72 protein-coding genes and 1 pseudogene (2 of these 73 running past the window's edge) are annotated in these 53307 nt (G+C 66.9%); 57 read left to right on the forward strand and 16 right to left on the reverse strand.

What is annotated here, in order from left to right; translation table 11 throughout:
- The 3 genes from EDF28_RS17580 to EDF28_RS17590 form a co-directional block, all read left to right on the forward strand.
- A protein-coding gene (locus tag EDF28_RS17580; RefSeq protein WP_123939201.1) for a LysR substrate-binding domain-containing protein crosses the window boundary here: on the forward strand, window positions 1-215 show its final stretch. The gene continues 688 nt to the left of window position 1, outside the view; 215 of the gene's 903 nt are visible here — the last part of the coding sequence; its start codon lies beyond the left edge, outside the window; the stop codon is at window positions 213-215.
- Between the two features lie 238 nt (window positions 216-453).
- Window positions 454-2106: a putative Ig domain-containing protein gene (locus EDF28_RS17585; protein WP_123939202.1), complete on the forward strand. Its 1653-nt coding sequence runs from the start codon at window positions 454-456 to the stop codon at window positions 2104-2106.
- Window positions 2107-2249: 143 nt separating this feature from the next.
- Window positions 2250-2882 (forward strand): FMN-dependent NADH-azoreductase, encoded by a 633-nt coding sequence (locus EDF28_RS17590; RefSeq protein WP_111086856.1) that lies wholly within the window; start codon window positions 2250-2252, stop codon window positions 2880-2882.
- A 17-nt stretch (window positions 2883-2899) separates the two neighbouring features.
- Here the strand turns inward: EDF28_RS17590 and EDF28_RS17595 are convergent, their stop codons facing one another.
- Window positions 2900-3943, reverse strand: a complete 1044-nt coding sequence (locus tag EDF28_RS17595) for an MBL fold metallo-hydrolase (RefSeq protein WP_185094286.1) — start codon at window positions 3941-3943, stop codon at window positions 2900-2902.
- Between the two features lie 159 nt (window positions 3944-4102).
- On the opposite strand from EDF28_RS17595, the gene EDF28_RS17600 reads away from it, so the two are divergent.
- The 3 genes from EDF28_RS17600 (at window position 4103) to EDF28_RS19335 (ending at window position 5586) form a co-directional block, all read left to right on the forward strand.
- Window positions 4103-5146, forward strand: coding sequence for an ATP-dependent DNA ligase (locus EDF28_RS17600; protein WP_123939204.1), 1044 nt, complete (start codon window positions 4103-4105; stop codon window positions 5144-5146).
- A gap of 138 nt (window positions 5147-5284) precedes the next feature.
- On the forward strand, window positions 5285-5446 hold the full coding sequence (locus EDF28_RS19330; RefSeq protein WP_159573681.1) for a hypothetical protein: 162 nt from the start codon (window positions 5285-5287) through the stop codon (window positions 5444-5446).
- Window positions 5443-5586, forward strand: coding sequence for a hypothetical protein (locus EDF28_RS19335; RefSeq protein WP_159573682.1), 144 nt, complete (start codon window positions 5443-5445; stop codon window positions 5584-5586). The genes EDF28_RS19330 and EDF28_RS19335 overlap by 4 nt, the downstream gene beginning before the upstream one ends.
- 19 nt (window positions 5587-5605) lie before the next feature.
- Here EDF28_RS19335 and ligD read toward each other — a convergent pair whose 3' ends face one another.
- Window positions 5606-6625 carry a non-homologous end-joining DNA ligase gene (gene ligD / locus EDF28_RS17605; protein WP_123939205.1) on the reverse strand — a complete coding sequence of 340 codons (1020 nt, stop codon included), beginning with the start codon at window positions 6623-6625 and terminating at the stop codon, window positions 5606-5608.
- 32 nt (window positions 6626-6657) lie between these two features.
- Between ligD and EDF28_RS17610 the strand changes: the two genes are divergently transcribed.
- The 3 genes from EDF28_RS17610 to EDF28_RS17620 are packed head-to-tail and all read left to right on the forward strand — an operon-like array spanning window position 6658 to window position 9403.
- Window positions 6658-7554 carry a DUF429 domain-containing protein gene (locus EDF28_RS17610; protein WP_185094287.1) on the forward strand — a complete coding sequence of 299 codons (897 nt, stop codon included), beginning with the start codon at window positions 6658-6660 and terminating at the stop codon, window positions 7552-7554.
- A 9-nt stretch (window positions 7555-7563) separates the two neighbouring features.
- Entirely contained in the window at window positions 7564-8781 is a 1218-nt protein-coding gene (locus EDF28_RS17615) for a glycosyltransferase (protein ID WP_123939207.1), read from the forward strand.
- Between the two features lies 1 nt (window position 8782).
- Entirely contained in the window at window positions 8783-9403 is a 621-nt protein-coding gene (locus EDF28_RS17620; protein WP_123939208.1) for a uracil-DNA glycosylase, read from the forward strand.
- A gap of 21 nt (window positions 9404-9424) precedes the next feature.
- Here EDF28_RS17620 and EDF28_RS17625 read toward each other — a convergent pair whose 3' ends face one another.
- Window positions 9425-9853, reverse strand: coding sequence for a DUF6892 domain-containing protein (locus EDF28_RS17625; protein WP_123939209.1), 429 nt, complete (start codon window positions 9851-9853; stop codon window positions 9425-9427).
- 98 nt (window positions 9854-9951) lie between these two features.
- Between EDF28_RS17625 and EDF28_RS17630 the strand changes: the two genes are divergently transcribed.
- Window positions 9952-11406, forward strand: a complete 1455-nt coding sequence (locus EDF28_RS17630; RefSeq protein ID WP_123939210.1) for an APC family permease — start codon at window positions 9952-9954, stop codon at window positions 11404-11406.
- A gap of 267 nt (window positions 11407-11673) precedes the next feature.
- Window positions 11674-12294 carry a hypothetical protein gene (locus EDF28_RS17635; protein ID WP_123340324.1) on the forward strand — a complete coding sequence of 207 codons (621 nt, stop codon included), beginning with the start codon at window positions 11674-11676 and terminating at the stop codon, window positions 12292-12294.
- Window positions 12295-12322: 28 nt separating this feature from the next.
- Here the strand turns inward: EDF28_RS17635 and EDF28_RS17640 are convergent, their stop codons facing one another.
- From EDF28_RS17640 to EDF28_RS19635, 3 genes and pseudogenes are all read right to left on the reverse strand, one after another.
- Entirely contained in the window at window positions 12323-12760 is a 438-nt protein-coding gene (locus EDF28_RS17640; RefSeq protein ID WP_123939211.1) for a hypothetical protein, read from the reverse strand.
- Between the two features lie 293 nt (window positions 12761-13053).
- Window positions 13054-13572, reverse strand: a pseudogene (locus EDF28_RS19450) (DUF6264 family protein); the annotation flags it as partial.
- On the reverse strand, window positions 13539-13919 hold the full coding sequence (locus tag EDF28_RS19635) for a hypothetical protein (protein ID WP_123939213.1): 381 nt from the start codon (window positions 13917-13919) through the stop codon (window positions 13539-13541). The gene EDF28_RS19635 and the pseudogene EDF28_RS19450, both read right to left, overlap by 34 nt.
- 76 nt (window positions 13920-13995) lie before the next feature.
- Here EDF28_RS19635 and EDF28_RS17655 point away from each other — a divergent pair, with 76 nt between their 5' ends.
- The gene (locus EDF28_RS17655; RefSeq protein WP_123939214.1) at window positions 13996-14331 is read left to right on the forward strand and encodes a hypothetical protein; all 336 of its coding nucleotides are present in this window, start codon (window positions 13996-13998) and stop codon (window positions 14329-14331) included.
- A 6-nt stretch (window positions 14332-14337) separates the two neighbouring features.
- Here EDF28_RS17655 and EDF28_RS17660 read toward each other — a convergent pair whose 3' ends face one another.
- Complete coding sequence (locus EDF28_RS17660) at window positions 14338-14829, reverse strand: DUF427 domain-containing protein (protein ID WP_123292406.1); 492 nt, start codon at window positions 14827-14829, stop codon at window positions 14338-14340.
- An 81-nt stretch (window positions 14830-14910) separates the two neighbouring features.
- On the opposite strand from EDF28_RS17660, the gene EDF28_RS17665 reads away from it, so the two are divergent.
- On the forward strand, window positions 14911-16332 hold the full coding sequence (locus tag EDF28_RS17665; protein WP_123939215.1) for an amino acid permease: 1422 nt from the start codon (window positions 14911-14913) through the stop codon (window positions 16330-16332).
- Here EDF28_RS17665 and EDF28_RS17670 read toward each other — a convergent pair.
- The gene (locus tag EDF28_RS17670) at window positions 16319-17404 is read right to left on the reverse strand and encodes a site-specific integrase (RefSeq protein WP_260155078.1); all 1086 of its coding nucleotides are present in this window, start codon (window positions 17402-17404) and stop codon (window positions 16319-16321) included. The genes EDF28_RS17665 and EDF28_RS17670 overlap by 14 nt on opposite strands.
- Window positions 17379-17924, reverse strand: a complete 546-nt coding sequence (locus EDF28_RS17675) for a helix-turn-helix domain-containing protein (protein ID WP_123939217.1) — start codon at window positions 17922-17924, stop codon at window positions 17379-17381. The genes EDF28_RS17670 and EDF28_RS17675 overlap by 26 nt, the downstream gene beginning before the upstream one ends.
- 119 nt (window positions 17925-18043) lie before the next feature.
- On the opposite strand from EDF28_RS17675, the gene EDF28_RS17680 reads away from it, so the two are divergent.
- From EDF28_RS17680 to EDF28_RS17720, 10 genes are all read left to right on the forward strand, one after another.
- Window positions 18044-18229: a hypothetical protein gene (locus EDF28_RS17680; RefSeq protein ID WP_123939218.1), complete on the forward strand. Its 186-nt coding sequence runs from the start codon at window positions 18044-18046 to the stop codon at window positions 18227-18229.
- The gene (locus EDF28_RS17685) at window positions 18229-18984 is read left to right on the forward strand and encodes a phage antirepressor (RefSeq protein ID WP_123939219.1); all 756 of its coding nucleotides are present in this window, start codon (window positions 18229-18231) and stop codon (window positions 18982-18984) included. Before EDF28_RS17680 ends, EDF28_RS17685 begins: the two co-directional genes overlap by 1 nt.
- A 44-nt stretch (window positions 18985-19028) precedes the next feature.
- Window positions 19029-19649, forward strand: a complete 621-nt coding sequence (locus tag EDF28_RS17690) for a hypothetical protein (RefSeq protein ID WP_123939220.1) — start codon at window positions 19029-19031, stop codon at window positions 19647-19649.
- Window positions 19646-20035 carry a hypothetical protein gene (locus tag EDF28_RS17695; RefSeq protein WP_123939221.1) on the forward strand — a complete coding sequence of 130 codons (390 nt, stop codon included), beginning with the start codon at window positions 19646-19648 and terminating at the stop codon, window positions 20033-20035. The genes EDF28_RS17690 and EDF28_RS17695 overlap by 4 nt, the downstream gene beginning before the upstream one ends.
- 11 nt (window positions 20036-20046) lie before the next feature.
- Entirely contained in the window at window positions 20047-20400 is a 354-nt protein-coding gene (locus EDF28_RS17700; RefSeq protein WP_123939222.1) for a hypothetical protein, read from the forward strand.
- Between the two features lie 122 nt (window positions 20401-20522).
- Window positions 20523-20681 (forward strand): hypothetical protein, encoded by a 159-nt coding sequence (locus tag EDF28_RS19340; RefSeq protein WP_185094288.1) that lies wholly within the window; start codon window positions 20523-20525, stop codon window positions 20679-20681.
- The gene (locus EDF28_RS17705; protein WP_123939223.1) at window positions 20678-21187 is read left to right on the forward strand and encodes a hypothetical protein; all 510 of its coding nucleotides are present in this window, start codon (window positions 20678-20680) and stop codon (window positions 21185-21187) included. Before EDF28_RS19340 ends, EDF28_RS17705 begins: the two co-directional genes overlap by 4 nt.
- Window positions 21184-21984 carry a hypothetical protein gene (locus EDF28_RS17710; RefSeq protein ID WP_123939224.1) on the forward strand — a complete coding sequence of 267 codons (801 nt, stop codon included), beginning with the start codon at window positions 21184-21186 and terminating at the stop codon, window positions 21982-21984. Before EDF28_RS17705 ends, EDF28_RS17710 begins: the two co-directional genes overlap by 4 nt.
- Window positions 21981-23252: a DnaB-like helicase C-terminal domain-containing protein gene (locus tag EDF28_RS17715; protein ID WP_123939225.1), complete on the forward strand. Its 1272-nt coding sequence runs from the start codon at window positions 21981-21983 to the stop codon at window positions 23250-23252. Before EDF28_RS17710 ends, EDF28_RS17715 begins: the two co-directional genes overlap by 4 nt.
- Window positions 23249-24160 carry a hypothetical protein gene (locus tag EDF28_RS17720; RefSeq protein ID WP_123939226.1) on the forward strand — a complete coding sequence of 304 codons (912 nt, stop codon included), beginning with the start codon at window positions 23249-23251 and terminating at the stop codon, window positions 24158-24160. The genes EDF28_RS17715 and EDF28_RS17720 overlap by 4 nt, the downstream gene beginning before the upstream one ends.
- Window positions 24161-24182: 22 nt before the next feature.
- On the opposite strand, the gene EDF28_RS17725 is transcribed toward EDF28_RS17720, so the two are convergent.
- A complete protein-coding gene (locus tag EDF28_RS17725; RefSeq protein ID WP_123939227.1) occupies window positions 24183-24770 on the reverse strand; it encodes a hypothetical protein in 588 nt (195 codons plus the stop codon).
- A gap of 521 nt (window positions 24771-25291) precedes the next feature.
- The gene (locus EDF28_RS17730) at window positions 25292-25507 is read right to left on the reverse strand and encodes a hypothetical protein (RefSeq protein WP_123939228.1); all 216 of its coding nucleotides are present in this window, start codon (window positions 25505-25507) and stop codon (window positions 25292-25294) included.
- Between the two features lie 567 nt (window positions 25508-26074).
- Here EDF28_RS17730 and EDF28_RS17735 point away from each other — a divergent pair.
- From EDF28_RS17735 to EDF28_RS17885, 32 genes are all read left to right on the forward strand, one after another.
- Window positions 26075-26281 carry a hypothetical protein gene (locus EDF28_RS17735; RefSeq protein WP_123939229.1) on the forward strand — a complete coding sequence of 69 codons (207 nt, stop codon included), beginning with the start codon at window positions 26075-26077 and terminating at the stop codon, window positions 26279-26281.
- Window positions 26278-26460, forward strand: coding sequence for a hypothetical protein (locus tag EDF28_RS17740; protein ID WP_123939230.1), 183 nt, complete (start codon window positions 26278-26280; stop codon window positions 26458-26460). The genes EDF28_RS17735 and EDF28_RS17740 overlap by 4 nt, the downstream gene beginning before the upstream one ends.
- The gene (locus EDF28_RS17745) at window positions 26457-26678 is read left to right on the forward strand and encodes a hypothetical protein (RefSeq protein WP_123939231.1); all 222 of its coding nucleotides are present in this window, start codon (window positions 26457-26459) and stop codon (window positions 26676-26678) included. Before EDF28_RS17740 ends, EDF28_RS17745 begins: the two co-directional genes overlap by 4 nt.
- Before the next feature lie 19 nt (window positions 26679-26697).
- Window positions 26698-26898 (forward strand): hypothetical protein, encoded by a 201-nt coding sequence (locus EDF28_RS17750; protein WP_123939232.1) that lies wholly within the window; start codon window positions 26698-26700, stop codon window positions 26896-26898.
- A 55-nt stretch (window positions 26899-26953) separates the two neighbouring features.
- Window positions 26954-27892, forward strand: coding sequence for a hypothetical protein (locus EDF28_RS17755; RefSeq protein WP_123939233.1), 939 nt, complete (start codon window positions 26954-26956; stop codon window positions 27890-27892).
- A gap of 160 nt (window positions 27893-28052) precedes the next feature.
- Complete coding sequence (locus tag EDF28_RS19345) at window positions 28053-28196, forward strand: hypothetical protein (RefSeq protein WP_185094290.1); 144 nt, start codon at window positions 28053-28055, stop codon at window positions 28194-28196.
- 64 nt (window positions 28197-28260) lie between these two features.
- On the forward strand, window positions 28261-28659 hold the full coding sequence (locus EDF28_RS17760; protein ID WP_123939234.1) for a hypothetical protein: 399 nt from the start codon (window positions 28261-28263) through the stop codon (window positions 28657-28659).
- Window positions 28660-29294: 635 nt separating this feature from the next.
- Entirely contained in the window at window positions 29295-29636 is a 342-nt protein-coding gene (locus EDF28_RS17765; protein ID WP_123939235.1) for a hypothetical protein, read from the forward strand.
- Window positions 29637-29652: 16 nt separating this feature from the next.
- Window positions 29653-31401, forward strand: coding sequence for a terminase (locus tag EDF28_RS17770; protein ID WP_123939236.1), 1749 nt, complete (start codon window positions 29653-29655; stop codon window positions 31399-31401).
- A 14-nt stretch (window positions 31402-31415) separates the two neighbouring features.
- On the forward strand, window positions 31416-32732 hold the full coding sequence (locus EDF28_RS17775) for a DUF935 domain-containing protein (RefSeq protein WP_260155079.1): 1317 nt from the start codon (window positions 31416-31418) through the stop codon (window positions 32730-32732).
- The gene (locus EDF28_RS17780; RefSeq protein WP_123939237.1) at window positions 32729-33982 is read left to right on the forward strand and encodes a head maturation protease, ClpP-related; all 1254 of its coding nucleotides are present in this window, start codon (window positions 32729-32731) and stop codon (window positions 33980-33982) included. Before EDF28_RS17775 ends, EDF28_RS17780 begins: the two co-directional genes overlap by 4 nt.
- 2 nt (window positions 33983-33984) lie before the next feature.
- Window positions 33985-34341, forward strand: coding sequence for a capsid cement protein (locus tag EDF28_RS17785; RefSeq protein WP_123939238.1), 357 nt, complete (start codon window positions 33985-33987; stop codon window positions 34339-34341).
- A gap of 14 nt (window positions 34342-34355) precedes the next feature.
- A complete protein-coding gene (locus EDF28_RS17790) occupies window positions 34356-35267 on the forward strand; it encodes a hypothetical protein (RefSeq protein ID WP_123939239.1) in 912 nt (303 codons plus the stop codon).
- Between the two features lie 2 nt (window positions 35268-35269).
- A complete protein-coding gene (locus EDF28_RS17795; RefSeq protein WP_123939240.1) occupies window positions 35270-35488 on the forward strand; it encodes a hypothetical protein in 219 nt (72 codons plus the stop codon).
- Between the two features lie 15 nt (window positions 35489-35503).
- A complete protein-coding gene (locus EDF28_RS17800; RefSeq protein WP_123939241.1) occupies window positions 35504-35962 on the forward strand; it encodes a hypothetical protein in 459 nt (152 codons plus the stop codon).
- A complete protein-coding gene (locus EDF28_RS17805) occupies window positions 35962-36276 on the forward strand; it encodes a hypothetical protein (RefSeq protein ID WP_123939242.1) in 315 nt (104 codons plus the stop codon). The genes EDF28_RS17800 and EDF28_RS17805 overlap by 1 nt, the downstream gene beginning before the upstream one ends.
- Before the next feature lie 3 nt (window positions 36277-36279).
- A complete protein-coding gene (locus EDF28_RS17810; RefSeq protein ID WP_123939243.1) occupies window positions 36280-36513 on the forward strand; it encodes a hypothetical protein in 234 nt (77 codons plus the stop codon).
- Window positions 36513-36824 carry a hypothetical protein gene (locus EDF28_RS17815; protein WP_123672309.1) on the forward strand — a complete coding sequence of 104 codons (312 nt, stop codon included), beginning with the start codon at window positions 36513-36515 and terminating at the stop codon, window positions 36822-36824. Before EDF28_RS17810 ends, EDF28_RS17815 begins: the two co-directional genes overlap by 1 nt.
- The gene (locus EDF28_RS17820) at window positions 36821-37189 is read left to right on the forward strand and encodes a hypothetical protein (protein ID WP_123939244.1); all 369 of its coding nucleotides are present in this window, start codon (window positions 36821-36823) and stop codon (window positions 37187-37189) included. The genes EDF28_RS17815 and EDF28_RS17820 overlap by 4 nt, the downstream gene beginning before the upstream one ends.
- A gap of 71 nt (window positions 37190-37260) precedes the next feature.
- Window positions 37261-37887, forward strand: a complete 627-nt coding sequence (locus EDF28_RS17825) for a hypothetical protein (protein ID WP_123939245.1) — start codon at window positions 37261-37263, stop codon at window positions 37885-37887.
- A gap of 99 nt (window positions 37888-37986) precedes the next feature.
- Complete coding sequence (locus EDF28_RS17830) at window positions 37987-38316, forward strand: hypothetical protein (protein ID WP_123939246.1); 330 nt, start codon at window positions 37987-37989, stop codon at window positions 38314-38316.
- Window positions 38317-38381: 65 nt separating this feature from the next.
- Window positions 38382-38804, forward strand: a complete 423-nt coding sequence (locus EDF28_RS17835; protein ID WP_123939247.1) for a hypothetical protein — start codon at window positions 38382-38384, stop codon at window positions 38802-38804.
- A gap of 54 nt (window positions 38805-38858) precedes the next feature.
- The gene (locus EDF28_RS17840) at window positions 38859-43157 is read left to right on the forward strand and encodes a phage tail tape measure protein (RefSeq protein ID WP_123939248.1); all 4299 of its coding nucleotides are present in this window, start codon (window positions 38859-38861) and stop codon (window positions 43155-43157) included.
- 13 nt (window positions 43158-43170) lie between these two features.
- Window positions 43171-44226 carry a phage distal tail protein gene (locus EDF28_RS17845; protein ID WP_123939249.1) on the forward strand — a complete coding sequence of 352 codons (1056 nt, stop codon included), beginning with the start codon at window positions 43171-43173 and terminating at the stop codon, window positions 44224-44226.
- Between the two features lie 13 nt (window positions 44227-44239).
- Window positions 44240-45400, forward strand: coding sequence for a siphovirus ReqiPepy6 Gp37-like family protein (locus EDF28_RS17850; protein ID WP_123939250.1), 1161 nt, complete (start codon window positions 44240-44242; stop codon window positions 45398-45400).
- A 12-nt stretch (window positions 45401-45412) separates the two neighbouring features.
- Window positions 45413-46378 carry a hypothetical protein gene (locus EDF28_RS17855; RefSeq protein WP_123939251.1) on the forward strand — a complete coding sequence of 322 codons (966 nt, stop codon included), beginning with the start codon at window positions 45413-45415 and terminating at the stop codon, window positions 46376-46378.
- 63 nt (window positions 46379-46441) lie between these two features.
- The gene (locus EDF28_RS17860) at window positions 46442-47263 is read left to right on the forward strand and encodes a hypothetical protein (RefSeq protein WP_123939252.1); all 822 of its coding nucleotides are present in this window, start codon (window positions 46442-46444) and stop codon (window positions 47261-47263) included.
- Window positions 47260-47664: a hypothetical protein gene (locus EDF28_RS17865; protein ID WP_123939253.1), complete on the forward strand. Its 405-nt coding sequence runs from the start codon at window positions 47260-47262 to the stop codon at window positions 47662-47664. The genes EDF28_RS17860 and EDF28_RS17865 overlap by 4 nt, the downstream gene beginning before the upstream one ends.
- 27 nt (window positions 47665-47691) lie before the next feature.
- Window positions 47692-48132: a hypothetical protein gene (locus EDF28_RS17870; protein WP_123939254.1), complete on the forward strand. Its 441-nt coding sequence runs from the start codon at window positions 47692-47694 to the stop codon at window positions 48130-48132.
- A gap of 89 nt (window positions 48133-48221) precedes the next feature.
- On the forward strand, window positions 48222-48710 hold the full coding sequence (locus EDF28_RS17875; RefSeq protein WP_123939255.1) for a hypothetical protein: 489 nt from the start codon (window positions 48222-48224) through the stop codon (window positions 48708-48710).
- Window positions 48711-48756: 46 nt separating this feature from the next.
- Entirely contained in the window at window positions 48757-49152 is a 396-nt protein-coding gene (locus EDF28_RS17880; protein ID WP_123939256.1) for a hypothetical protein, read from the forward strand.
- A 14-nt stretch (window positions 49153-49166) separates the two neighbouring features.
- A complete protein-coding gene (locus EDF28_RS17885) occupies window positions 49167-50399 on the forward strand; it encodes a GDSL-type esterase/lipase family protein (RefSeq protein ID WP_123939257.1) in 1233 nt (410 codons plus the stop codon).
- Between the two features lie 68 nt (window positions 50400-50467).
- Here the strand turns inward: EDF28_RS17885 and EDF28_RS17890 are convergent, their stop codons facing one another.
- Entirely contained in the window at window positions 50468-50698 is a 231-nt protein-coding gene (locus EDF28_RS17890) for a hypothetical protein (protein WP_123939258.1), read from the reverse strand.
- 52 nt (window positions 50699-50750) lie between these two features.
- On the opposite strand from EDF28_RS17890, the gene EDF28_RS17895 reads away from it, so the two are divergent.
- Window positions 50751-51323: a hypothetical protein gene (locus EDF28_RS17895; RefSeq protein ID WP_185094291.1), complete on the forward strand. Its 573-nt coding sequence runs from the start codon at window positions 50751-50753 to the stop codon at window positions 51321-51323.
- Here EDF28_RS17895 and EDF28_RS17900 read toward each other — a convergent pair.
- On the reverse strand, window positions 51320-51580 hold the full coding sequence (locus EDF28_RS17900) for a hypothetical protein (protein ID WP_123939260.1): 261 nt from the start codon (window positions 51578-51580) through the stop codon (window positions 51320-51322). The genes EDF28_RS17895 and EDF28_RS17900 overlap by 4 nt on opposite strands.
- Window positions 51580-51942 (reverse strand): hypothetical protein, encoded by a 363-nt coding sequence (locus EDF28_RS17905; RefSeq protein ID WP_148086818.1) that lies wholly within the window; start codon window positions 51940-51942, stop codon window positions 51580-51582. The genes EDF28_RS17900 and EDF28_RS17905 overlap by 1 nt, the downstream gene beginning before the upstream one ends.
- On the opposite strand from EDF28_RS17905, the gene EDF28_RS17910 reads away from it, so the two are divergent.
- Complete coding sequence (locus EDF28_RS17910) at window positions 51920-52645, forward strand: hypothetical protein (protein WP_148086819.1); 726 nt, start codon at window positions 51920-51922, stop codon at window positions 52643-52645. The two genes, EDF28_RS17905 and EDF28_RS17910, sit on opposite strands and share 23 nt — an antisense overlap.
- Window positions 52646-52666: 21 nt before the next feature.
- On the opposite strand, the gene EDF28_RS17915 is transcribed toward EDF28_RS17910, so the two are convergent.
- On the reverse strand, window positions 52667-52972 hold the full coding sequence (locus EDF28_RS17915; protein ID WP_123939263.1) for a hypothetical protein: 306 nt from the start codon (window positions 52970-52972) through the stop codon (window positions 52667-52669).
- 29 nt (window positions 52973-53001) lie between these two features.
- A protein-coding gene (locus tag EDF28_RS17920; RefSeq protein WP_123939264.1) for a hypothetical protein crosses the window boundary here: on the reverse strand, window positions 53002-53307 show its final stretch. 306 nt of this gene lie beyond the right edge of the window; 306 of the gene's 612 nt are visible here — the last part of the coding sequence; the start codon falls outside the window, past its right edge — the gene reads right to left on this strand; it ends in the stop codon at window positions 53002-53004.

A 53307-nucleotide genomic window follows, 5' to 3' on the forward strand; every position in this document is an offset into this window, starting at 1 on the left:
AGACCCAGATCCGACTGGTCGAGTCCGGCAACGCCGTCAGCCTGATGCCGGACCTGATGTGGACCGGACGCACGACGACCTGCCGCCTGCTCGAACTGCCCGAGCAGCCCCGCCGGACGATCTTCACCGTCGTGCGCGCCGCCGGGGCGTCCTCGCCCGCGGTCCGTGCGCTGCGCGCCGCTCTCGAACGCGCGGCGGCGGCCGTCGGCGACTGATCTGCCTGCCGCGCCGGACGCGGTGGACCGCACCGGATCACGGACGGGAGGCCCGTGGCGGATCCGCCACGGGCCTCCCGTCCGACGCGGGTTTCCGCACGGACCCCCAACCATGGTCACATTCCGGTCACCGACGCCTGAACGGCCGCGCAGCCGCACTACGATCCGAGCAGGCCGAAACTCTCGGCAGATTCTTACGATCCGGCCACCCAGCCGGACCTGAACATGGGGGGAACCCGTGCATCGCAGCACCTCCGCCGTTCGTCGCGCTTGCGCCGTCGGCACCACCGTCGCACTCGTCGGTCTGACCACCGGTCTCGGCATCATGTCGGCGACCGCCGCCAGCGCCGTCGAGCCGACCGACTCGACGCAGCCCTTCGTCTCCGAGGAGACCCCGGCACCCGTCGCGACGGAGACGCCCGCACCGACCGACGAGCCGTCGGTCCCCGCCGACGAGACCACGGAGACCCCGGCCCCGGCACCCGCCGAGGAGACCCCGGCCCCCACCCCGAGCGACGACGCGACCGCCCCGGCCGACGAGCCGACCGCCCCCGCGACGACCGCTCCCGCCGCCGAGACCCCGGCTCCGACCGCGACGCCGACCCCGGACGTCACCACGAAGGCCGCCGACGCGACCGTCACCATCGACGGTGCGGCCAAGGTCGGCACCCTCCTGAGCGCCGTCGTCACCGGCTTCGACGAGGACTCCTCGTACAAGTACGTGTGGGCTGACCAGGACCGCAACGTCCTGTCGAAGACCGCGACCTACCGCATCGACCCCACCGACGTGCGCAAGACGATCACCGTCACGGTGACCGGCACGCTGCCCGGCGCGACCGAGACGACCTCGGTGACGTCCGACGCGACCGCGCCCGTCACGCAGACCCCCGCCTTCCTCGGCGAGGACGGCAAGCCGACGAAGGCCGGCGCCGACGCCGACCACCCCCTCGAGCTGAGCACCACCGCCGGTGACGCGTTCTCGCACACCTTCCGCGCGCAGGGCTTCCCGGAGCCGAAGTACGCGCTCGCCTGGTTCGACGAGGACGAGCTCGAGGACACCACGTACTACGACGAGAACGGTGACGAGTACGTCCCGGAGCCCGACGAGCAGCTCCCGGACGGCATCACGTTCGACGCCTCCACCGGTGAGCTCAGCGGCGTCTCGACGGAAGCGTCCGACTGGACCTTCGCGGTCACCGCGACGAGCGGCACCGAGACCGTCACGCAGTACGTCGACCTGACCGTCGAGGCCGCAGCGCCGCTCGGCATCATCGTCTTCACGACCGACCGTGCCGGTGCGTTCGACCTCGGCGAGGACGAGGACGACACGAGCACCCGGACCAGCTGGATCATCGACCCGGAGGGCAAGGTCTACACGTTCACCATCACGGGCGACGGTGAGGGCGGCTACACCGGCAACGAGGTCGAGGGCGGCCGGCCGACCATCAAGCAGGGCGGGACGCTCGTCGTGTCCGGCGGCCTGGTCGACGTGTTCGGCAACGAGATCACCGACGAGAACGAGGAGTCGATCGTCCCGACCGTCACCTCGGACGTGGCGAGCGACGTCATCGCGCCGGACCCCGACCTGGGCTTCTTCGGTCTCGTGAACGTCACGTTCCCGCACGCGTCGATCCACAACCTGTCCGTCTCGGCCGGTGACTTCACCACCGCGTTCGCGGTGGATGTCCAGCCGACCGCCGTCCCGACCGTCGCCACGCCGACCACTCCGGTCCCCGCGGCCGCACCGGTCACCCCGACGAACCGTGGCGGCCAGCTCGCCTACACGGGTTCGGACGCCACCGGTGCCCTGCCCTGGGCCCTCGGCCTGCTCGTCGCCGGTGCCGGCCTGATCGGCGCCCGCACCCTGCGCCGTCGCCGCGCACAGCGCTGACGGACGACCAGCGCTGACGGTCCCCCGTCGTCTCCCGTCCGTCGCGTGCCCGCGTGACGGACGGGAGGCCCGGCTCGGCCCCGCCTGTCCCCTCCCCGGGGCGGCGGGGCCGTTTCCGTCCCACCGTCGGTAGCGTGGGCACCATGCCCACGCTGCTGCACATCGACTCCTCGGCCGACCTCTCCCACTCCCGTTCGCGCGCGCTGACCGCCGCGTTCGCCGATGCCTGGCGCGCACGCGGACCGGAGTACACGGTGGTCCGCCGCGACCTGCACGTCGACCAGCTCCCGCACCTCGAGACCTCGGCGCTGCACTGGGCGGCAGCGGACCGCACCGCGGACGAGTCCGTCGCTCCCGAGGCCGAGGCACTGCGCCAGGAGGTCATCGACGAACTCCTCGCCGCCGACGTCGTGGTCGTCGGGTCGCCGCTGTACAACTACACGGTGCCGTCGACGCTCAAGGCCTGGATCGACCGCATCCACATCCCCGGGGTCCTGGCAGGCGACGTGCAGCCCCTGGCCGGCCGTCCGGTCGTGACCGTGGTCAGCCGCGGTGCGACCTACGACGCCGGCACCCCGACCGAGGACTGGGACCACGGGTCGCCGGTCCTGCACCTCATCCTCGGCACGGCGCTCGGCATGAAGCTCTACCCGATCACGGTCAGTGCGACCCTGGCCGACCGGCTGCCCGACCTCGCCCCGCTCGCCGAGCACGCGTCCGCCGAGCTCGCCGACGCGAAGACGACGATCGAGCGCCTGGCCACCACGCTCGGCTGACGTCAGGACGCGAGCGGTCAGGCGGGGCGGACCTCGCCGGACCGGCCGAGCAGCTCGGCGTGGAACGCCGTCTGCGTCAGCGCGCTCGCGAGCAGGAACCCGGTCATCGACTCGATCCCGCCGCTGAACGGCACACGCGCGGCGACTTCGAACAGCGTGGGCAGGTCGAGCAGGTCGAGCGCCTCGGCGACGTGCCGCGACCGCTCCTCGCGGTGTCGAGCCAACGTCTGCGCGCGTGCGACGACGTCGGCGAACCGGTACTCGTGGCCCGGGCAGACCTCGAGCCCGGCGTACACGTCGAGTCGGCCGAGCGACGCCAGGTAGTCACCGAGCGGGTTCGTGGCGGTCCGACCACCGAGGCCGATCCCGGAGTTGATCCGCGGCAGCACGTGGTCACCGGTGAACAGCAGCCCGCCCGGCTCGTCGACGAAGCACACGTGCCCGGCGGTGTGCCCGGGCGTCCAGAGCGTCCGGATGGTGCGCCCCGGGATCGGCAGCACGTCGCCGTCGGCCAGCAGCAGGTCGGCGTACGGCGCCTCGCTCCGCCCGAGCCCGATCCGTCGTCCGCTCCCCCAGGCCGCGACGACGCCGTCGTGCAGCTCGGGCGGCAGGCCCCACGTGGCGATGTCGGCGTCGTTCTGCACCGCGTCGGTGCGCTCGCGGTCGAGGGTGTCCACTTCGAGCCCGTGCATCGCGACCCGTGCACCGGTCGCTCGGCGGATCGCGGCGGCGGCACCGAGGTGGTCGGCGTGCAGGTGCGTCACGGCCACGAGGGACACGTCGTCGAGCGACCGGCCGATCGCCGACAGTGCGGCACGGACCTCGTCGAGCCCGCCGTCGGCCGACCACCCGGGATCGATCAACGCGAGGGACCCGTCCGACCCCTCGACGACGTAGACCAGGGTCGCGTCGGGCACCCCGAACCGGAACGGCACCGCGAAGGTCCAGATCCCCGGCCGGACCTGTTCGACGGGCGGCAGGACGCCGTCGCGGAGCGCGGCGGCCTGCACGGGGCTGATCGGTTCCGGAGCCGGCGCTGCCGACGGGGGCACGGTCGTCACCCGCACCACACTACTGACGCGAGCCGACCTGCCCAGCGCTCTCCGGGCCTCCCGGCCGCACTTCGTGAGCAGAAATGGTCGAGTCGTCGCGCCGGACCCGACCATTCCTGCTCACGAAGCGCGCAGCGCCGCCCACCGCAGCCCGAGTAGACACGACGCATGGAGATCGCACCGATGCTGGCCAAGGCCGTCGCCGAGGTCCCGGAACCCGACAGCGTGACCGGTGGCCTGCGGTACGAACCGAAGTGGGACGGCTTCCGCGGCATCGTGACGATCGACGGCGACGACGTCGAGATCGGCAGCCGCGGGGCGAAGCCGCTCACGCGCTACTTCCCCGAACTCGTCGAGGCCTTCCGCGCGCAGTTCGGCGGCCGCGACCACCCGGTGGTGCTCGACGGTGAGGTCATCCTGCGCTCCGGCGAGCCCGGAGCCGAGCGCCTCGACTGGGAGGCACTGTCCCAGCGCATCCACCCGGCGGCCTCGCGGATCGCGAAGCTCAGCGCCGAGACGCCCACGCAGTTCGTCGCGTTCGACCTGCTCGCAGCGGACGGCGACGAGCTGGTCGACCTGCCGTTCGACGAACGACGTGACCGGCTGGAACAGCTCGCGAGCGGCATGTCCGACCCGCTGTTCGTCACGCGCACCACGCTCGACGTCGACCAGGCCTGCGAGTGGCTCACCACCTTCGAGGGCGCCGGACTCGACGGCGTCGTCGCCAAGCGCCGGGCCAAGCCGTACGAACCGGGCAAGCGGACCATGCTCAAGATCAAGCACCACCGGACGGCCGACGTCGTCGCGATCGGGTACCGCGTGCACAAGAGCGGCTCGGGCGTCGGGTCGCTGCTCGTCGGGCTGTACGGCGACGACGGTGAGCTCCGCCAGGTCGGCGGCGTCTCCGCCTTCTCCGACAAGCGCCGGCTCGCCCTGGTCGACGAGCTCGAGCCCGTCGTGCTCCGCGATGCGGACGGGAGGCCCGTCACCGGTGACGGGGAACGGTCGCGGTTCTCGTCGGGTCGCGACACGTCGTTCGTCCGGCTGGCGCCGGAGGTCGTGCTCGAGGTCCGCTACGACCAGATGGAGGGCGACCGGTTCCGGCACACGGTGCAGTTCGAACGGTGGCGTCCGGACCGCGACGCGGCGTCGTGCGGGTTCGACCAGCTCGAGGTGCCGTCGGCGTACGACCTGCGGGATGTCCTGTCCTGACACGTGGTTGTCCGTTTTTCGTCGTCTTGCCGGTGATCGCAGGAAAGTAGTTAGCCGAACTAGCGAAACGCTGCCACGATGGAGACCAGCAGCACGAGGCACCCATCCCGGGAGCCCCAGGACCGAAAGCGGATCGACATGAGCACCAGCACGCTTGTCCGCCACTCGCAGCGGAACCCCTTCACCGAGGTGCGCGAGGCACGCCGCCAGCGCACCCTGCAGCTCAGTGCGGTCATCAGCGCCATCGCCGGCGTGACCGCCACCGCGCTCGCACTCGTCACGATCGGCCTGGGCTCGTGATCGTCGACGGCATCAGCGACGCGCACCGCGGCACCTGGTCGCGCCTGACCCGCCTGCACACCGCGAGCGTCGGACTGCCGATGCAGACGTCCCGCGTCGACGACCCCGACCGCTCGACGGACACGCTGCCCGCCGTCTGACGGTCCCCGCTGGCTCGGGTCAGGACTTTTTCGCTCGGGACGGTTGCACGCGCGGCGGCTCGCCCGGCATCTTCGGGAAGTCCGGCGGGAACGGCAGTTCACCCTCGCCGTTCTCCAGGTCGCGCTCCCACCACGCCAGCAACGGCGCGATGCTCGCCGACTCGTCGTGCATCGCCTGCCACGGGTCACCGATCGTCGCCAGGCGCTCGGGAACGGTCCGGATCGTGAACGCCGTCGGGTCCGCCGTCGGCAGCTCGTCCCACATGATCGGCGTCGACACCGAGGCGTGCGCCAGCGCCCGTGGGCTGTAGGCACCCGCCATCGTGCGGTCACGGTTCGCCTGGTTGAAGTCGACGAAGACCCGTTGGCCTCGCTCCTCCTTCCACCACGCCGTCGTGACCCGGTCGGGCATCCGCCGTTCGAGTTCTCGGGCGGCCGCGATCACGGCGTGCCGGACGTCGAGGAACTCATGCTCGGGTGCGATCGGGGCGAACACGTGCAGACCGCGGTTGCCGCTCGTCTTGATCCACGCCGCCAGACCCGCTTCGTCCAGGACCTTCCGGAGCTCCTGCGCCACGGGCACCGTGTCCGAGAAGTCCGTGCCGGGCTGCGGGTCCAGGTCGATGCGGAGCTGGTCCGGGTGGTCGCTGTCCTCGGCGCGCGAGGCCCACGGGTGGAAGACCACGGTGTTCATCTGCGCGGCCCACACCGCGACGGCCGGCTCGTCGATGACGAGCTGCGGGTGCTTCCGGCCGCTCGGGTACGTCACCGTGACCGACCGCACGTAGTCGGGGGCACCCTTCGGCGGGTTCTTCGAGAAGAACTGCTCGCCGTCGACGCCGCCCGGGAACCGCTGCAGCGAGATCGGTCGGTCGCCGTTCGCGCGGACGAAGGCGTCGCCCACCGTCACCAGGTACTCGGCGAGGTCGGCCTTCGTGATCCCGGCGTCCGGCCAGAGCACGCGGGAGGGGCTGCTGATCCGGACCTCGCGGTCCCCGTCGGGCCCGGGCACCCGCACCGTCGTCGCTTCGCTCGCCATGCAGCGGAAGGTACTCGGTGCACGATGGACGGGTGAGCGCGTACCTCGGAGTGGACCTGGCGTGGGGACTCGGCACCGCGGGCCGCGCGCCCAACGAGACCGGGCTGGTCGCGATGGAGTCCGACGGCACGATCACCGACGCCGGATGGGCCCGCGGGGTCGACGACGTCACGACCTGGATCGCGGAGCGCCTCGGACCGCGGTCGCTCATCGCCGTCGACGCATCGCTCGTCGTGACGAACCCAACCGGCATCCGCGAATCCGAACGGCAGGTCGGACAGCGCTACGGCCGGTGGAAGGTCGCGGCGAACCCGACGAACCAGGCGTCTGCGGCGAGCGCCGGCGCCAGCCTGCTCGACCGGCTCACCGCATTGGGCGTCGAGTACGTGTCCGACACGGCATCCATGCACGCCAGGACCGGGCCGGCGATGTTCGAGTGCTACCCGTACACGACCCTGGTCGGCGTCGAGGAGCTCGGGTACGACGTCGAGCGGCCCCGGTACAAGCGCCTGGACCTCAGGGTGCCGGCAGCCGAGGCCCGGGCACGCCGCGCCGAGGCCTTCGACGAGCTCGTCCGGCGCTTACGCGAGACCCCGCTCGACCCGCCGTTGCAGCTCGACTCATATCCGCTGACGGCGAGCCTCGCCGACCCGTCAGTGCTCCACGGCCCGACGCACAAGCACCGCGAGGACCTGCTCGACGGCGCCCTGTGCGCCTGGACGGCGGCGTTCTGGGAGCGTCACGGCGACCAGCGCGTGCAGATCCTGGGAGGTGATGTCCCCCACCAGCACGGCCCGGACGCCGCTGGCGCGTCGCCCGGGAACCGGCGGCGTGGGCCCAGCCTCCCGTCCGACCCGGTGGACGAGGCGGGCCGCCGGCCGGTCGTCGTGGCGCCCGCGCGCCCGTCGCAGCGGGGCACGCGCGGCTAGGGTTGACCGGTGAGCACGACGAGCGAACCCCTGCACATCGGGCTGGTGTCGCTGCACACCTCCCCCGGAGACGAACCCGGCTCGGGCGAGGTCGGCGGCATGAACGTCGTCGTCCGGCACCAGGCCGAGGCGTTGGCCGATCGTGGCCACCACGTCGACATCATCACGCGGCGTTCGGCGCCGACGCAGCCGGACTCGGTGTCGCTCGTGCCGGGTGTGTGCCTGCGGTTCCTGTCGGCGGGTCCGGCGGAGCCGGTGCCGAAGGGCGAGCACGACGCGTTCATCGAGCCGTTCCGCCACGAGCTCGAGCAGCTCGGGCCGTTCGACGTCCTGCACTCGCACCACTGGTTCTCCGGTGCCGCTGCCCTGCCGGTCGCCCGTGAGCGTGGCATCCCCCACGTGCAGTCGTTCCACTCGATCGCCGCCGACCCCGAGACGCCGCTGTCCGAGGGTGAGCGGCCCGAGTCCGCCGGGCGCATCACGGGCGAGCAGCAGCTGGCGCGTGAGTCCGATGCGGTCGTCGTGGTCTCCGAGGCGGAGGCGTCGACGGTCCGGTCGCGGCTCGGCGGCGCCGACGCGCGCATCTGGATCGTGCCGCCCGGGGTCGACGGGTCGGTCTTCCGTCCGGCGGCCGCCGGTGCGCGCCGGGCTGCCACGCCCTACGTCGTCGCGGCGGCTCGCGTGCAGCCGTTGAAGGGACTCGACCTGGCCATCGAGGCGATCGCGGGCATCAGCCAGGAGGCCCGTCCCACCTTGGTCATCGCCGGGGACGCCTCGAGCGAGGCGGGTGACTACGTGGACGAACTGCGTCGGCTCGCCGCCGCGCGTGGCATCGCCGACCGCGTCACCTTCATCGGGCCGCAGTCGCGTGCCGACCTGGCGTTCCTGTTCCGTGGCGCGGCAGCCGTGCTGGTGCCGTCGCACTCCGAGACGTACGGCCTCGTGGCGTTGGAGGGCTCGGCGTCCGGGGTGCCGGTCGTGGCCGCGGCTGCCGGGGGGCTGCGTGAGGCCGTGGTCGACGGTGAGACGGGTGTCGTGCTCGAGTCCCGTGAGCCGTCGGTGTGGGCTGCCGAGATCGAGCGGATCCTGACGGACTCCGGGTACGCGGCCGCGCTGTCCTCGGCCGGGCGGGAGCACGCGGAGCGTCTGAGCTGGGAGCGGTCGGCTTCGGGGCTCGAGGACGTGTACCGCCGGGTGCTCGGCCGCGGGTCGCGGGTCGGATCGTGAGATGACGGCGTTCGACGCGTTCTGGGCGGCGCTCGACTCCGTGCCCGCGGCCGCGGACGCCGAGGCACTGTACGACCTCGGTTCGGCCGAGGGGCGGCTGCGCCGGTCGAACCTGCAGCGGTACCTGGAGCAGTACGGGCCGGCGGCGGACACCCTGCTCGTGGCCGAGGCACCCGGGTGGCGCGGCATGACGAACACCGGCATCCCGTTCACGAGCATGCGCGAGCTCGGGACGGACCGGTTCGGCGCCGACTACCTGGTGCCGCCGGAGCCGACCGCTCCGTGGGAGGCCTCATCACGTGTGGTGCAGGCGGCACTGTCCGACTGGACCGAGGCGCTCCCCGTGGCGTGGGCGATCTTCCCGCACCACCCGTTCGTCGCCCCGGACCGGCTGACGAACCGCACACCCCGTCCGGCCGAGGTGCGGTCGGGAGCATCGGTCGCCCTCGCACTGCTCGAGGCACTCGGTGGCGTCGACCGGGTCCGGGTGGTCGCGGTGGGGCGGAAGGCCCAGGGTGCGCTCGCGTTGGCCGGCATCGAGGCGATCGCCGTCCGGCACCCCGCGCAGGGCGGCGCGAAGCAGTTCACCGAGCAGTTGCGAGCGTTGGACCGCTCGCTGTAGTTCCCTGCGCCGGTCCCTCCGTCAGGCCGAGCGGACCTCGACGCCCTTCGCGGCCAGGGCCTCGGCGACGTGGGCGGGCAGCGGCGCAGCTGCGTACACCGTGCGGAGGGCCGGCAGGTCGAGGACGTCGTCCCAGTTCTGCGGGTCGAAGCGGTCGTCGGAGCCCTCCCACCCGGGGTGCACGTCCTGGAGCACCTCGAGCTCGGTGTCGACGGTGAGCTCCGTGACGAGCGACAGGTGCGACGGCAGGAGTTCCAGGTCGTCGTAGTACTCACGGGCCCGGTCGTCCTGGCCGTCGACGTCGAGGTCCTCGTCCGTCTCGTCGGCCGTCTCCGGGTCGTAGGGGTCGAGCACGTCGAGGTCGTAGCAGAGGACGTCGAGCACCAGCAGCTTCGAGTTGAAGTCGGCGAACTCGACGGGCTCTTCGGTGGTGTTCGACTCGTGGTCCATGGCCCGGAGAGTATCCGTCGCCGAGCGACCGTGTTGCGATCGCGAGAAACCTTCCTGTGGGACTAGACAGCAAGGCGTCTCGCGCGCAAGGGTGACGCATGGCCACCACCAAGACGGACCGACCACAGCAGGAGCAGCCCGAGCTCCGCAGGGTCATCGGTCCCAAGCTCCTGCTGCTGTTCATCGTCGGCGACATCCTGGGAACGGGCGTCTACGCGCTCACCGGTCAGGTCGCGGCAGAGGTCGGAGGAGCAGCGTGGCTCCCCTTCCTCATCGCCTTCGCAGTCGCCCTGCTGACGGCGTTCTCGTACCTGGAACTCGTCACGAAGTACCCGCAGACCGCGGGCGCTGCGCTCTACGTGCACAAGGCGTTCGGCGTCCACTTCATCACCTTCATCGTGACCTTCATCGTGATGTGTTCCGGCATCACCTCGGCGTCGACGGCGTCGCGGGCGTTCGCTGCCAACCTCGGCGTCGGGTTCGGCCTCGAGTTGCCGAACGCCGTCGTGATGCTCATCGCCATGGGCTTCATGCTCGCGGTGATGGCGATCAACTTCCGCGGTGTCAGTGAGAGCGTGAAGACGAACGTGGTCCTCACCCTGGTCGAGCTGTCCGGTCTCGTCATGGTGATCCTGATCGGCTTCTGGGCGATCGCGGGCGGCAACGCGGACTTCTCGCGGGTGGTGATGTTCGAGACCCCGGAGGACAAGACCCTGCTCATGTCGATCTCCACGGCGACGTCGCTGGCGTTCTTCGCGATGGTCGGCTTCGAGGACTCGGTGAACATGGCCGAGGAGACCAAGGACCCCTCGCGCATCTTCCCGAAGGTGATGCTCACCGGCCTCGGCATCACGGCCGTGATCTACACGCTCGTGTCGATCTGCGCCGTGGCCGTCGTGCCGATCGGTGAGCTCGCCGGCAACGAGACCCCGCTCGTGACCGTCGTGCAGACCGCCGCCCCGGACTTCCCGATCGCCGACCTGCTGCCGTTCATCTCGATGTTCGCCGTGGCCAACACCGCCCTGATCAACATGATGATGGCGTCGCGACTGCTGTACGGCATGAGCAAGCAGGGCGTGCTGCCGGGCTTCCTGGCCCGCATCTCCCCCGCTCGTCGCACCCCGTCGAACGCGATCGTCTTCACCACCGCGATCTCCCTGCTGCTCATCGGTTGGGTCTCGCTCGACCCGGACTCCCCGATCGTGGTGGTCCTCGGTGGCACGACCTCGCTCCTGCTGCTCACCGTGTTCGCCGTCGTGAACCTGACGGTGCTCGTGCTCCGCCGCGACAAGGTCGACCACAAGCACTTCCGAGCCGGCGTGATCATCCCCGTCATCGGCATCATCACGTGTCTGTGGCTCGTGCTGCCGTTCTCGTCCGGCCGTGACCCGCAGCAGTACCAGATCGCCGGTGCACTGCTGGCCCTGGGTGTGCTGCTGTGGATCCTGACCTGGTTCACGCACGGTCGCAAGCAGCCCGAGAAGGCCCCGACCGGCCTGGTCACCGAACCGACGAAGGTGCAGCACCCGCCGTACGACCACCGCGACGTCTGATGGACGCGACCGCCGTCATCTGGACGATCGTCATCGCCGCAATCGCGCTCGTCTCCCTGTCCGCCGGCGGATGGGGTCGGAACAGGTCGCGCCGACACCGACGCTGACGTCGGGACTGACGGTCCTGGTGCACGAACCCCGTGTTCGGCGCACCAGGACCGTCAGTGCGTCACAGCGACCCCCGATCGGGCGGGTGCGGTTCTCAGGCGGCGCCCGTACGCTCGTCGTGCTCCGCCTGCCCTGCCCCGTCCGTCGAGAGGTCCCGTCATGCGCCGTGTCGGCATCACGCTCGCGTCGGTGTTCGGCGCCGGCATCGTGGTCGTCGGTATCGGGGTCGTGGTGCTCGTCGTGATCGCTGTCAACTCGATCGCCGGCATCGCGAAGTCCAGCGCCGCCGACGCCACCCCCACGTGCCCGAAGGTCGCCTCGAAGACCGTCGGCGGCATGGTCGTCCCCGCCGGCCCCATCGCGGGCTTCTGCCAGGACCGTCTGGTGAACGCCGCGTCGGTGATCCAGGCCGCGAAGGCGGTCGGCATCGGGCCGCACACCCAGGCCGTCGGGGTCATGACGGCGATCGGCGAGTCGAGTCTGGTGAACCTGGACCACGGCGACGCTGCGGGACCGGACAGCCGCGGACTGTTCCAGCAGCGCGACAACGGCGCCTGGGGCACGTACGAGCAGCGGATGGACCCGTACACGGCGGCGTCGATGTTCTACGCGAAGCTCGTCAAGGTCCCCGGTTGGAAGACGATGACGCCGACGCAGATGGCGCACGCGGTGCAGATCAACTCGGACCCCGAGCACTACGCGAAGTCCTGGCCGGCGGCGAAGGCCGTCGTCGAGGGGCTGACGGGCGAGACCGTGCCGGACACCGCCCCGCAGGGCTGACCGGTCACGCGACCGCTGGGCGCGCCGGTCACGCGACGTCCTCGTCCTGGTCGTGCTCGTCGAGTTCGATCATCGCGGCACCGCCGTCGTGGACGATGACCTGCGCGCGCAGCCGGATCGCGTGCTCGTCGAGGGCGCAGGCGCACGCGTCGACCCACTCCCAGTCGACCGGGTGCACGCGGTCGACACCGGGCCGCTCCCACGCGAGGACGACGTCGACCGCGCCGAGCTGCCCGACGATCTCGGAGATCAACGACGCGAAGTCGCTGACGTGCTCGTCCGGTTGGTAGGGCAGGTCCGCGATGGGCAGCAGGAACGGGATCGACATCCCGAGCTCGTCGAGGAACACCACCCAGCACTGCCGGCGCACCGGGCGGTCGACCAGGGCGGCGACGAGTTGGACGACGTCGTCGTCGGTACGGACAGGGGTTCGGATCAGGCGGTCGAGGGTGTCGGTGTCAGGCATGACTCCAGCGTTGCGAACCCGGCCCGCCCACCGACGGCCATCGTGTCCATCTGTGGACAACCTCGCCGCCGCAGCCACCTGTGGAGGAACTTCGGCGATCCCGACGCCCCCGCGGTCGTCGCGGTGCACGGGTTCGACCAGCGCGAGAAGGACGCTGGACGGGCCTCCAGTCCGAACCCGACCGGCTCGGCGAGGTTCCACGACCTGCCGCACGCTGATCGCCGAGGTTCCAGACCTCGACGAACAGGGCGCCGACATGCCGAGATTTCGGAACCTCGGGACGGCAGCGCCCCTCAGATGCCGTGCGTCACCGAGCTCTCGATGAGGAGCAGCGCCGCGAAGAACACCGCGACGACGGCGGCCAGCCCGACGAGCACGACCGGCCACGCCAGCCGACGCCGCACCAGCCGCAGGATGCACACCACGATCGAGGCGACCAGCACCAGCGCGATCAGGATCGGCCCGACCGTCACGACCGAGTCCCCGAGCCCCACGTTGCAGGTGTTCCCCGGGGCAGTGCACGACACGAACGCCAACGACATGAGCTTGATGCCCCACCCCGCTGCCAACGCTTCGAGCGTCAGCACCACGAGCAGGGCGATGGAGGCGACCATGTCCGCGACGCGGCGGCGCCCTGCCAGGGGGTGACGGGCCTCCCGTCCGAACCGTGCCGGAGCCGACCCGAGCGGATCGAGACGCGCCCCCGGAACCGACTCCGGACCCGACCGAGGCGCCGAACCGGCGTCAGCCGGACCGGACGACCGGGCGGGCGCGTCCATCAGGACCGCCGGCCGCGCGTGGACCAGAGGGCAACGGCGATGAGCAGCGGCTGCCCGAAGAGGCGCGCGACGCGCTTCTCGTCGGTGTCCAGGCCGAACGCGTCGCGGCGGTTGACCCACTGCGACAGGTTGCCCGGGAAGATCACCGTGAAGAACAGCGCAGCGACGGAGCCGACGAAGCGCCGGGCCGGCTTCGGCGCGAGCACGAGCGCCGAACCGAGGGTGATCTCGGCGACACCGGAGGCCAGCACGGTCGTGTCCTCGGACAGCGGCACGAACTCCGGAACCTGGGCCGTGAACTCCTTGCGCGCGAAGGTGAGGTGACTCGTGCCGGCGAACACGAGCGCCAGGCCGAGCAGGACGCGGAGGAAGGAACGCATGCCTCCATCGTGCCTGCTCCCGGGCGACGGTGCTCGCACGTGTACGGAACCCGACCGGCTCGGTACATTCAGACGTATGGGAGCACCCTCTCGGGACCACGAACCGCCAGCAGCCCCGGCGACCTTCGCCGTGCTGCTCGGCCCGGTCGCGTTCTACCTCGGCATCATCGTGCCGGCGCAGGGCACGGTCCGGCACGTCCTGCTCGGTGCGGCATTCGGCGTCGTCTGCGTGCTGAGCGGCTGGCGGGCGATCGTCATCGCCGGTCGCCGTCGCCGGGCGGTGCAGGTCTGGGCGTGGATCGGCATCGTGATCGGCGCGGCCGGCCTGGTCATGATCGTCTGGCAGCTGCTCGTCATCGCGACCGCCGGGGCGTTCCCGCCGCCGTTCTGGTCGCCCTACGCGAACCGCTGACGCGGGTCACCAGCCGAGCGTGCCGGGCGCACCCTTGAACGGGCCGACGACGTCCGACGTGATCCAGCCGCCGTAGAAGTCGCCGTCCTGCGACTGCACGACCTCGCCGCCGACCTCGCACGAGTCCATCGCCGACGGGTAGATCGCGACGCGATCCCGGAGCGACTCGTACCCCGGCTCGGGCGTCGGGTAGTTCCACGCGGCGCGGCTCGCGACGGTGCCGTCCCCGCCGACCACGTCGAAGTACCGCGCCCGGCCCTTGAACTCGCACATGCTCGACCCCTGGGCGGGGCGGAGGTCGAGGTCCGCCATCGGCAGGTAGTACACCGGCGGGTGCGAGGTCTCGAGGACCCGCACCGCATCGGTCGTGTCGGCCACGACGGTGCCGCCGAACCGGACGACGACGCGGGCGGTGACGGGCTCGACGGCGGGCGGGCGGGGGTAGTCCCAGACCGATTCCTGTCCGGGGCCGGGTTCGATCCGTGTGGGATGGCGCATGGGGTCGTGTCTACGCCGAACGGCTGCGGTCCGGCTGGCGGGTGGGGTGCACTGCGCCGCCGCAAGGTGCACCATGGGCGGGTGACGACGACGACACGCACGCTCTTCCGACGGAAGCCCATCGAGACGATCGATGACGACACCGGAGCCGAGGGTGGCCTGAAACGGCACCTCGGCCTCTGGCAGCTCACCGCGATCGGCATCGGCGGCATCATCGGCGCGGGGATCTTCACCCTCGCCGGCACCGTGGCGAACGGCGTCGCCGGTCCAGCGGTCCTCATCAGTTTCCTGGTCGCCGGCGTCGCGAGTGCCGCTGCAGCGTTGTCGTACGCCGAGTTCGCCGGCCTCATCCCGAAGGCCGGCAGTGCGTACACGTACGGCTACGCGGTGCTCGGCGAGATCGTCGGGTGGTTCATCGGGTGGGACCTGCTGCTCGAGTACACCGCGATCGTGGCGGTGGTCGCGATCGGCATCTCCGGCTACGTCGGGTTCCTGGTGGGCCAGTTCGGCATCGACCTGCCCGCCTGGATGCTCGGCGCCCCCGGCACCGGCGACGGCCACGTGATCGACGTCTTCGCGATCATCCTGTGCCTGGTCACCGCGTTCGTGCTCACCCGCGGCATCCGCAGCGCCGCCCGGTTCGAGTTCGTCGCTGTCGGCATCAAGGTCGCGCTCGTCGTGCTCATCGTCGTGCTCGGCGTGTTCCACATCAACAGCGCGAACTACTCCCCCTACTTCCCGTTCGGCTTCGGCGGCGTGATGACCGGTGCCGCGACGGTGTTCTTCGCGGTGTTCGGCTACGACGCCATGTCCACCGCTGCCGAGGAGTCCGTCGACGCCCGCAAGCACATGCCGAAGGCGATCCTGCTGTCCCTCGGCATCTCGATGGTCCTGTACGTGCTGGCGACCCTGGTGCTGACCGGGATGCAGAAGTACACGGACATCGACCCGGCCTCGGGCTTCTCGTCGGCGTTCGCGTCGGTCGGCCTCGGCGGTGTCGCGAACGTCATCGCGATCGGCGCCATCGTCGGCATCGTCACGGTGCTCGTCACGTTCATGCTCGGCGCCAGCCGCGTCTGGTTCTCGATGAGTCGTGACGGCCTGATGCCGAAGTGGTTCTCGAAGACCGACCCGAAGCGCCACGTCCCGACCCGCGTCACGTGGATCCTCGGCATCGCATCGGCGATCCTGGCGGGCGTCCTGCCGATCGGCGTCGTCGCCGAACTCACGAACATCGGGATCCTGCTCGCGTTCGTGGTGGTCTGCTCCGCGGTGATCGTGCTCCGCTACCGCCAGCCCGACCTCGACCGTCAGTTCCGGCTGCCGTTCATGCCCGTCATCCCGATCATCGGCGTCATCGCGTCGCTGTGGCTCGTGACGTTCCTGCAGTGGGAGACGTGGGTGCGGTTCGCGGTCTGGTTCGCGATCGGCCTGGGCGTGTACTTCGGCTACTCGCGACGCCACAGCAAGTTGGCGGAAACCGAGGCTCCTAAGACCCCGTAGTCCGCAAATCGTCCGCAGAATCGGCCGTCGAGCTCATCAGGGCGGTCGCAGCGGCACGAGTGCGGTCCGCAGCGTCCGGCCAGATGTGCGCGTAGACGTCGAGGGTGATCGCTGGCGAAGAGTGCCCGAGAGCACGCGAGACTGCGACCGCGTCGAGCCCGCCCCAGATGAGTCCGGACGCGTAATGGTGGCGCATGTCATGCGGTGTGATGCCATCGATTCCGGCCGCGCGGCATGCGTTCACAAAGTAGTGGCGAAGCGCCGTCGGGGACGGTGGCCTACCGAACATCCAACGGTCGTCACCGTGGACGCCGATCGCCTCAATGTGCCGGGACAGACGCTGAGCAAGCTCGTCAGGGATCGGCACCACACGTTCGGAGCCATGCTTTGGCGGAAGCACGTCCAGCGCTCCGACTCGGTTCTGAATCTGACGCTGTACGTGGATGGCCCGCCGCAGGAAGTCGATATCCCCGACTTGGAGGGCTGCGGCCTCGCCGATGCGGAGTCCCGCGTAGGCCATCACGTCCACGAAGGCTGCCCAAGCGGGATCAATGGCTCCACGGATTGCACGCACCTCCGCCGGCGACGGCAGGCGCATCGTGTGTTCAGTCTTGCGCTTCGCCGGGAGCTTCACGCCCTCGAGGGGGTCGTACGCCAACCGACGATCGAGCATGGCGGCGCGCAGCGCGATCCGGACGTAAGCGACGCGTGTCTTCACGGTGGTTGGCGCCAGACGGTTCGCGAGCTGCTTCACGTAGGCCTCACCGTGGGAACGTCGAAGGCGCATGAACGGCACCGATCGGAACGAACACTCCCCCACCGCACGGTCCGCGAGGCGCCGGGTGTTTTGCGTCCATAGCTGGTCCTTGGACCAATCGGCGTAGAAGTCTTCGAGCGTGCCGCGACTTGCTGCCGGCGCCACATACGTCCCGGTGAGCTGCGAGGAAGCGACCTCGTTCAGCCAGGCTTGTGCTTCGCGCTTGAGATCGAAGTGCTTCGCGTGTTCCTTGCCTTCCTCGTCGCGGTAGCGAGCCCGCCAGGAGCCGTTAGGACGCTGCCGGACGCTCGCCACTCGGGTACTCCTTCTCGATCGTCTCGTTGTAGGCGATGAGCCACGGGTCGTTCGCATCGACGAACTGACCCATGAGGCTTTCGTCGCCACGGTCGCGCTCGCGATGTTCTCGAACAACGTCTTCGACAGTCGTTCGCAACCAACCACCGCCGTCTTCGTGCTTGCGCCTCAGCTTGCCCTCGACGTGGCGGTAGGTAAGGGCAAGCTGCATCCTCGCCTGCTCGAAACGATCCACGGCAGCTTCTAGCGCCTTACTGGCGTTGCTGCACTCACGCATCCACGCGTCTACAACCGCCTCACCGTCGTCGGCGGTGAGATCGAAGAACGGCTGTCCAAGAACCTCAACGACCGCTTGGGCTTCCGAGAGTCGAAGGGGGCGTTCCCCCTTCTCGATGCTCCAAACAGTTGCCTGAGACCACCGAAAGCCGCGCGCTCGCATCAGCTCCGCCACCTCCTTCTGCGAAAGGTCGCCGCGGAGGCGGGTGAAGTTCTTACCGATCTGCTCGTCGTCAACGCTCACCCGCCTGACTGTACTGCAACGCTAGTTGAAGTCAACACGCGGGGAATCTAGTTGCAAACGACTCGGAACGGTGGTCTACTTGCTGAGCAAGTCACAGACGACTAGGAAAGGGCAACCCGATGTCTAACCGAATCAACACCGTGGCGGAGGCCGCTCCTCAGCTCCGCAAGACCGAGGCGGGGCTCCGCTGGTATCTCCGCCAGCCGGACTGCCCCCTGAAGACCATCCGGATGGGATCGCGCATCTACGTGACCCAGTCGAGCATCGACTCACTTCTCGCTGGCGAGATCCCGGCAGCTTCGTGATGAACGCGATCGACGTGTTCCGTTACGACGGAGCCGAAGTGCGCATCGTCATCAGCGAAGCAGGTGAGCCCTGGTTCGTGGCCGCCGACATCTGCCGCGTCCTAGGCATAGTCAATGCTCGCGACGCTCTCAACCGCCTGGACGAGGACGAGAAGGGGGTCGGCACTACCGACACCCTTGGCGGCTCGCAGCAGGTCAACATCGTGAGCGAGGCCGGTGTCTACGGACTCACGTGGACCAGCCGCAAGCCCGAAGCGCATTCGTTCCGCCGTTGGATCAAGCACGAGGTGCTGCCGAGCATCCGACGTACTGGCTCCTACGCAGTGACACCAACTCTGCCGAAGTCGTACGCCGAAGCACTCCGCGAGCTCGCTGGCACCGTTGAGCAGAACGCGGCGCTCGAGGCGAAAGTCGCAGCCGATGCCCCGAAGGTGTTGTTCGCCGACTCAGTATCGACCTCAGCGACGGCGATCCTCGTCGGGGACCTCGCAAAGATCCTCAAGGGCAACGGCGCTGACGTCGGCGCGAACCGCCTGTTCGAGATGCTGCGGAACGACGGCTATCTGATCCGCCGCAAGGGCACCGACTGGAACATGCCGACGCAGCGGTCCATGGAGCTTGGCCTCTTCAAGGTGAAAGAGACTGCGGTCACGCACTCCGACGGTCACGTGACGGTGAACAAGACACCGAAGGTGACCGGCAAGGGTCAGGCGTACTTCGTGAACCGGTACTCGACACTTCGGGCGGTGGCCTGATGGACGTGGCCAGTGACGCCCACCTGGGTCCAATCATCCGGCGCGTGCGTGAATCCCACCAGCTGAACGTTCAAGCGATCGCTGCACGAGCGGGCATCAGCACTCGGATCCTCATGCGGGTTGAGGCCGGCGAGGTCGTTCCAACCGACAGCTGGATCCGGCGCGTGACGTTCGCAATCGCCAGCCTCATGCCCGCACCATCGCCCGTCTGCAAGCTCGCGGGATGCGACGGAACCCACCAAGACCTGCGCCAGATCATCGGCGCCAAGAAGAAAGCCCCTGGGAATCAGAGCGCCAACTCTGCCAGGGGCGAGATCGCAACCAACCGCCAGGAAGGCACGAACATGTCTACAACGAACACCGTACAGCCCACGCCCGACAACGCGCGACCCCCGATTGGGTGCACCACGCTCGGCTGCGACAGCTCCGGAATGCACGAGAAGAACGAGCCTCTGTGGCACCACGCCATGTCCACCGAGGGTGACGGCTGGAGCGTCTCCGTCGACCGCTTCGAAGGTCAGGAGAACAGGTGGGTCGTCTACGTCGTCGTGGAGAACGAGCAGCCCCTCAGTGCAGACGTCTTCTCGGCGCTGTCGCAGGCGTACGAGACGGCGAGCGCTCATGCCTCGCAGCTGAACCGTCACCCCGCGGCGGTGACCCGATGAAGGCGTGGGAGCCGACGCCGTCCGAGCGCCGGAAGTTTCAGGGCTACGGGGTGGAGTTCCGTGAGGCGGAAGCGCACGGTGTCCGGATCACCGAGGTGGACGGTCACGTCGGCCGGGCGGTCACGCTCTACTACCGGATCCCGTCGCTGCGGAAGTTCGTCGTCTACTACTACGCCGGCACGACAGTCCAGGAACGTCGCCTGATCACCGCATGGGGTCGCGCTCTGCCCGCTGGCGGGTGGGCACGCCACATCGACCGGTGGCGTCGTCGCCACATTTGCGGCCGAGCCGTCTTTGTGCAGGAGATCGCGCTCCTCGCTGATGATCCGTTCGCGCAGCTCGAGCTCGAGCTGATGATCGACGCGGCCAGCGAGGTGACGGCGTGAAGCGCGGAACCATGATCGGCATCGACGAGGATCCGGATTGGGCCGAGGTCTCCGAGTATGACGAAAATCTGGACGCCTACCACTGGGGTCCGCTGCTCGAGATAGATCTGCCTGGCGTCGTAGGGCCGAATGAGCCAAAGCCGTCTATCTGCATCGAACGCTTCGACCGTGTCACCGAAGACCGACAGCACCAGATCGTCGGTGACTACGCGATCGCCCTCAGCTTTGATCTAGCGGGCATGAACCTGACAAGCCCGGACGATCTTGACGTATTCGCAGACCGGTTACGGGAAGCGGCACAGGAAGTCCGCGCCTTCATGAAGACCGAGGGCTTCACCGAAGTTGTAACGGATCGTCGCGCGTGACGCTCTCGACGATGCCGACGTCAGTTCGCTGCCTTGTCCCGGCGTGCACGGCCTACGCAACTGAGCACGCTGACCACCCGCACGAGTCCGATCGCTTCGACCACCCGAAGTGGTCTGTCGCCGTGCAGAAGCACGACGGCGAGCAGCACTGGATCGTGCAGGCATCCCTCACCAACACCAACGTGCTGACCGCCACCGAGGCCATCAGCCTCGCGAACGACATGCACTACGCCGCAGCGGAAGCAGCGCGGCTGAACAAGCACATCCAGGAGGACCGATGACCGTCTCCATCTACATCCCATCGACACTGTCCGCCGGCGCCCGCCAGGCGCTCACCGACATGCTCAGTGGCACCACCGAGGTCACTTCGCTCGTCGACACCGAGCAAGGCCTCTGGACCGTCTCCGACGCGGAGGCGGTCGCCGTGGAGCTCGAGCAGGCTGGGTACGGCGTGCGGAGCCGCACGGGCGCGTTCGCGTGGACAATCGAGCCGCACAGCCCGCCGAATCTGGGCACGGACTTTCTCGACGACATCACGCCAGCGCTGGCGATCGTCGAGCAGATCATGGCCGACACCAACGCTGTCCGCACTCCGAAGAACCCCGGTGTCGTCGACAACGACGCAGGATTCGGTAGCTACGGACTCCTCATCGGCGTGCTCAACATCCTGCAGCTCGCCGACCACGATCTTCGGGGCGATCTGCAGGCACGGCCTGCATCGGTTCAGTTCCCGATGGTCGCCCAGGTGCTCGCCCGACACATACGACGAGAGGCGGGACAGCTGTGACTGGGGTGCCCCAATCAGAAGTCACCGCGCACGACTTCGTGATGGTGCGCGCCGCACTCGTGCAACGGCTCGGGAGCGCCAACAACGCACTGGTCTGGACCCGGATCCACTTCCGCTGCTCAGACGGCGCACAACGGCACGTCGATGACAACGGCATCGCTTGGTGGCGCGCCTCGAACGAGCAGATCGGCGAAGAGGTCGGGCTCACCCCGGATCAGGTCTACAAGGCGACTAGCGCGATGAGGAAGGCGGGCTTCATCGAGTCAACCGAGCACCGGCTCGCTGGCAACTACGACCGCACACAGTCCTGGCGCACCGTGGTCGAGGGCGACGAACTCGACGTCGTCGATCGACGGAATGGAGTCCGTCATACGACGATCATGAGTCCGTCAAACGACGATCAGGACGCCGTCGATCGACGGAATCTTCCTCTTAGTCAAGACACTCTCTCTACGTCGGACGTCGCAGGAGCGACGATCCGTGACGACGTCAGGGAAATCCTTGACTACCTCGACGCAGCAATCGAGCGGAACGACGCGAAGAAGCCGTCACGGACGAAAAAGAACCTCGACGCCGCCCGCCGGCTACTCGACAACGACGGCCGCACTGTCGACCAGGTCAAGAAGGCCATCGACTGGGCCACGACCGACTCCTTCTGGCGCTCCAACATCCTGTCGATGGCGAAGCTCCGGGAGAAGTACGACCAGCTGCGACTCAGCGCGCAACGAGCGGAGCAGCCGCAGCAGAACCGCCAGCCCGCCTACGCGGGCCGAGAGGAATACCGGGCACCCGAATGATCGACAACGACATCCCCTACGCGGAGCTCGCCGTCATCGGAGCAGTCATGCACACCGACGGCAAGGCGCTCGACCGCATCGCCCTCGCCGGCCGCGATTTCGAGGACGCCCGCCACGGCGCGCTCTTCGACCTGATGCGAGAGCGCCACGACCGCGGCGAACCTGTCGATCACATCACGATGAGCGTGCTGCCGAAGATGGATCCTCTCTTCATCGACCGTGCGTACGAAGCGGGCTGGTCCCATGCAGTGGTGACAAGTCACGCCGAGGCGGTCGCAACCGCGGCGCTCCGACGCCGTCTCGCCGCCGTTGGCAGCCGCCTGCAGCAGCTTGGCGGCGCCGCAGAGGCAACGGAAGCGGAGCTACGGGAGCTTGCTTACGGCTTCCTCGATGCGGCCATGGGGTCCTCTGTCTCCCAGGTCACCTACCTCGCCGACATCGTCGAGGAGACAGTGCAGTACATGACCGAGCAGCAGCAGTTCGTCCCAACGCCGTGGCCGAAGCTCAACCAGATGATCGGCGGGCTGCGACCTGGCGCGCTGTACGTCTTCGGTGCCCGGCCCGGTGTCGGTAAGACCGTCGTCGCGCAGAATCTCGCCCAGACACTCGCACGACATGGCGGTGTCTCGTTCAGCTCCCTCGAGATGGGCCGCTACGAGCTCCACCAACGGTTCATCGCAGCGAACAGCGAGATCACCCTGTACCGGATGAAGAACGGCAGGGTGACCGATGCCGACGTGCAGACCATCCGGTCGAATGTCAGCCGGGTGTCGCCGCACGTCGCGATCGATGACCGCTCATCGGTTGGCCTGGCGGAGATCCGCCAGCACGCCCGTCAGGTGCAGCACGACGGCGGACTTGCCGGCATCGTCGTCGACTACCTGCAACTCATGGAGGGCACGCCCGGCACGAGCAGGCAGGAAGTCGTTGCCGCGTTCTCTCGCGGCCTCAAGATCCTCGCTCGCGACCTGCACGTGCCCGTCATCGCGCTGTCGCAGCTGAACCGAAACAGCGAGTCGACCCTGTCCGGGCAGCCGAAGCTGTCCGACCTCCGCGAGTCCGGCGCGATCGAGCAGGATGCCGACCTCGTCGTGCTGCTGCACCGCGAGAAAGACCCGCAGACACAGAAGCTCGACGAGTTCAGCATCACGTTCGACGTCGCGAAGAACCGCCACGGCGAGACGGGCATCGTCCGGCTCGACTGGGACGGCACCCACTCCCGAATCACTGACCCGACAGCACACCCGATCCAAGGAGCAGCAGCATGACCATCGACCAGCAGGCTCAGGAAGAAGCCACCGTCAACCCGACCGTTCTTCTGTCGCTCGCTGCAGCTCGAGCACGTCACCGGCTAGGTGAGGCTCCGGGCCTGGTCGCCTACGTTCGGACGCTCATCACCCCGGCAGGGGCTCAACGCTCGGACGGGCTCCCCCGCCCTGCGTCGAAGGAAGCGCCGGCGCCTCTCCGAGTGGACGCTGTCGACGAGTCGGACGCTGCATACGCGCAGCTGCTCAACTGGGTCGCCTACTGGTCCGAGACCCTGCATATCGCTCCCCCAGTCACAGCGGCGTACGCGTGGTCGAACAGCCGAGAGGTGCAGGGCTTCCGCGCCGGCGTCACTCCAGAGGGTGCAGCCGTCCTGGTGCGGAACTCGACCGTGTGGCTTCTGCTGCACCAGGACAAGATCGAACGGCACCAGCAGGCCAGCGCGTACTTCGAAGATGTCGCCTCGATCGTCTGGGACCTCCGGAAGAAGTTCCCGCGGGACGGTCGAGGTCCACGACCGGTATTCCCGCGTGCTTGCCCGGTCTGCGGGGACCCGTCCATGGGCGTCGAGTGGCACTCGGAGCAGCTGCAGGACTTCACCCTCGTGTGCTCCTACTGTGGCTTCAAAGGCGACACCGCCGCGCTTCTGAAGGAGCGGGACCTCGCCGAGCTCCTGCGTGACATGCGCTCCGAAGAAGTCGCGGAACCGACCAAGTGGTGGACGAAGAAGCAGGCCGCGCGGGAGATGCGGATCACACCGCAGACCCTCAACCGGTACATCCAGCAAGACGGGCTGAACACCCACACGGCTGACGGGGCGGTGTACGTGAACGCGGACCAGCTACGGGAGATCTGGCGAGGCAAGCGGATGCGAGACCAGAACCCACGAGCTGAGCGTCAAGCGTCCTAGGGCGAACGCGCCGGGCCGGCCATCAACGCTTCCGACGATTGGCCCGGCTCGGACGCGCGATTCTGGGACCACGCATGCGCGGCCTCGGACGAGGCGACAAAGCGACCACCTCTTTCGGCGCACGATCGGCTCGCGGTTCCTGGATCTTGCCGCTGGCAAGCATGAACTCGACCATCTGCGCAGTGCGGGCACGTTCCTGCTGCTGACGCTCCTCGTAGGAGCTCTGGGCTGCACGAAAGACGCGTTCTCGCGTCTTCGGGTCCTTCATACCGCGCTCATGGATCTCGTCCGCGATACCGGTCCTTGTCATGGTGGCGACAACGACGGTAAGGCCCACCACGAGCCAGAGCGCCATGGAGACGAGGTAGACCATGACAGCGTCGAGCCCACGAAGAGCCTCACCGGACGAGGCCGATGCCACACACCTCGTGATGATCAGTACGGACGCGAACACCGTGATGACCGAGAACCACCGGGCGAACTTCACGGCGCGCTTCGCCATCGGTGTTGTCCCCACGAAAGACTCGGCGTTCCGCGCGTCGAACGCGAGCACGAGCAGGCCCACCGGAATCACCTGCGCTAAGACGCTGGCCCCTTCAACACTGATCACCGTCGGATCCTATTCGACACGCTGGGGCCTGAAACTACCCGGGGTGTTCATCCGTCGGCTATAATCGACGTAACACCGCATGCCCGCCTGAGACGGCGGGCTTTGTCGTTACCGGGGTGGGCTTGCGTAGGACGCGGGTCCACGGGTGGTCCGCCGGGCTAGTGTTCCCTCAGGGTCTTCGCTGTCGGCGATCTCTTGCAAAGTGCGTGCGACGAGCGGACCTTGCTCTGTCGTGTGGGAGTCTCGGTCAAGCGCATCCAGAATGCGGACGTCCGCCCGCCGATCTGCGTGGTGACCATCGCGGGTGATCAACACAGCCGCTGTCCGAGCGTCGCACTGCCCGTTGTCGCAGTAGATCTCGACTCGTCCATTGTCTGCGCTTAGGTCGCTGTCGGAGATCTTCGCTGACATCTCGCCGCAGAAGTAGCACTGGGCGTACCCGGACGAGCCAAACGCATTGCCTACCAGCGCCCGACGAACCCACGGCACCTCGCCTGCTTCCCAAAGGCCGCCGTCGGCCATCAGCTCCCCTCCTCGCGGCCGTCCTCGACCACTCGGACCCAAGCGCCGCTGTGTTCACCGCCGTAGTAGTGAACAGTGTTGCCACTCCGCGTTCGCTCGCTGTGCAGGCCGGGCTCTAGCAGCTTCGCAATCACCAGGTCGTGAACGTTGTCCAGCTGGTCCAGCAAGATGCCGTCAGTTTCAGGGGGCAGGTGCAGATAAACGAGCTTCCTCATGGTCTGACCCTAGTGAATCAATGTCTCAGGTGGCCAGATCCTGGGATGGGCTGTCGGAGCCACTTCGGGTTGGCTCCGACAAGGATGGTGACCTAGCACCCGCAGCACACCGCGCCTGCGACAACAACCGCGGTCTTCTCCCGGTCGCCGGGACCACGCCCGCAGGCTGCGGGACCACAGAGCTTCGCACGGGCCTTTGCCGGACCAGCCCTGCGTCGAATTAGACCGGCTGAGCAGTCTCACGCGGTGGCCTGCCAGGTGAATCCGAGCAAAGCTTCTGCCCCGCCAGAGAGCGGGCAGGTTCAGACCCGTTTCAGCCGGGCCGCCTGCCCGCTCTGCTGTGCCCCCACACTTCCTCTTGCCAGCCGACACGCATCAGCACCGCACCTAGCCGCCAGTCCACGCCTCGGGCGTAACGGACCGGCCGCACAGCGAACCTAACGATCGCGGCGCGAGCACGAGGACCCTTCAAGGCCGTGACCCTGCACGGCAACTCGAATCCCTCGACGGGGCCAGCACGATCTACGAACCCGCGGACCGGCTCCGCCCAGCACCGTAGGAGGCGACATGCCTGAGCCCATCAAGGAGACCGTCTACTGCGTCGCTCGAGGCGACCAGGCGATCAGCTCGTACTACGAAGTCCGGCAAAACGCAGCCTTGGACCTCATCCGCATCGAGCAGTCGATGCGCGACGCGATGCTGGAACCCGACGTGACCCTCGCCACGGTGACCAAGACCACCACGTACGGCGACCCGGAACCGGTGACGGCATGAGCGACTTGCTCCTTGCGCTCTGGCACCTGCTGGTGACACTCGCGCAGCTCTGGTGCGTGCTGTACGCCGCGTGGGCGGCTTTCTACAAGATCCCGAAGCTCATGCAGGAAGTGCGGATCGCACGCAAGAAGGCGGAACTGCGCGACATCGTTGAGCGCAACCGGTGGAACCAGCGATGACCGCCGGTGACCTCAGCCTCGGCGAGTACCGCTCCGCCAAGCTGAAACTGCTCGCCGGCATCGAGAAACAACTCACCCTCATCGCCCAGAACACGGCCCACGCGGACGTGCATCTCAGCGAAGAGCAAGTCGCCAACGCCTGGGAAGCACGCGGCCTCCGCATGTACGCCGACGAAGTCGTGGAAACCATCCGCGACCTCGGCATCACCGTCGACTGACGACTAGGGAGCTCACCCCATGACGAACAACAGCAACGTCTGGACAGACCAGCTGCCCGAAGTGACCATCGAGCCGAAGCCGAAACGCTCCAAGACCAAGGGTCTCGCCTACGCGTTCGGCGTCACGCTCGCATGGGTCGCACTTGCGGCCATCGGAGGGCTGATCGGCTCACTCACCGTGTGGGGCATCGTCGCCATCTGGCGCGCCATCCTCGGCTAGCAACACACGCTCGGCTCACCACCGAAGCAGTTCCGCACGGATCAGGGAGAACCGCATGAAGTCCCGTGGTGACGACGTCATGGCAACGAAAGCGATGGCCCTCGCCGGCAACGCCCGGTCGATGGTCCTCGCCCGAGACCCACGCTTTACTGACTTGTCCGCGCTCGTCGCGCAAGTCCTCGGAGCCCTCGCCGCCACGAACGCCACACAGCAGGTGCAGGCCGACGTCCTCGCCGCAGTGTCCACGAACCTCAACACCGTCACCACGGCCCTCGCCCAGAACACGTCCGCTGACGCCACAACCAAGGCGCAGCTGAACGCCGCGAAGACCGACATCGCTGCTGCGCAGTCCCAAATCGTGGACGCGCAGCAGCAGATCAGCACGTTGACGGCCGACGTCACCCAGCTCGGGCAGACCCTCACCACCGCGACGTCGCAACTCGCAGCGGAAGACGCCGAACTCGCAGCCCGCATCGCCGCCGCAGAACAGGCCCTCGCCAACGAAGCGACCATCCGCGCAGCAGCTGACGCCGCAGAGGCCAAAGCACGCGCAGACGCGGACGCTGCAGAAGCCAGAGCACGAGCAGACGCGGACACCGCGAACGCCGCTCTCGCAGCCGCCGCAGACAAGGCCGAAGCCGACGCTCGGAAGGCATCCGACGCTGCTGAGCAGACGTCACGCGCCGCAGCAGACACAGCACTCGCCGTCCGTGTCGCTGCACTCGAGAACCACATGACCGCCGTCACGTCAGGACGAAAGTCGCAGACCGTAGTGTCCCTCGGCGCCAACGCCACAGTCGACGTTGCCGTCACCTTCGACGCTGCAGCCCCCGACTGGACGTACACGCCCCTCGCGATCCTCTCCTCCGACGCGTTCACGCCAGCCGGGTTCAAGAACCAGACCAAGGACGGCGTTACCGTCACCCTGAAGGCGAAGGCAGCGATCACCCTGTCCGTGTCAGTCCTCGTCACAGTCGTCGCACTGAAGTTGTAGGAGGCGACCGTGAGCATGGGACGCCGACAGCGGAAGACCAGCGCCGAGTGGGACGCGTACAGCAGGTGGGGACGTAAGTACCTCTGCTACCTGCAACGAGCAGGAGCCAGGTCCAGCATCAAGCGGATGAGCCGCCGCCGCGAACGCCACGAAGCACGCCATGCAATCCGCGAGTCAGCCTCCTGACGACATCAGCGGCCACCGCACCCGCACGAACCGCTGGCCGGCACCGCTCACCCCGCACCCGAAAACGGTCGCGGAGATCAACGAAGCGATGGCCGACGTGATCGAGGACAGGAGCTGAACGCATGAGCCTCCGCGACTGGATCCGCCGCACTACTACTCACACGCCGTCTACTCTCGATGACGTGACCGAGTTCCCCGAAGCCCTCACCCCACGCCACCTCACGTCAGTCGTGATGGAAGAGGGTGACGGGCAGGTCATCGTCACGTTCGGCCTCGGTGCCGAGCTCACCGCTGGCGAGTACTTCGGGTACGCCGTCGACTACTACGGCACGGACGGGAACGGCGGGAAGCGCTTCGGCGTCCGCCTGTCACCCACCGAGGTCAAGGCGTACGTCTTCGACTGGGAATCCGCCACCCAAGCCAACTACGCAGCCGACACGGTACACGTCACCGACGAAGCGATCGTCGCCACCTACCGAGACGCCAGCATCGGTGTCGACGAGGTCGGCACCATCAAGGCGTTCTCCCACATGGGTAGTGACGACGCTGACACGGACGTCGCCGTCACTCTGCTCCGCTGACACTGAGGGAGGCCGCATGCGTGACAACGGCCTCACAGTCCCAGCCTGGTCAGGACGCCGCGCACAAGCCGCGCTCGAACAGGTACGCACCGAGCACCGACCAGGCGGCCCCAAAGCCACAGACCCGCAGCGTGGCACACCCTGCTGCGAGTGCCACATGCCCCTCGACTACACCAGCCGAGGTAAGGGCGACAGCCTCACCGTGCAACACGTGAAGAGCAGACGGGACTTCCCCCAACTCACGTGGGAGCCGAAGAACTGGCTACCCTGCCACGCCTCATGCAACTACGCAGCCGGCGCTGACGGTGTCGGCATGACCGGACTCGGACTCACCAGCATCTGAACAGAGAGGACCGCCATGCACGACACAGTCGACCGTGTGGTCCTCGCCACTGCAGCGCTCGCGGGACTCATCGCAGTTGTCCTGCAAGGCGCACACGCACTCACAGCCGCACTACTGGTGCTCCTGACCTACCAGTACGCCCAAGACGGGTACCCGGCCTGCCCAAACCCCCCGGGGTACCAGAAAATCCATGTCTGAAAACCGACAGGACGATGCCGCCGGTGGTGTCCTCTCCCCCCGAAGTGCTGGGAGGGGGTCGCGCTGATGAGAGGGAGGGCCGCTGATGGCGACTGTGAACCTCGTCGAGGCGACTGAGGAGGCCTTCGAGGCTGCGACGCATCTCACTGATGCGGATGCGGGTGCGAAGGCTGCGCTCTTGGCTCTCGCTCGGAAGATCGACGCGTGGGACGTGATCGTGGACTGGGCGTTCGAGGATGCGTCGGAGGACGATTCGCGTCCGAAGGTGCCGGCGAACGACAACGTGTCGATCAGCGCGTACCTGAAGGGCTGCGATCAGCTCGGGTTGACGCCGGCTGGTCGTGCGGCGTTGTCGAAGGGGGCTGCTCCGGCTGCTCCGAAGGCGTCTTCGAAGATGGCGACGCTCACTGCGCTGCAGGGCGGTAAGTCGGCGTAGAGCTCGGAGGTGGTCGGTGCGTTACGGACCGGACTTCAAGCAGCCTGACGACTCGATCGAGTCGGAGTGGGTGTTCGATGGTGTCGAGAAGCTGGATCCGCGGATGCGGTTCGGTGAGCCGGTGCCGCGGATCTTCACTCCGCCGTTGCGGGATCTGACGCCGGAGACGTCGTGGGGCTTCTCGGTGATCGAGTTCGCTCGCAACGTGCTCGAGATCGAGCTGATGCCGTTCCAGCGCTGGTTGGTCATTCATCTGCTCGAGCTCCGGTCGGATGGGTCGCTGCGGTTCCAGACGGCGTTCGTGCTCATCGCCCGGCAGTCGGGCAAGTCGACCCTGTCGCAGGTGTTGGCTCTCTGGTTCATGCTCGTGCAGAAGTGGCCGCTGGTCCTTGGCACGGCTCAGGACTTGGCGACTGCGGAGAAGGTGTGGGACGGCGCGGTCGCGCTGATGGAGGACGACGGGGACCTGTCGGACCTCATCGACAAGGTCGTCCGGGTGAACGGGTCGAAGTCGCTGCGGTTGCGCGGCCGGCTCGAGTACCTGGTGAAGGCTGCTTCCCGGTCCGCTGGTCGTGGCCTGTCGGGGAACCTGATCCTCCTCGACGAGCTTCGGGAGCAGCGCAACTGGGAGGCTTGGGGCGCGCTGACGAAGACGACGCAGGCGCAGAAGGACCTGCTGGTCCTGGGCCTGTCGAACGCGGGTGACATCTCGTCGGTTGTGCTTCGGCACTTCCGGTTGAAGGCGCACGCGGCGCTCGGTGATCCGGACGGCATCGGTCTCGACGACTACATGCCCGACTCGGCGCCGACGGTGCTCGACACTGACGGTGAGGACGAGTTCGACGACCCGGACGAGCTGACTCCGGACAGTGCGTCGGTGTTCCTCGCTGAGTGGTCTGCGACCCCGAACCTGCCGGTCACGGACCGTGTTGGTTGGGCGCAGGCGAACCCCGCGCTCGGTCACCGCATCCGGATCCGGAAGCTGATCGAGGACTCGCAGAACGACCCCGAGTGGGTGTTCCGTACTGAGGTGCTTTGCCAGTGGCCGGACACCGCGCTTGATGGTCCGTTCCCTGCAGGGTCTTGGGAGCTCGGCCGCAACGTGCCGGGTGAGCGTCCCGATGGGTCGAAGTACCTCCTCGACGACGACAAGATCGTTGGCCCGTTCGATGTGTGCATCGATCAGTCCTCGGACCGGTCGATGTACTCGATCACCGCGGTCGGGAAGCGTCGGGACGGCAAGGACCAGGCGGAGCTGATTGCGTACCGGTCGGGGAACGACTGGATCAAGGACTTCCTGACGTCCGATGAGCGGTGCGCGGGACGTGTGCGGCGCATCACGGGGCAGACGCGTGGCGCTCCGGTGTCGTCGTTCATGGCGGCGCTGCTCGAGGCGTACGAGGCTCCTACGGATCCGTTCCGCATCGAGACGGTGCCGTGGTTGGGTGCTGATCTCCTGATCGCTCACCAGCTGCTGTACGACGCCGTTTCGGACGGGTCGGTGCGGCACAACATGCAGCCGCAGCTCGACGTAGCGGCCGGCACAGCAGCTACGAAGCAGCTGACTGGTGGGTTCGTCATAGATCGGGACTCGTCCCCTGCTGACGCTGCTCCGCTCGTCGCGATGTGTGGCGCGTTGTGGCTGGCCAGGAAGCGGTCCGCTGAGCCTGCTCCTGCTCCTCCTCCTCCGAAAGCGGTCCGTTCCGCTGATTCCGTACCCGGCTCTGGGACGCTCACCAGCCACATCCGCAGCGTCGGGTTCTGACGAAGGGAACACACATGCCCGAGATGGGACCTGTGCCGAAGGGCGAGAAGGGGTACCAGAACGAGGCCAGCGGTTTCGGTGCGGGCTGGTGGAACGCGCTCGACGTGAACGAGGAGACGTCGGAGCTGCAGTGGCCGGCGAACATCGGCACGTACGACAAGATGCGCCGGCAGGATGCGCAGGTCATCCAGGTTCTGCGGGCGGTGCAGCTGCCGATCCGGCGGACGCAGTGGCGCATCGACCCGAACGGTGCTGACGAGAAGGTCGTCGAGCACGTCGCGAACGACCTGGGTCTTCCTGTGCAGGGTCAGCCGAAGCGGACGATCACGCGGATGCGGAACCGGTTCGACTGGAACCAGCACCTTCGCCTCGCGTTGACGTCGCAGGTGTTCGGGCACTCGTTCTTCGAGCAGGTGTACGACGTCCGCGACGGGCAGGCGCACCTGTCGAAGCTGGGGTGGCGTCCCCCGCGGACGATCACGAAGGTCGATGTCGCCGCTGACGGTGGGCTCATCGCGATTCACCAGGGCGGCGTGACGGGAGCGACCGCGGACATCAAGATACCGACGGACCGTCTGGTCGCGTACGTGAACGACCGTGAGGGCGGCAACTGGCTCGGCCAGTCGCTGCTGCGGCCGGCGTACAAGTTCTGGCTGCTGAAGGACCTGCTCCTGCGGGTGCAGGCGCAGTCGATCGACCGGAACGGCATGGGGTTCCCCGTGTACAAGTCGGCGCCGGTCGACGCCTCGGTGCAGGGCGATGATCGCACTTCACGTGAGCAGGCGCAGATCGATCAGGGGCAGGAGATCGCCTCTGGGATGCGCGCGGGTGAGAACTCGGGCGCTTCCCTTCCGAACGGTGCTGACTTGAAGCTCCTCGGAGTGGAGGGCACCCTGCCGGATGCGACGGTGCCGATCAAGTACTACGACGAGCAGATCGGGAAAGCTGTCCTCGCGAACTTCCTCAGCCTCGGCGGGGACCAGTCGACGGGGTCGTACGCGCTCGGTGACACGTTCCAGGACTTCTTCACCCTGTCGCTGCAGACCGTGGCGTTGGACATCGCGAACACCACGACGCAGCACGTCATCGAGGACATCGTCGACCTGAACTACGGGACTGACGTGCAGGCACCCCGGCTCGTGTTCGACGAGATCGGGTCGAAGCATCCGGTGACGGCGCAGGCGATCTACCAGCTGGTGCAGGTCGGGGCGCTCGTCATGGACGAACCGCTCGAGGAATACCTGCGGACGACGTACAACCTGCCCCCGATCGATCCGACCACTCGCCGGCAGGTTCCGACGACGACGAACGCGCCTGAGGAGGCTGCATGAACGCCAACGAGCGTCAGTCGAACAGATACTGGGGTAGCGCCCCCATGCCGAAGGCGAAGACGGAGTTTTTCAACGCGGTCACGACGCCAGCACCCACGGGTGACGGATCGGTCGCGACGATCCGCATGTACGGCCCGATCGACAGCTGGGGCGGGTTCTGGGGCATCTCGACGAAGGACATGGGTCAGGTTCTCGATGCCCTTCCTGATTCGGTGTCGCGGATCATCCTCCGCATCAACTCTCCCGGCGGTGAGGTGTTCGAGGGTGTCTCCATCCTCAACATGCTCCGAGCGCACAAGGCGTCCGTGACGGCCGTGGTCGACGGTCTCGCCGCTTCGGCGGCGTCGGTCATCGCAGCTGGCGCCGATGACACGGTGATGTCTCCCGGCACGCAGATGATGATCCACTCCCCGTGGATTTTCGCGATCGGGAACGCCGTCGATCTGCGGAAGCAGGCCGACGTGCTCGACACCATCGAGTCGTCGCTGGTTGAGATCTACACGGCGAAGGCGGGCGAGCAGGACTGGACGTCACTGCTGGCCGACGACACGTGGCTGAACGCTGCAGACGCAGTCGAGCTCGGTCTCGCGGACCGCATCGCGGTAGTCCCCGACGCCGGTGAGACGGAGACCGTGGGCGAAGCCGAAGAGGTCATCGTCATCCCCGACGAGGACGCGGAGGACGCTGCGGCGTCGCTGATCGTCCGAGTCAACGCGCGGGCAACCGCGCGCCAGAAGCTCCCGAGCTCGTCCGAGCCGGGTCACCCCAACCGAAAGGAGGACGTCGTGTCCTACGACGCCCTGAAGGCTGGAATCCGTGAGCGGCTCGGCATGACCGACGCCTCCGCCTCTGACGAGCAGCTGATCGCTGGACTCGACGAGGCCCTCGCTGAGACCGCAGAACCCACCACCGCCGCGCCGATCCCCGAGGGCACCACCCTCGTGGAGAACAGCGTCCTCGACAACCTGCGCGCTGACGCTGCTGCTGGCCGCGAGGCCCGCAACCAGCAGATCGCAGACCGGCGTGAGGCGAAGGTCACCGCCGCGATCGAGCAGGGGAAGATCGCTCCCGCTCGCGCCGACCACTGGCGTGCGGCTCTCGCCGCCGATGAGGACGGTGCCACCGAGACGCTGAACAGCCTCGCGACCGACCTCGTCGTCCCGACTGCCGCTCTCGGCGTTACGGGCGGGGTCAACGAGTCGTCCGACGAGGACGTCGTCTTCTCGAAGATCTTCCCGAAGGAGTCCTGATCATGGCCCAGTACCTCCCGATCCACCGCCCGGGCGACACCGTCACGTTCGACGTGACGACCGCCGTGACCGGTGGCACGCCCGTCGAGGTCGGCACCGCTGACCGTTCCGTCGCACCTGCCGCCGCCGCTTCCGCGAAGTACGTCGGTGTCGCCGGCCACGACGCGGCCGTCGGCGACAAGGTCACCGTCGAGGTGTCCAAGGTCATCCACGAACTCAAGGCGGTCGGCGCGGTCACCCGCGGTGCCCGCGTCGAGATCGCTGCTGGGGGCGTCCGCACCCTGGCATCTGGCACCGCCATCGGCGTGGCCCTCACGTCCGCTGCTGACGGTGCTCCCGTCCAGGTGCTCCAGGTCTAGGAAGGACCCCTCAGATGAAGACCTACCCCTTCACCCCGAGCCAGCTGGCCGCGGCATCCGCCACGGACCTCCTGGCGTTCATCAAGTCCCCGACGCTCGTCGCGCGGCGCCTGAGCGAGATCCTGACTGCTCAGCAGTTCCTGGGTCTGTTCCTCCTCTCGGGGCGGTACACGATCACCGGTGGCGCTCTCGCGGTCCCGACGAACGAGAAGTTCCGCACGCAGCGTTCCGCTGCGACCGTCGCGCCGGGTGCTGAGTACAAGCTCACCCCGCTGTCGTCCGAGCAGTACGAGGTGTACACCTCGCAGAAGGAGGGCATCGCGACGGAGGTCACGGACGAGGAAGTCGGCCGCAGCCTCCGCCAGCCCATCGACGACGCGCTGACGTTCCTGCAGACCGAGCTCGTGTTCGACAGCAACGACCTCGCGCTCGGCGTGATCCAGTCGTCGATCACGAACACTGTCGCCGCTGGGTCCACGTGGACCACGGGCAAGCAGATCCTGAAGGACGCCCTGCGTGTTCAGGCTGCTGCTCGTCGTCAGAAGCTGGGCTTCGCGGTCGACACCGTCGTCCTGAACGGTGAGCAGTACGCGGAGGTCATCCCCGAACTGCTCGACGTCCTCCCGGACAACGACGACACCGCCCGCAGCGGTGACTTCCCGACGATCGCCGGCCTCACGTGGGTGTCGTCCGACGACGACGGGTTCACCGACCCGCTGTTCCTCGACCGCCGCCGCCTCGGTGGCATCGCCCGTGAGCAGATCCCGTCGCCGGAGTACCGCCAGGTTGGCGGCGACACCGGTGTGGAGATCGCGCCGATCCGTGAGCCGAAGTCGGACAAGACCCGACTGCAGGCCCGCAACGTGCACGTGCCCGTCGTGACGAACCCGAACGCCGGGTTCTTCCTCACCGGAACGGGGGCCTGAACATGACGGAGTACATCGCATCGGTCCCCGCCGTGAAGGTCGCCATCGGCGCCGTCGACGGCAACAAGGTCGCGCACATCATCCGGCTCGGTTCGCCCGTGCCGGAAGGTGTCGGCCAGGAGCAGCTGAACTCGCTCGTCCGCCGCGGTCTGATCAAGGCCGTCGAACCGGTCGTCGAGGTCAAGCAGAAGCCGGCTCGTTCGTCGAGCACGGTTCAGTAGTGGGAGGGGCCGCGCATGGCTGACGAGACCGCATGGGCCGAGCCCAGTGACATCGCCGCCGTGTGGCGGCCCCTCACCACCGCAGAGGAGACACGCGCCGAAGGGCTCATCGAGACCGTTTCGCGTGCGATCCGTCGGGAGTGGCCCGACGTGGAGGCACGCCTCACCGCTGGGACGCTCAGCGCGGATGACGTCACGGACGTGATCGTGTGGACGGTCCTCCCGATCCTCGCTCCCGGTGTCGCGATCCCGTTGAACGCGAAGTCGTACCAAGAGACCTCAGGCTCCGAGTCCCGGTCGATCACGTTCTCGGACGCTTCGGGGACCCAGTTCCTCGAGTTCCTTCCGTGGATGGTCCGCGTGTTCGAGGGCGGCGCGAACGGGGCGAAGCCGGTCACGGCGCTCCCCCGGTTCAGCTCCCCACGGTCGCAGGTGAACCGGGCGTTTCCGTACCTGTCTGGTTGGGAGCGCTGATGCACTCCGAGACCGTCACGATCAAACGCACCACCGAGGGTGAACCCGACGAAGACGGCGTCCCCACGAAGACCACGCTTGAGCAGGACATCGAACGCTGCACGGTCGATCCGACTGGCACGAAAGAGTCCGTCGGGCAGAACGACATCGTCACCGGCCGGTGGCTGGTGTCCACCGAAGACCCGCAGGACTGGGTGCAAGCCGCCGACACCGTCGTCTGGCGTGACAACACCTACGAGGTCGACGGAAAACCACAGACCTACTTCGGCGTGCTCCCGCACACGGAGTTCGTGATCACCGAGACGAAGGGCTGACGGATGTCGGACAAGATCAGCGTGAACGGCAACGAGTACCGGCTCGAGGACGCGGTGCGTCTGGGCCTGGTGGAGCCGAAGCACACTCCTGATGTGGGCGTGGTCCCGTCGGAGGCGTGGACGGTCCCGGAGATCGAGGTGTGGGCTGACGCTCACGGCATCGATCTGGCGGGGGCGAAGACGAAGGCGGAGAAGCTGGCTGTCATCGCGGACTTCGAGTACGCGGCACCCAGCTGATGCCGAAGGTCGTCATCGGCCGGGGGATCATCGATCAGGCGGTCCGGAACCCCGTGGTGCGGAAGGCGATGCGGGACAAGGCGGACCGGATCTTGCCGCGTGCGCAACGGCTGGCGTACTCGGCTGGTGCGAAGCAGTTCGGTGACTCGCTCCGTGTGGAGGAGGGCACGCGTCCTGGCACGAAGGCGAACGGCGGGTACAAGCGTCCGTTCGCTCGTGTGATCGCGACGTCTGCTGATGCGACCCAGGTGGAGCACGGCGACGTTGGGGTGTCGAAGCAGGCGATCCTGCGGAGAGCGATGGGCGCATGAACGTGTACGGGGTGTGGCCCAACGTGGAGCGTGTGCTTCTCGCCTACTTGAAGCAGGAGACGGGCGCTGCGACGTACACGGAGACCCCCTCCAACCTCGAGACCGTAGCTCCCGTCATCGTCGTGGAGCGGATCCCTGGCGGGTTCGGCCGCGACTACGAGAAGACGTTCCACGTCGACTTGACGGTGTTCGCGAAGACCCGCGGCGCCGTGTGGGATCTCGTCCAGAAAGTCGAAGTCGCGATGGTCCGCTGCAACCTCTTCGACGAGGTCCGCGAGGCCGACGCGTTCGGGAACGTCGCGTACTCGAATGCGGCGCTGCGTCGTGCTGTCGGCACGTACGAGCTCGACGCGCGCCCCCAGTAGCCGCTCACCAACACACTCATCATCCATCAGCCGTCCGCACGTCGGGCGGCTTTGTCGTTCAAGGAGAACGCATGCCTGACGTGATTGGCCAGCTGGCCAACGACAACCGCAACGTCCACAAGTGGGGTACCACGATCCTCGCGATCGCTGACTACTCCACTGCGATCCCGGAGGCGTTCATCGCCGCAGACGGGAAGCCGATCGCTCTGCCCACCGGCTACAAGAACATGGGCTACATCACCACCGACGGCATCTCGCACTCGTACGACGTGTCGTCGGACGAGACGAACATGCTGCAGACCACGCAGTCGGTCCGGTCGGACGTCACGTCGGAGACGCACACCTTCCAGGTGGCGTTCGGTGAGACGAACGGGTGGACGAAGGCGCTGGCGTACAAGCAGCCCGTGTCGGAGTGGCCGTCGGACAAGAACGCGGCGTGGATCTACGACGAGACGTCGGGTGAGTACCCGTACTACCGGGCGATCACCCTGTCGCAGGACGGTGTCGGCGACTCCGCCGTGTACCGCGTGGAGGCCGCGTACCGCATCAAGGTCACCGACATCGACGACCGGGCGCTGAACCGTTCCGACGTCGAAGAGGTGAACCGCACCTTCACGATCTACGAGGACCCGGTGGTCGGGAAGTCGTACACGGAGGCTCAGACCGCTGCCGGCGGTGTCGTCGTTTCCGGCGGCTGACCCTCCCCCAAGACCAGGTGGCGGCGTCGTTTGGTGAGCTGCGCCGCCGCCACCTGTTACCCCTGCTCACGAGCTCACCAAGCTCACTAGGAGACCAGCATGACCAGCAAGGCTGACAAGAACCGTCGCACGTCGTACACCCTCGCCGCCGCTCGGCGGAAGGTCGAGGAGTCCGTCGGTGGCGACAACATCGAGATCTTCGTGGAAGAGGGTGGTGAGCCGTTCTACCTGCCCCACCCGTACTTCTACGACACCGCCACGAAGAAGGCGCTGAAGGGCGCCGACGACGAGGACGAGTCCGCTCAGGGCCGCATCCTCCTCGGTGATGAGCAGTACGAGAAGTTCATCGAGCAGGGCGGCACCGACGAGGGCATCAACCTCGTGATGATCGCTGTCGGTCAGGACCTGAAGGACTCGCAGGGAAACTGACGGGGGTAGACCTCGACGAGTTCGACCTCGAGATCGCGGACCGGCCGGCGACGCACCCTGTTGCTGTGCAGGTCCGCGCTGAGGCGATGCTGCAACTCCTCGGTGACCATCAGGGTCCCGGGGATGCTGCACTGCAGTCGACGTACGCGCCGCGGGATCCGTTGGCGGAGTACTTGCAGGGGCGCATCAGCACCCGGCAGCTGCGGGTCCTTGTCGAGGGTCTACCCACCGATTCAGCGTTCCACCGTGCCCATCGGGACACGGACTGGCAGGACTCCGACTGGATCGCGCGGGACACGAACTCGATCATGCGGGTGCTGCTGTACACGGTGCAGTCGGCGCTGTCGAAGTCGGCTGTCCCGAAGCCGGACCTGCTGCCCGCTCCTGTCGTGGAGCCGACCGAGCAGGACGAAGCAGACGCCGAGTACTTGGCGCAACAGCGGGCCGAGATGGCCGTCGTTGAGGCGGGCTGGTTCGTCAACAACTAGACATTGGAGTGCGTTGTGGCCGGTTCAGCTGTGTGGCTCGATGTGCTCCCGTCAATGTCGAAGTTCGCATCGACGATGTCGAAGCAGGCAGGTACCGCGGCGAAGACCGCGGGCCTGTCTGCTGGCCGTCAGTTCTCGGCTGGTGTCGCAGCTGGCGGGTCGACTTCGGCGGCGAAGACGCTGGTGTCGGAGCTCGAGGTCGCGTCGAAGCGCGCAGCGAAGGCAATCCAGTCGGAGAAGGTCGCGATCGCGAAGGCCCGGTCGGAGGAGAAGTCTGCCGCTGTTGGTGTGCAGGCGGCTGAGGCTCGTCTCGCTGAGCAGCGGAAGAAGTACACGGCGTCGTCGTCGCAGGCGTTGAAGGCGGAGCAGCAACTCACGTCGGCGCGTGGGAAGCAGCAGCTCGCCGGCATGAAGGTTGTTGCGGTTGAGGATCAGCTGAAGGCTGCGTTCAACGAGCAGAAGACCGTGACCGGGCAGTTGTCGGCTGCGCAGGCGCAGGGGTCGAAGCAGACCGCGTTGATGCAGTCCCGGTTCGGCCGGCTTGCTGCTGCTGGCGCTCCCCTGTCTTCCGGGCTGGGGAAGGTCGCTGCGGGCGCGAAGAACGTCGCGGCGACTGCTCTGGCGACGTTGAAGCCTCTCGCGGGGATGGCTGCCGGGTTCGGCGCGATCATCGGCGTCGGGCAGGTCATCAAGCTCGGCAACGAGTACACGGCGACAATGAACGAGCTGCAGGCTGTCGCGAACCTCACCGGTAAGCAGATGGTGGAAGTGGGCCGCACGGCCCGCCAGCTCGGTTCTGATCTCACGCTTCCCGCGACGTCCGGTAAGGACGCTGCGGACATCATGCTCGAGCTCGCCAAGGGTGGTCTCTCTGCCCGTGACGCGATGGAAGCGGCGAAGGGCACCATCCAGCTTGCGGCTGCCGCGCAGGTGTCTGGTGGTCGTGCCGCGGAGATTCAGGCGAACTCTCTGAACCAGTTCGGTCTCGCCGCGAAGGACGCGGCGATGGTCGCGGATGTTCTCGCGAACACGGCGAACGCTGCAGCTGGTGGTGTCGACGACATCGCGACGTCAATGAAGTACGTCGGACCCGTCGCGAACACGCTCGGCATCAGCCTGTCCGACACGGCGTCGGCGATCGGGATCCTCGCGAACAACGGCCTGAAGGGTGACACGGCGGGTACTGCTCTCCGGGGGATGCTCGCGTCCCTGGCGCGGCCGTCGAAGCAGGCGCAGAAGGCTGTCGACGCCCTGAACCTGTCGGTCTTCGATCAGCAGGGCAAGTTCGTGGGTCTCCGCGCGGTCATTGAGTCGCTTGCGGAAGCGCGGAAGACGATGACGCAGGAGGACTTCGCTGCTCAGTCGGTCCTCGCGTTCGGCCGTGAACCGCTCGCTGCGGTCGCTGCGCTTGCGAAGACCGGTGCGACGAACTTCGACGCGATGGCTGGCGCTGTGACCCGTCAGGGTGGTGCTGCTGCTGTGGCGCAGTCGAAGATGAAGGGTCTCGGCGGTGCGATGGACAAGCTGCAGTCGCAGCTTGAAGACGTCGCGCTTGGCATCTACCAGACCGTGTCTCCGGCGCTCGAGGGCATCGCGAACTCTGCTGCAGCTGGCCTTGATGGTGCCGGTGACAAGGTCACGAAGTTCCTCGGCATCGCTGGTGGGCTCGGGAAGCTCGCGTTCACCGGGAAGGTGTCCGCGCCGATCTCCGGGATTGACCCTGCGGTCGTGTCGGGCGTGCAGGCTGCCCGAACGGTCATCGTGGGGGCGTTCCGCGACATCTCGTCGTTCGTGACGTCGAGCCTGGTGCCGTCGGTGAAGAACCTTGCCGCTGCGCTCGGTCCGACTGCGACGATCATGGCGGGCGCGTTCGTTGGTGCGTTCCGTGCTGCTGCGTTCCTCCTCGCAAACGTGATCGGCCCTGCACTGGTCGGTGTCACGGGCTTCATGCGTGCGAACAAAGTCGCCACCACAGTCCTCGTGGGCGCGCTGGGCGGCCTGGTCCTGGCCTACAAGGCCTGGATCATCCAGCAGAAGATCGCAGAAGCCGGCGGGTTCGCCACGTGGGCCAAGAAGATCAAGGTCGTCGCAGCCGCGATGAAGCTGTGGTCTTTCGCCACGTGGCTCGTGAAGGGCGCGCAGCAGGCCCTGAACTTCGTGATGAACCAGAACCCGATCGTGAAGATCGTGACGCTGATCGGTCTGCTCGTCGCCGGGTTCATCTGGGCGTACAAGAACATCGGCTGGTTCAAGACCGGTGTCGACGCTGTCTGGGCGGGCATCAAGACGGGCGTGAAGGCCGTCGGTGACGCCGCCGTATGGCTGTGGCAGAAGGTGTTCGTCCCCGCGTGGAGCGGCATCGCCACCGCGGCGCAGTGGGCGTGGAGCACGATCCTGAAGCCCGCATTCGACGGCATCATGGCCGCAGTCCGGTTCGTGGGCGCCGTCTTCACCTGGTGGTGGAAGAACATCGTCACCCCGGTCTTCAACGGCATCGCTGCGGTCGTTCGTTGGTTCTGGAACACCGCGTCCGCGATCTTCGATCTCGTCGTCGCGATGGTGAAGACGGTCGTCGCGCCGGCATTCATGTGGTTCCGGGACTCCGTGGTGAAGCCCGTCTTCGCGTGGATCCAGTCCGCCATCGGCATCTGGTGGGGCGTCGTGTCCGGAATCTTCAACCGGGTCGTCAGCTTCGTTCGAACCGTCCTTGGAGCCGTGTTCACATGGTTCCGGGACTCGGTCATCCGTCCGGTGTTCGCGTGGATCAAGCAGGCAATCTCCATCTGGTGGGGTGTCGTCAGCGGCATCTTCCGCACCGTCGTCGGCTTCATCCGGAACACCCTCGGCGCAGCGTTCACGTGGCTGTACCGCAACGCGATCAAGCCCGCATGGGACGGCATCAAGACAGCGATCAAGTCGGTGTGGGACTGGCTGAAGCCGGTCTTCGACAAGCTCGCTGACGTCGCGAAGAACACGATCCCGTCTGCGTTCACGACGATGAAGAACGGCATCGCGAAGGCGTGGGAGGCTGTCAAGTCGGCCGCGAAGGCACCGATCAAGTTCGTCGTCGAGACGGTCGTGAACAAGGCCCTCATCGGCAACTTCAACAAGGTCGCTGGGTTCTTCGGGACGAAGAAGATCGACAAGGTCAGCCTGCCTGACGGGTTCGCCCGTGGTGGTGTGATCCCGGGCTACCAGGCTGCGAAGCGTGACGACGTGATGACGCCGATGCGTCGCGGTGAAGGTGTCCTCGTTCCCGAGGTCGTGCGCGGTCTCGGGCCGTCCACGATCCACGCGCTGAACGCCGCCGGCAACTCCGGTGGTGCCTCCGCTGTCCGCCAGATGACGGGCTACGCGAAGGGCGGTGTCGTCAAGAAGAACTCCGGTTCGGACGGCGGCAACGGGAACGGGCTCCTCGCGGGTGCGAAGGCTGCCTGGTCGTGGACGAAGGGTGCTGCGGGGAAAGCGTGGGACTGGACGAAGAACGCCGCGGAGACCGCGTCGCAAGTCGTCTCGGATCCCATGGGGACTCTTGGGAAGCTCGTGAAGTCCGTGATCGGGAACATCCCCGGTTCGGGCGGCATGGTCGACGCTGCAGCGGGCATGGGGAACAAGCTCCTGTCGGGCGCCGTGTCCGTGTTGAAGAACATGGGCGGCGGCGATGTTGGGAACTTCGGTGGGAACGGGAAGAACGGGCAGCTGCCGAAGTCGGCGCTGTCGAAGGTCACCGGGTTCACGGGTGGTTCTGGTGTCGGTCCGATCGGCGGGTATCTCCGGAAGGCTGCTGCTGTCGCGTGGGAGGCGATGCAGCGGGCGTTCGGTGGTGGCCTGTCGTTGACGGAGGGTTACCGGGATCTCGCGAACCAGCAGAAGCGGTACGCGATGTACCGGGCTGGCGGGAACCTCGCAGCGACCCCGGGCTCGTCGGTGCACGGGCTGGGTAACGCGGCGGACGTCGGTGGTGGTTCGCAGGCGTGGATGCGTTCGAACGGTCCCCGCTTCGGCTGGTACCCGACGGGCCTGTCGTTCTCGCAGCGTGAGCCGTGGCACTTCGAGTACAAGGGCCGTCCTTCGGGCGGGGGGATGGCTGCTGGCGGCATTGTCGGCGGTCTGACTCCGACGTTGTACGACAAGGGCGGTGTGCTCCCCCAGGGGCTGTCTCTGGTGCAGAACAACCTCCGCGACCCGGAGGTGGCGCTGCCGATGCAGACGCTGCGGGAGATCGTCTCGACCGAGAGCGGCGGCGGCGGCGGCAACACGTACGCGCCGGTGTTCCACAACGCGGATCGTGGCGCTGTCCGCGAGTTCGAGTCGTGGGTGCACAAGAAGGAAGTCATGACTGGCGGACGCTGATCGGAGGCATCTTGTGGCAGCACTGATCAGCGGCGGTCAGCCGTCCCTCGAGATCACGAACGTGATCGACGGCGGCGGGCCGGCGGACGAGTTCGTCGACATCCTCGACGGCAACGGATTCACCGGGCCTGACTTCCCGACGACTCCGCCCGTCATCGTGCGGGAAGACACACGCCGGATCTGGCTCGAGTCGATGGACGGGTCCCTCGTGGTCCCGTTGAACGTTGACGTGGATCGGATCCTGAAGGCGGGGGCGACTGGTCTGCAGTTGCCCCCGCTGGACGTGGTGACGATCAAGACGCCGGGGATGCCGGGGTCGTCGTTGCAGGAAGTGAACGTCGACGAGCGGGAAGTGTTCCTACCGTTGAAGTTCGCGTCCGACACGTCCCATGTGGAGTTCATGGAGAAGCTGACGGAGCTCCGTGGGCTGATCGCACCGATGTGGGATCTCGTGGACGTGGGTGACACGGGCACGTTCCGCCTCGGGGTGTCGTCGGTGAACGGGGAACGGCTCCTCGACGTCGTCTACAAGGACGGTTGGACGGGTGAGCATGGTGGGTCTGCTGGTGGGGCACGGTTCGAGAACTTCGGGCTGACGCTCCTCGCGGTGGATCCGTTCTTCCACGCCCGCGAGTACACGTCGTTCACGTACGGCATCGCTGACGGGGAAGTGTTCCTCTCCACCACGGACGACAACGTGTGGCCCCGTGCGATCTCCGCTTCGGTGACGATCGGCAACGGCATGCAGATGGCCGTGCAGGGTGATGTGCCGGCGTGGGTGGAAGTCCTCGTCGATGGGCCAGCGACGATCGCGGAACTCAGCTTCCCTGGCACGAAAATGGTGATGACGTCGGCGGTCGCTGATGGTGCGGAACTGGTATTGGTCACGGATCCTCGCCGCCGGTCTGCTCGTCTTGGCGGGCAGGTGGCGTGGCCGTACATCTCCCCCACTTCAACGTTCGCGCCGCTCCGTCCGGGCATGAACCGGGTGAACGTGCAGCTCGGCTCGTCGGGTGCGGACACGTCGATGACGGTCCGGTGGCTCGAGAAGTACATGTCGGCGTTCTGATCTTGGAGGTCGCATGCCTCAGTGGATGATCCAGCCGCGGGACAAGAACCTCCGCCGATCCTACGATCCCGTGAAGTTCTGGTCGTCGTTGACCGTCGTGGAGCGGCACAACGTCACCGGCACCGACCCGGGTACGTGGACGGTGACGGCACGCAACGAAGGTCTCGTGGGGATGTTCACGCCGGGGAACGGTGTCCTCATCACCCGCGGCGACAAGCTGGTCATGTCGGGGCCGATTACGAGCATCCAACGTGGCGGCACGGTGTCGACAATCTCCGGGGTGTCGGACCTCGACGTCCTCAACGACCGGATCCTGTACCCGGATCCGACGTCGGCGATCACTTCGCAGCCGGCCGCGTACGACAACCGGTCGGGGCCGGCGGAGTCGGTGCTCCTCAGCTACGTGAACGTCAACGCTGGCCCTGGTGCTCGAGCGGCACGAAGAGTGTCGGGGCTGCGGGTTCCTGCCACGCAGGGTCGGGGTCGGAACGTGTCCATCAAGGGCCGTCTCGCGCTGCTCGGCGACACCGTCTCGGACATCGCCGAGTCCGGCAGTTTGCACGTCGACATCCTCCAAGGCGAGGACACGGCGCCGTTCCTGCAGTTCATGGTGCGGCCGATCACGAACCGCACGGCGAACGTCCGGTTCGGTTCCGTCCGGGACTTCACGGGCGGTGTGATCGGTGAGGACTGGTCGTACACGTTGACCCGTCCCACGGTCACGGACGCGATCGTCGCTGGCGGCGGACAGGGGCAGGCGCGCCTGTTCGTGGAACGTGTCTCCACGGCCGCTGAGGCGGCGTGGGGCGCGAAGGTGGAACAGCTGATCGACCAACGACAGACGACCGTCGCGGCGGAGCTGACGGACGCTGGGGATGATGCCTTGTCGGACGGTTCGAACCCAGTATCGGTGTCGTTCACAATCACCGACTCCGCGGACGTGCAGTACCGGCGTGACTGGTTCGTGGGCGACAAGGTCGGTGTGTTCATCGACGGCCTCGACCTGTCGAACCTGGTCCGTGAAGTGACGACGACAGTGCAGGCGCAGGACGGTTCCCCGACGGAGACCGTGTCCGCGGTGGTCGGGTCCAGGGACTCGTCGGCGTGGACGACGAAGACGAACACTCGTGTGGCGAAGACGTTGAAGAGCGTCCGCATGCTGCAGGCGATCTAGAAGGAGAGTGACATGACGGAGAGCTCGTTCCCGATCGTTGATCAGAAGTTGACGGATGGTGCGTGGGCGCAGACGGTTGGGGCTGTCGGGAACGGCATCCTCGACGACTGGGGCAACCCGTACGCGATGACGGTGAACACGAACGACACGGTGACGATCCGCCGGTCGACAGTGTCCGGGTACGCCCGGGCGGTGGTGAACGGGTTCGGTCATCAGATCGACGCGAACGTGAACCTGACGGTGCCGGCGGTGACGTCCACGACGATCTACTACATCGGTCTGCTGTACTCCCCGTCGAACGCTGCGCAGCCCGTGAAGCTGACCGTGTTGAAGGGGAACACGGTTCCTCTCGAGACGGGGCAGGAGTTCCTGACGCTGCACCAGTTCACGCGCGGCGCCGGGCAGACGTTGGCGGCGTCGACTCTGTACTCGCCGTTGCCGTCGGTGCGTCCTTCGATCCACGTGACGTCGCGTGCGGCGTTGCTGCAGATGAGTCCGCTGCTGTTCCTCCGTGGGACGGAGGCGTACTGCATGGATGTGGACTTCGCGTACCGGGCTGCGGGGACGTTCGCGGCGTCGCAGTGGCGTCGTGCGCAGTCGATCGATGCGCTCCCGTCTGCGGACGACAACGTGGACACGGATGTCACGCCTGCTGCGGGTCGTGTGCGGATCGCTGGGCAGCAGTTCTACACGGACGGTGACCGGCTGGTGTTCATCACCGTGACGGGTACTGCGGTGGGGTCGCATCAGCAGAACGCGTCGGGGATGCTGTCGGTTGTCTTCAACGACGAGAATGTGCTGCACCCGTCGTCGACTCGGTTGTCTCGCATCCAGGGTGGTGCGGGGATCTTCTTCTCCGTGTCGGGCATCGCTCGGACAAAGGGTGGCGCGAACGTGATTCGCGCGTTCTTGGACGCCGACAAGGACTCGGACACGATCCGCACGAAGGGTGTGCAGATCGGCGTCGTGTCGTTCTAGTCACCCACTCACTCATCTTCCGGCCACCCCGAGGGGTGGCCTTCGTCGTGAAAGGGGGCCGTCATGGTCGCCAAGTTCAGCGTGCGGAAGTCCTCGTTCGGGGAACTCCGCGGCGTGGAGCAGTACGTCATGTCGGAGCGCATCGCTCTGCAGGTGCTGTCCACGATCATCGACTTCAACGCGTACCTACGGTCGAAGGGCCGGTCGGGTTCCCTGTCGGTCAACGAGGGCATGCGCTCGAGGCCACGGCAGTCGTACCTGTGGAACAACCGGTTCGCGCTCGGTGTCGTCGTCGCCCCACCGTTCACCTCCCGGCACGACGAGGTGCTGCACGGCAACGCGATCGACTTCGGTATCACCATGCCGGACGGGTCGAACCGTGCCCTCTACTCGGACGAGTTCGCCCGCCTGCACCAGATCGTCGAGGGACGCGGCGGCACATGGCCGGACTGGGCGAAGACCGCCCCTGAGCCGTGGCATCACGAGTTCGCGACCCGTGCCGAGGCCGTTCCGCCGTACCCGGACGCACGCACCCGGCTCACCGCGAAGCCGTCCGCGTCCGTGAAGCCACCGGCGAAGCCCGCCGCACCCATCAAGCCACCCACCCCGAAAGTCGAGGCAGACATGCTGTACGTCACGTCCGAGAAGACGAAGAAGCAGTACGCGATCGGTGAGCTGTCGTTCACCGCCGTGTCGAGCTCCCGCGCGATCACCTACTCCCACGCTGTCCCTGGTGACACGAGCCTGTTCCAGACGCTGTCTTCGGCGCAGGTGTCTGGTCTGATCCAGGACTGCCGTGCTCGCCGTGACTCCCTCGGGGTTGCGCTGTCGCCGGTGTTCGAAGCGTCCGTGAAGGCTGTTCTGTCCGAGGAGGACGCAGCGTGAGCGACAACGGCAAGCACGAAGAGAAGACCATCGAGGTCGACGAGATCTGGTACGCCGCGCAGCGTGTGCTGCGGACCATCGTCCAGGTGGGCATCCCCGCGTTCATCACGTTCGCTGGTGTCCTCCCGACGATCATCGACGCGCTCGGCCTCCCGGTCGACGGGAAGGTGTACGGCGTCCTCCTCGCGTCCGCTGCGGTCATCACTGCGGTGGCTGGCGCCCTGACGCGTGTGTTCGCGATCCCCGCGGTGAACGAGTTCCTGACCCGGTTCGGAATCGGTTCCGTCCCGAAGTCGGTGGCGGTGGAGACGGCGGCTGCGAAGTCGCAGGAGCTGCAGCCGGCGCAGTTCGAACCGTCGCAGACGGACATCCGCGCTGAGCAGGGCGACCTCACCGTCTGACCGGTGGGCTTCAGGAAAGGGGGCCGCATGCTGCGGATCCTGAGACGTATGGCTCCGGAGAACCGGGACTACCTCGTCGTGTACGCGTGGGGTGCGGTGTGGACCACGTGGTTCGTTGTCTTCACCCCCGACCCCCTCTCGTCGCTGTTCTACCGGGGGACGGTGATCCTCGTCGCGTGCCTCGGTGTTGCTGGGGCGGCTTTGGCGATCGCTGGGATGCTCCGGAACGATCACCTCACCCTTGAACGGTTGGGGGTGTCCCTGATGGTTGTGCAGCCTGTCGGGTACGCCGTCTTTCAGCTGGTGCAGACCGTCGTGGATCTGTCCCTGACGGGGACGACGCAACGGTCTCACCTGGTGCTGCTCGGTCTGTGGCCGGCGTTCTGGCTGTGGAAGCGGTACCGGGTGTTGTCGCGCCGTGTCGCTGAGGCGAAGGAGACCCCGCTGCCTTCGGAGCGCGTCGAGTGACCGAGCGGTGGGGTGTGGTGCTGCACTGGGTTGCCACACGCCCGTCCCCGACTCCTGGACCGGCCGTGGATCCGGCGTCGGTGGTTCCGGTGGGGCAGATCGCATCCGTGCTGATCTCCGCCACTGTCCTCGCGGCTGCGATCTCCGCCCTCGTGGCGTGGTTGAACAATCGGCGGAACGCTCGCATCCAGGAGCGGAAGAACACGGCCGACGAGAGCAACGACATCGTCGCCCGGTACAAGGAAGCTGCGGCGGAGGAACGGTCCGCGAAGGAGTCCGCGGTGCAGACGGTGCAGAAGCTGCTCGACATCTCGCAGGCACAGGTCGTGAGTCTGCAGTCCACGGTGGGCCGGTTGACGGACACGATCGACACGTTGCAGCGGTCGGCGACGTCGCAGCAGGGCATCATCGCGGCGATCACGCAGGAACGTGATCGGTTGCAGGAGGAGCAGGAGAACCTGCAGCAGCAGATCGACGAGAAGCGGGATGAGCTGTTGCGGGCGCAGCAGGAAATCCTCGAGCTCACGTACCCGCGGTCCGTGGTGACGGACATCAAGTCGCACCGCAACGAGGCGTGACACCCAGTTCCAGGCCGTAGGGCCGTGACATCGGAGAGAGGCCAGCATGGCAACGGATTACGCCACGATTGTGGTGCGGCGCGGGAACGCGGACGCGTGGGAGAACAGTCAGCGTCCGCTCGCTTCTGGTGAGTGGGGGTACGACGAGACGTCGCGGGTCATCAAGATCGGTGACGGGTACACGCTGTGGTCGGACCTGGCTTCTGCGATCACGGCGGGGGTTACCGGGCAGCTGCCGGATGTCGTGCGAACAGCTCTCGCGGCGAACCTCGCTGACCCGACGACCCCGGAGGGCGCTGCTCTGGCGCAGGCCATCGCCAGCAGCGGCGCCGGGGGCGGTTCCGCGCCTCTCGAGTACGACCCCGATACCGGTGTGTACTCCGTGCCGCATGGCTCATCCCTCACCTACGACGCCGCTACCGACGCGTACTCATCGAACTGACCAGGAGGTCGCTCATGGCAATTCCCTCGTTCCTCGCGTTCGACGCAGACACGAAACTGCCGCCGGAGCCCGCCGTCCGCGCTCTCCGAGAGAAACTTGGCCTGCCGAGCTACAGGGGCTCAACGATCGTGCTCGCTGGAGACTCACGAATCGCTGCGGAAATCGAGGGCTCGGACACGTCCAATGCGTTCCGCCGACAGCAGCATGGAGCGTTCGACTGGGCGAACGTGTTCCTTCGGCACCGCTTCGCCGTTCTGGCCTCCACCGGCGTCGTCGGCAATACCACCGCACAGCTGCTGGCCCGGTACGACAGGGACGTGCTCGCCTATCAGCCACAGAACGTGCTCATCGGCATCGGCGTGAATGACGTCACCAACCTCGTTCCAGTCGCGGACATCAAGGCGAACATTCTGCAGATGGTGGCCCTGAACGCCAGCGTCGGTGCTACCTCGATCCTCTGCACGGTGAACCCGCGCGACTCACACTCCGCTGATCAGCGCCTCGCCCTCGCCGAGTTGAACCGATGGTTTCTCGGCCTCGCAGTTCGAGGTGTGATTGTCGTCGATGTCACCTCCCCAGTCGTGAACGCGACCGCGATGACCTGGAAATCCGGCTACACGATCGACAGCGACGGGCTACACCAGAATCGAGCTGCCGCTCCCCGAATGGGCCGTCTCATCGCTGACCGGCTCGCGCCGCTCTATCCCTCGGTCAACCCGCTACCTGTGCTGCCGGCCGACCCTTTGAACCTCATCGTCAACCCGTTCATGGACGGATCGGGTTCGACCGCAACCGGCTGGCAGATCATCGGAGCCGTAACCGGATCGCTCGTACCTTCGACTGATCTACGACCGGGCAACTGGCAGCAGCTTGTGTCGACGGCCGCAACCAACACACACCTCCGACAGTTGAACATCGCGTGCCCGCCGGAGTGGATTGGTCGGAGGGTCAAGGGAGCGATCGAGTTCGTGTTCAATGCAGGCGCTCAGATGAGCAGCATCCAGTTGCAGCTCAACCACCAGAGCAGCGACGGGTCGATTCTCATGGCGTCGGCTGACATGAGTCAGAACGCCGGTGACTCCGGGGCGCTGAGCTACCAGCCTCTGGTCGATGCCGGAGCAGTGGTCTTTGAAACGACGGCCGCGACAGTGAAGACCGGCACGACGATGTTCCAGTTCATCCTGGAGTTGTCGAACTTCGTAGGCACCGTGCGAGCACGCCGCGGGGTTCTCACGCTCGCCGACTAGCACCAAGCGATTTCAACCAGTCGACCCCCTCGGGCTCCTTCGGGAGCTCGAGGGGTCTTTCGTCGTGCTCAGAGAACGCCTGCGTCCTTGGCCACCTGGACGATCTCCGCAGCCGCCCAGTCGTCGTTTTCGAACGTGCCGAGGAACCTGCGGGCCTCCGTTCCGTCCTCGAACCAGGCGCTCCAACCATCGATGTCATCGTCGCGGAAGCGTCCAAGTACTCGGGCGTCGCTCTCGCGAGAGAGCGTGAACGTTCCGTCGGCCTCGCTGGTGATCATAAGTCCGCTTTCCGCTGTCATGCGGATCACGGTAGACGATGAGACGTGCGGCAGTCTCCCCTACCTCGCAGCCGTGCGAGCGAATCGCGGCATCAGCGTCCTAGTCGACGTCTCCACCCTCGACGGCCAGAGCATCGCCTACCGCTCACGGCAACTCTTCGAGAGCGACGCCCGTCTCTCGGAGGAACCACTCGAACACATCTACCAGCGGATCGACCACGGGAAAGCCGACGAGTCTCGCAGCGTAGGTTCGATCCTGTCGAGCGTTATCCCTCCGCTGATCTCGGTGACCTACCCAGCTGGCGAGAAGGTCAGCCAAGGGACGGTACGACAGATGCTCGAACTTCGAGGGAAAGATCACTGGAAAGACGAGACCTGGCCTTTGCTCGACGGCTACCACGGCCCCGTGAGTCACAGCGTTTCGCACCAAGCGGATTCCTGGCATGAGCCGACCTTGCGTATCGGCATCCCGGCGATCGTCGTAGGTTCCGTCGGCGGCACGCAGCTGCTCGTCGAGCGCGCATGCCCAGAACGCTCCAGATCCGACTGCGGCGCCGCCCTCGATCGTGTTCTTCGTGTGCGCCAGCAGTTCGATTGCGTCGCGCAGCCCTTGCAACCCGATGTGCACACTCGATGTCATAGCTAAGGAGTCTGGCGGGGCATCACCGCGTCGCGCCAGACCCACGCGGAATCGGCTGCCTGCGAGAACCCCCACTCGACGAGCACCGCGCGCTCCGTGTACGCGATGACGTGGGCTTCTACTTCCAGGATACGGTCAGGGAACTGCACCCAGGCGAGCACGGGGTCGGGTGGGGTGACGTCGTAGTCGGGGCCACCCCGTGCCAGCTCGGGGAGTGAGTAGGCGGGGCCGAGAGCCCAGCGGTCGCGGCGCCGTCGTGCCATCAGTCGCGACGTGGCGCGAGCTTGCGCCGAGTGACGGACCGCCGCGGCACCCAAGCGCGCTGCAGCCTCCCCTGCCACGAGATTTCGACGTACACGGCGACGTCGGAGCGGGCGACGGCGAACGCCTTCACCTTCTCGAGCTCGCCAATCTGATCGAAGATCAGACGGTCGATCCAGATCGGCTCACGCGCATCAAGCTGCTCCGGCTCCCCGATCTGGTCGAGGGGCAGTGACGCCGCCGCGTAGACGGGAACGTCCTGGTGCTGAGGTGCAGCCCACCTGCGCTCGGCCATGGGGTACATGGTGACGACCACCACCGACAGCCAGTACCGTTCGACGATGGAAGAGTTCCTGAAAGGCATTGCTGAGCTCATCGGCAAGGCGGGGGCATCGGTTCCTCTTGTCGCGGGCGTTCTGCTGGGACTGTTCGCGAACGTCCTCCGAGACACGCTGAGCGACCGCCGCGACCGAAAGAAGGATGAGTTCACTCGCGCCCGCGCGGCGGAGGATCTGCGGGAACAGAGAGCTAGAGAAGCGGGGAAGGCGGCTTTGGACGTCGCCCTCAGCGCCTACCAGCACCTTCTTCGCTCGGATGAGCTCGCTGATCAGTGGAAACGCCGGGAGGGTGTGCCCGAGGGCGGATCGATCCCACCGCAGACCATCAGAACTCGCGATCTCCTCGGTCATGACTTCGAGGAAGCTATGGCGAAGCTCGAGCTTCAGTACGCCGGGCAGCTGAACGACGAGGAGCGTCGTGAGCTCATCGAGAGGGGGACGGCCACGGCACTCGCAACCGTTGACTGGGGGTACGGCACTCAGAGTCGAACGCCGAGCATGCGCCGAGACGTGGTGCGGCGTATTGCCGGCGTACTCTCGACCTTCCTAGCCGACAGCCCAGTGTCCACTTCAGATCGGGACGCGATCAACGCCCTGCACAAGATATGGATTTCAACCGGCGCTGAGGCCGGTGACGGGAACCCGGTTGAGCCACCCCTTCAACAGCAGAAGGCTTGGGTCGGAAAGCGCCTTCTCGGCTGGTTCGGATTTGGCAAGCGCTCAGCGTGAGGCTGCCGGCGGACTGCTGAGTTAGCCGCGGACCTCTCGTAGGTTCTGCGACTGCCACCCTTCGGGAACCGATGCGAGGTACGCCTGCAGCGCTGTGTCGTAAGTCGCACCGGTCGCCTCGTGCGGCTTCGTCGCTTTCGACCTCGCGTGTGCCTTGATCGTGGTCTCCCCCGTCGCCTTACTCGTTACCGTGTTCACCTGCTGCAGTTCAAACCCGTCGAGGTTCAACGCCGCGATAGCGGCCTGTCGAGCTTCAGTGATGTTGTCGCCGCTGCCTTCGGACTCTTGCGTCTCGGTCGACCGGAGGGTGCCTACTACTCTCGTCACCGACCCAGTATCTCGCCGTCGGGGCCGGTTTACTGACCTGGGCTGGCGTCGACCTCGTCGAACCCTCCGGCGGGCATCACGGTGACCCGCCATGCGGAGGTGACGGGTTCGTCGAATGCGAGGAGAGCGGTGCCTTTCGCACCTGGTGCAAGGTCGAACAGGGTGTACTTGTTGTTGACGTCAACGAGGGCGTTGTACTTGTCGACATCGTCTCCGGCTGCGTCTTCCCAGGCGGAGAACTTGTCGGCAAGGTCGATGCTCTCGATCTGCTGGCCGTCCTTCGTGACGATGGTGACGCCGTACATGTTGAGATCCTCGGTGCCTGCCGTGTTGTC

The organism is Curtobacterium sp. PhB137, from assembly GCF_003814955.1.
Lineage (GTDB): Bacteria > Actinomycetota > Actinomycetes > Actinomycetales > Microbacteriaceae > Curtobacterium.

Bases quoted from the DNA above. Each gene is read 5' to 3' on its own strand.
- EDF28_RS17590 (WP_111086856.1), top strand. From the start codon at position 2,250: ATGCCCACGCTGCTGCACATCGACTCCTCGGCCGACCTCTCCCACTCC.
- EDF28_RS17600 (WP_123939204.1), top strand. From the start codon at position 4,103: ATGGAGATCGCACCGATGCTGGCCAAGGCCGTCGCCGAGGTCCCGGAA.
- EDF28_RS19330 (WP_159573681.1), top strand. From the start codon at position 5,285: ATGAGCACCAGCACGCTTGTCCGCCACTCGCAGCGGAACCCCTTCACC.
- ligD (WP_123939205.1), bottom strand. From the start codon at position 6,625: ATGGCGAGCGAAGCGACGACGGTGCGGGTGCCCGGGCCCGACGGGGAC.
- EDF28_RS17620 (WP_123939208.1), top strand. From the start codon at position 8,783: ATGACGGCGTTCGACGCGTTCTGGGCGGCGCTCGACTCCGTGCCCGCG.
- EDF28_RS17625 (WP_123939209.1), bottom strand. From the start codon at position 9,853: ATGGACCACGAGTCGAACACCACCGAAGAGCCCGTCGAGTTCGCCGAC.
- EDF28_RS17630 (WP_123939210.1), top strand. From the start codon at position 9,952: ATGGCCACCACCAAGACGGACCGACCACAGCAGGAGCAGCCCGAGCTC.
- EDF28_RS17635 (WP_123340324.1), top strand. From the start codon at position 11,674: ATGCGCCGTGTCGGCATCACGCTCGCGTCGGTGTTCGGCGCCGGCATC.
- EDF28_RS17640 (WP_123939211.1), bottom strand. From the start codon at position 12,760: ATGCCTGACACCGACACCCTCGACCGCCTGATCCGAACCCCTGTCCGT.
- EDF28_RS19635 (WP_123939213.1), bottom strand. From the start codon at position 13,919: ATGCGTTCCTTCCTCCGCGTCCTGCTCGGCCTGGCGCTCGTGTTCGCC.
- EDF28_RS17655 (WP_123939214.1), top strand. From the start codon at position 13,996: ATGGGAGCACCCTCTCGGGACCACGAACCGCCAGCAGCCCCGGCGACC.
- EDF28_RS17660 (WP_123292406.1), bottom strand. From the start codon at position 14,829: ATGCGCCATCCCACACGGATCGAACCCGGCCCCGGACAGGAATCGGTC.
- EDF28_RS17680 (WP_123939218.1), top strand. From the start codon at position 18,044: ATGTCTAACCGAATCAACACCGTGGCGGAGGCCGCTCCTCAGCTCCGC.
- EDF28_RS17685 (WP_123939219.1), top strand. From the start codon at position 18,229: ATGAACGCGATCGACGTGTTCCGTTACGACGGAGCCGAAGTGCGCATC.
- EDF28_RS17695 (WP_123939221.1), top strand. From the start codon at position 19,646: ATGAAGGCGTGGGAGCCGACGCCGTCCGAGCGCCGGAAGTTTCAGGGC.
- EDF28_RS17700 (WP_123939222.1), top strand. From the start codon at position 20,047: ATGATCGGCATCGACGAGGATCCGGATTGGGCCGAGGTCTCCGAGTAT.
- EDF28_RS17705 (WP_123939223.1), top strand. From the start codon at position 20,678: ATGACCGTCTCCATCTACATCCCATCGACACTGTCCGCCGGCGCCCGC.
- EDF28_RS17715 (WP_123939225.1), top strand. From the start codon at position 21,981: ATGATCGACAACGACATCCCCTACGCGGAGCTCGCCGTCATCGGAGCA.
- EDF28_RS17720 (WP_123939226.1), top strand. From the start codon at position 23,249: ATGACCATCGACCAGCAGGCTCAGGAAGAAGCCACCGTCAACCCGACC.
- EDF28_RS17730 (WP_123939228.1), bottom strand. From the start codon at position 25,507: ATGAGGAAGCTCGTTTATCTGCACCTGCCCCCTGAAACTGACGGCATC.
- EDF28_RS17735 (WP_123939229.1), top strand. From the start codon at position 26,075: ATGCCTGAGCCCATCAAGGAGACCGTCTACTGCGTCGCTCGAGGCGAC.
- EDF28_RS17740 (WP_123939230.1), top strand. From the start codon at position 26,278: ATGAGCGACTTGCTCCTTGCGCTCTGGCACCTGCTGGTGACACTCGCG.
- EDF28_RS17745 (WP_123939231.1), top strand. From the start codon at position 26,457: ATGACCGCCGGTGACCTCAGCCTCGGCGAGTACCGCTCCGCCAAGCTG.
- EDF28_RS17750 (WP_123939232.1), top strand. From the start codon at position 26,698: ATGACGAACAACAGCAACGTCTGGACAGACCAGCTGCCCGAAGTGACC.
- EDF28_RS17755 (WP_123939233.1), top strand. From the start codon at position 26,954: ATGAAGTCCCGTGGTGACGACGTCATGGCAACGAAAGCGATGGCCCTC.
- EDF28_RS19345 (WP_185094290.1), top strand. From the start codon at position 28,053: ATGCAATCCGCGAGTCAGCCTCCTGACGACATCAGCGGCCACCGCACC.
- EDF28_RS17775 (WP_260155079.1), top strand. From the start codon at position 31,416: ATGCCCGAGATGGGACCTGTGCCGAAGGGCGAGAAGGGGTACCAGAAC.
- EDF28_RS17780 (WP_123939237.1), top strand. From the start codon at position 32,729: ATGAACGCCAACGAGCGTCAGTCGAACAGATACTGGGGTAGCGCCCCC.
- EDF28_RS17785 (WP_123939238.1), top strand. From the start codon at position 33,985: ATGGCCCAGTACCTCCCGATCCACCGCCCGGGCGACACCGTCACGTTC.
- EDF28_RS17790 (WP_123939239.1), top strand. From the start codon at position 34,356: ATGAAGACCTACCCCTTCACCCCGAGCCAGCTGGCCGCGGCATCCGCC.
- EDF28_RS17795 (WP_123939240.1), top strand. From the start codon at position 35,270: ATGACGGAGTACATCGCATCGGTCCCCGCCGTGAAGGTCGCCATCGGC.
- EDF28_RS17800 (WP_123939241.1), top strand. From the start codon at position 35,504: ATGGCTGACGAGACCGCATGGGCCGAGCCCAGTGACATCGCCGCCGTG.
- EDF28_RS17805 (WP_123939242.1), top strand. From the start codon at position 35,962: ATGCACTCCGAGACCGTCACGATCAAACGCACCACCGAGGGTGAACCC.
- EDF28_RS17810 (WP_123939243.1), top strand. From the start codon at position 36,280: ATGTCGGACAAGATCAGCGTGAACGGCAACGAGTACCGGCTCGAGGAC.
- EDF28_RS17815 (WP_123672309.1), top strand. From the start codon at position 36,513: ATGCCGAAGGTCGTCATCGGCCGGGGGATCATCGATCAGGCGGTCCGG.
- EDF28_RS17820 (WP_123939244.1), top strand. From the start codon at position 36,821: ATGAACGTGTACGGGGTGTGGCCCAACGTGGAGCGTGTGCTTCTCGCC.
- EDF28_RS17825 (WP_123939245.1), top strand. From the start codon at position 37,261: ATGCCTGACGTGATTGGCCAGCTGGCCAACGACAACCGCAACGTCCAC.
- EDF28_RS17830 (WP_123939246.1), top strand. From the start codon at position 37,987: ATGACCAGCAAGGCTGACAAGAACCGTCGCACGTCGTACACCCTCGCC.
- EDF28_RS17840 (WP_123939248.1), top strand. From the start codon at position 38,859: ATGTCGAAGTTCGCATCGACGATGTCGAAGCAGGCAGGTACCGCGGCG.
- EDF28_RS17850 (WP_123939250.1), top strand. From the start codon at position 44,240: ATGCCTCAGTGGATGATCCAGCCGCGGGACAAGAACCTCCGCCGATCC.
- EDF28_RS17855 (WP_123939251.1), top strand. From the start codon at position 45,413: ATGACGGAGAGCTCGTTCCCGATCGTTGATCAGAAGTTGACGGATGGT.
- EDF28_RS17860 (WP_123939252.1), top strand. From the start codon at position 46,442: ATGGTCGCCAAGTTCAGCGTGCGGAAGTCCTCGTTCGGGGAACTCCGC.
- EDF28_RS17870 (WP_123939254.1), top strand. From the start codon at position 47,692: ATGCTGCGGATCCTGAGACGTATGGCTCCGGAGAACCGGGACTACCTC.
- EDF28_RS17880 (WP_123939256.1), top strand. From the start codon at position 48,757: ATGGCAACGGATTACGCCACGATTGTGGTGCGGCGCGGGAACGCGGAC.
- EDF28_RS17885 (WP_123939257.1), top strand. From the start codon at position 49,167: ATGGCAATTCCCTCGTTCCTCGCGTTCGACGCAGACACGAAACTGCCG.
- EDF28_RS17890 (WP_123939258.1), bottom strand. From the start codon at position 50,698: ATGACAGCGGAAAGCGGACTTATGATCACCAGCGAGGCCGACGGAACG.
- EDF28_RS17900 (WP_123939260.1), bottom strand. From the start codon at position 51,580: ATGGCACGACGGCGCCGCGACCGCTGGGCTCTCGGCCCCGCCTACTCA.
- EDF28_RS17910 (WP_148086819.1), top strand. From the start codon at position 51,920: ATGGAAGAGTTCCTGAAAGGCATTGCTGAGCTCATCGGCAAGGCGGGG.
- EDF28_RS17905 (WP_148086818.1), bottom strand. From the start codon at position 51,942: ATGCCTTTCAGGAACTCTTCCATCGTCGAACGGTACTGGCTGTCGGTG.